Annotated in this window: 55 protein-coding genes, 1 tRNA gene, 1 rRNA gene and 1 riboswitch (1 of these 58 running past the window's edge); of the genes, 15 read left to right on the top strand and 42 right to left on the bottom strand. The window is 52.1% G+C overall.

Features of this window, described 5'->3' with window-relative positions:
* The 15 genes from ACFOE0_RS07830 to moaA form a co-directional block, all read right to left on the bottom strand.
* Positions 1-307 carry the 5' end (the start) of an FAD-binding domain-containing protein gene (locus tag ACFOE0_RS07830; RefSeq protein WP_248937525.1) on the bottom strand. Its footprint begins 1,187 nt before the window's first position, so the window shows 307 of its 1,494 coding nt (coding positions 1-307); the start codon lies at positions 305-307; the stop codon falls past the left edge of the window.
* The gene (locus ACFOE0_RS07825) at positions 301-1,617 is read right to left on the bottom strand and encodes a DASH family cryptochrome (RefSeq protein WP_248937524.1); all 1,317 of its coding nucleotides are present in this window, start codon (positions 1,615-1,617) and stop codon (positions 301-303) included. The genes ACFOE0_RS07830 and ACFOE0_RS07825 overlap by 7 nt, the downstream gene beginning before the upstream one ends.
* Positions 1,618-1,702: 85 nt before the next feature.
* Entirely contained in the window at positions 1,703-2,386 is a 684-nt protein-coding gene (locus ACFOE0_RS07820) for a TIGR01621 family pseudouridine synthase (protein WP_248937523.1), read from the bottom strand.
* Positions 2,387-2,388: 2 nt separating this feature from the next.
* Positions 2,389-3,651, bottom strand: a complete 1,263-nt coding sequence (locus ACFOE0_RS07815) for a sensor histidine kinase (RefSeq protein WP_248937566.1) — start codon at positions 3,649-3,651, stop codon at positions 2,389-2,391.
* Positions 3,652-3,700: 49 nt separating this feature from the next.
* Positions 3,701-4,378 (bottom strand): response regulator transcription factor, encoded by a 678-nt coding sequence (locus tag ACFOE0_RS07810; protein WP_115139143.1) that lies wholly within the window; start codon positions 4,376-4,378, stop codon positions 3,701-3,703.
* Between the two features lie 59 nt (positions 4,379-4,437).
* On the bottom strand, positions 4,438-4,959 hold the full coding sequence (locus ACFOE0_RS07805; RefSeq protein ID WP_248937522.1) for a PepSY domain-containing protein: 522 nt from the start codon (positions 4,957-4,959) through the stop codon (positions 4,438-4,440).
* Between the two features lie 174 nt (positions 4,960-5,133).
* On the bottom strand, positions 5,134-5,517 hold the full coding sequence (locus tag ACFOE0_RS07800; protein WP_162807311.1) for a NirD/YgiW/YdeI family stress tolerance protein: 384 nt from the start codon (positions 5,515-5,517) through the stop codon (positions 5,134-5,136).
* 101 nt (positions 5,518-5,618) lie between these two features.
* Entirely contained in the window at positions 5,619-6,716 is a 1,098-nt protein-coding gene (locus ACFOE0_RS07795; protein WP_248937521.1) for an ABC transporter ATP-binding protein, read from the bottom strand.
* On the bottom strand, positions 6,706-7,377 hold the full coding sequence (gene modB / locus ACFOE0_RS07790; protein ID WP_248937520.1) for a molybdate ABC transporter permease subunit: 672 nt from the start codon (positions 7,375-7,377) through the stop codon (positions 6,706-6,708). Before modB ends, ACFOE0_RS07795 begins: the two co-directional genes overlap by 11 nt.
* A gap of 11 nt (positions 7,378-7,388) precedes the next feature.
* Positions 7,389-8,153, bottom strand: coding sequence for a molybdate ABC transporter substrate-binding protein (gene modA / locus ACFOE0_RS07785; RefSeq protein WP_380711755.1), 765 nt, complete (start codon positions 8,151-8,153; stop codon positions 7,389-7,391).
* A gap of 42 nt (positions 8,154-8,195) precedes the next feature.
* Complete coding sequence (moaE, locus tag ACFOE0_RS07780; RefSeq protein WP_115139148.1) at positions 8,196-8,645, bottom strand: molybdopterin synthase catalytic subunit MoaE; 450 nt, start codon at positions 8,643-8,645, stop codon at positions 8,196-8,198.
* 1 nt (position 8,646) lies between these two features.
* Positions 8,647-8,898, bottom strand: coding sequence for a molybdopterin synthase sulfur carrier subunit (moaD, locus tag ACFOE0_RS07775; protein ID WP_115139149.1), 252 nt, complete (start codon positions 8,896-8,898; stop codon positions 8,647-8,649).
* Between the two features lie 4 nt (positions 8,899-8,902).
* Positions 8,903-9,379: a cyclic pyranopterin monophosphate synthase MoaC gene (gene moaC, locus ACFOE0_RS07770; protein ID WP_248937519.1), complete on the bottom strand. Its 477-nt coding sequence runs from the start codon at positions 9,377-9,379 to the stop codon at positions 8,903-8,905.
* Between the two features lie 16 nt (positions 9,380-9,395).
* Complete coding sequence (gene moaB / locus ACFOE0_RS07765; RefSeq protein WP_248937518.1) at positions 9,396-9,917, bottom strand: molybdenum cofactor biosynthesis protein B; 522 nt, start codon at positions 9,915-9,917, stop codon at positions 9,396-9,398.
* A 53-nt stretch (positions 9,918-9,970) separates the two neighbouring features.
* Entirely contained in the window at positions 9,971-10,951 is a 981-nt protein-coding gene (gene moaA / locus ACFOE0_RS07760) for a GTP 3',8-cyclase MoaA (RefSeq protein WP_248937517.1), read from the bottom strand.
* A riboswitch (molybdenum cofactor riboswitch) is annotated at positions 10,939-11,073 on the bottom strand. It overlaps the preceding gene by 13 nt.
* A gap of 251 nt (positions 11,074-11,324) precedes the next feature.
* On the opposite strand from moaA, the gene ACFOE0_RS07755 reads away from it, so the two are divergent.
* Entirely contained in the window at positions 11,325-12,974 is a 1,650-nt protein-coding gene (locus ACFOE0_RS07755) for an electron transfer flavoprotein-ubiquinone oxidoreductase (RefSeq protein WP_248937516.1), read from the top strand.
* Positions 12,975-13,022: 48 nt separating this feature from the next.
* Here ACFOE0_RS07755 and ACFOE0_RS07750 read toward each other — a convergent pair whose 3' ends face one another.
* Positions 13,023-14,147, bottom strand: a complete 1,125-nt coding sequence (locus tag ACFOE0_RS07750; protein ID WP_248937515.1) for a response regulator — start codon at positions 14,145-14,147, stop codon at positions 13,023-13,025.
* A 111-nt stretch (positions 14,148-14,258) separates the two neighbouring features.
* On the opposite strand from ACFOE0_RS07750, the gene ACFOE0_RS07745 reads away from it, so the two are divergent.
* A complete protein-coding gene (locus tag ACFOE0_RS07745; protein WP_248937514.1) occupies positions 14,259-18,455 on the top strand; it encodes a response regulator in 4,197 nt (1,398 codons plus the stop codon).
* A gap of 20 nt (positions 18,456-18,475) precedes the next feature.
* Positions 18,476-19,615, top strand: coding sequence for a GGDEF domain-containing protein (locus ACFOE0_RS07740; protein WP_248937513.1), 1,140 nt, complete (start codon positions 18,476-18,478; stop codon positions 19,613-19,615).
* Between the two features lie 61 nt (positions 19,616-19,676).
* On the opposite strand, the gene ACFOE0_RS07735 is transcribed toward ACFOE0_RS07740, so the two are convergent.
* From ACFOE0_RS07735 to ACFOE0_RS07725, 3 genes are all read right to left on the bottom strand, one after another.
* Positions 19,677-19,865, bottom strand: a complete 189-nt coding sequence (locus ACFOE0_RS07735; RefSeq protein ID WP_115139157.1) for a hypothetical protein — start codon at positions 19,863-19,865, stop codon at positions 19,677-19,679.
* 342 nt (positions 19,866-20,207) lie between these two features.
* A complete protein-coding gene (locus ACFOE0_RS07730) occupies positions 20,208-21,545 on the bottom strand; it encodes a coproporphyrinogen III oxidase family protein (RefSeq protein ID WP_248937512.1) in 1,338 nt (445 codons plus the stop codon).
* A 293-nt stretch (positions 21,546-21,838) separates the two neighbouring features.
* Positions 21,839-22,390, bottom strand: a complete 552-nt coding sequence (locus ACFOE0_RS07725; RefSeq protein ID WP_248937511.1) for a porin family protein — start codon at positions 22,388-22,390, stop codon at positions 21,839-21,841.
* A gap of 972 nt (positions 22,391-23,362) precedes the next feature.
* Here ACFOE0_RS07725 and ACFOE0_RS07720 point away from each other — a divergent pair.
* Genes ACFOE0_RS07720 through ACFOE0_RS07710 form a run of 3 tightly spaced genes read left to right on the top strand, consistent with a single transcriptional unit; the run spans position 23,363 to position 24,866 of the window.
* On the top strand, positions 23,363-23,593 hold the full coding sequence (locus ACFOE0_RS07720; RefSeq protein ID WP_248937510.1) for a hypothetical protein: 231 nt from the start codon (positions 23,363-23,365) through the stop codon (positions 23,591-23,593).
* Between the two features lie 48 nt (positions 23,594-23,641).
* On the top strand, positions 23,642-23,929 hold the full coding sequence (locus ACFOE0_RS07715) for a helix-turn-helix domain-containing protein (protein ID WP_248937509.1): 288 nt from the start codon (positions 23,642-23,644) through the stop codon (positions 23,927-23,929).
* A 40-nt stretch (positions 23,930-23,969) separates the two neighbouring features.
* The gene (locus ACFOE0_RS07710) at positions 23,970-24,866 is read left to right on the top strand and encodes a reverse transcriptase family protein (protein WP_248937508.1); all 897 of its coding nucleotides are present in this window, start codon (positions 23,970-23,972) and stop codon (positions 24,864-24,866) included.
* A gap of 560 nt (positions 24,867-25,426) precedes the next feature.
* Here the strand turns inward: ACFOE0_RS07710 and ACFOE0_RS07705 are convergent.
* From ACFOE0_RS07705 to ACFOE0_RS07640, 14 genes are all read right to left on the bottom strand, one after another.
* On the bottom strand, positions 25,427-26,404 hold the full coding sequence (locus tag ACFOE0_RS07705) for a formate dehydrogenase subunit gamma (protein WP_248937507.1): 978 nt from the start codon (positions 26,402-26,404) through the stop codon (positions 25,427-25,429).
* Positions 26,405-26,470: 66 nt separating this feature from the next.
* A complete protein-coding gene (gene fdh3B / locus ACFOE0_RS07700; protein WP_248937506.1) occupies positions 26,471-27,040 on the bottom strand; it encodes a formate dehydrogenase FDH3 subunit beta in 570 nt (189 codons plus the stop codon).
* A 28-nt stretch (positions 27,041-27,068) separates the two neighbouring features.
* Positions 27,069-29,933, bottom strand: coding sequence for a molybdopterin-dependent oxidoreductase (locus tag ACFOE0_RS07695; RefSeq protein ID WP_248937505.1), 2,865 nt, complete (start codon positions 29,931-29,933; stop codon positions 27,069-27,071).
* 17 nt (positions 29,934-29,950) lie between these two features.
* Positions 29,951-30,151 (bottom strand): twin-arginine translocation signal domain-containing protein, encoded by a 201-nt coding sequence (locus ACFOE0_RS07690; protein WP_115139105.1) that lies wholly within the window; start codon positions 30,149-30,151, stop codon positions 29,951-29,953.
* 427 nt (positions 30,152-30,578) lie between these two features.
* On the bottom strand, positions 30,579-31,274 hold the full coding sequence (locus ACFOE0_RS07685) for a pirin family protein (RefSeq protein ID WP_248937564.1): 696 nt from the start codon (positions 31,272-31,274) through the stop codon (positions 30,579-30,581).
* Between the two features lie 198 nt (positions 31,275-31,472).
* Entirely contained in the window at positions 31,473-32,390 is a 918-nt protein-coding gene (locus tag ACFOE0_RS07680) for a LysR family transcriptional regulator (RefSeq protein WP_248937504.1), read from the bottom strand.
* 202 nt (positions 32,391-32,592) lie between these two features.
* Positions 32,593-33,549, bottom strand: coding sequence for a formate dehydrogenase subunit gamma (locus ACFOE0_RS07675; RefSeq protein ID WP_248937563.1), 957 nt, complete (start codon positions 33,547-33,549; stop codon positions 32,593-32,595).
* Between the two features lie 124 nt (positions 33,550-33,673).
* Entirely contained in the window at positions 33,674-34,264 is a 591-nt protein-coding gene (gene fdh3B, locus ACFOE0_RS07670; RefSeq protein ID WP_115139129.1) for a formate dehydrogenase FDH3 subunit beta, read from the bottom strand.
* A gap of 20 nt (positions 34,265-34,284) precedes the next feature.
* Positions 34,285-37,134 carry a molybdopterin-dependent oxidoreductase gene (locus ACFOE0_RS07665; RefSeq protein ID WP_248937503.1) on the bottom strand — a complete coding sequence of 950 codons (2,850 nt, stop codon included), beginning with the start codon at positions 37,132-37,134 and terminating at the stop codon, positions 34,285-34,287.
* 89 nt (positions 37,135-37,223) lie between these two features.
* Complete coding sequence (locus ACFOE0_RS07660) at positions 37,224-37,418, bottom strand: twin-arginine translocation signal domain-containing protein (RefSeq protein WP_115139108.1); 195 nt, start codon at positions 37,416-37,418, stop codon at positions 37,224-37,226.
* A gap of 125 nt (positions 37,419-37,543) precedes the next feature.
* Positions 37,544-38,209, bottom strand: a complete 666-nt coding sequence (locus tag ACFOE0_RS07655; RefSeq protein WP_248937502.1) for a TorD/DmsD family molecular chaperone — start codon at positions 38,207-38,209, stop codon at positions 37,544-37,546.
* 9 nt (positions 38,210-38,218) lie between these two features.
* On the bottom strand, positions 38,219-39,886 hold the full coding sequence (locus tag ACFOE0_RS07650; RefSeq protein ID WP_248937562.1) for a 4Fe-4S binding protein: 1,668 nt from the start codon (positions 39,884-39,886) through the stop codon (positions 38,219-38,221).
* Positions 39,887-40,010: 124 nt separating this feature from the next.
* The gene (locus ACFOE0_RS07645) at positions 40,011-40,658 is read right to left on the bottom strand and encodes a DUF3306 domain-containing protein (protein WP_248937501.1); all 648 of its coding nucleotides are present in this window, start codon (positions 40,656-40,658) and stop codon (positions 40,011-40,013) included.
* Positions 40,655-41,116, bottom strand: coding sequence for a DUF3305 domain-containing protein (locus ACFOE0_RS07640; protein ID WP_115139111.1), 462 nt, complete (start codon positions 41,114-41,116; stop codon positions 40,655-40,657). Before ACFOE0_RS07640 ends, ACFOE0_RS07645 begins: the two co-directional genes overlap by 4 nt.
* Positions 41,117-41,410: 294 nt before the next feature.
* Here ACFOE0_RS07640 and ACFOE0_RS07635 point away from each other — a divergent pair, with 294 nt between their 5' ends.
* Both ACFOE0_RS07635 and ACFOE0_RS07630 read left to right on the top strand, forming a co-directional pair.
* Positions 41,411-42,247, top strand: a complete 837-nt coding sequence (locus ACFOE0_RS07635; protein WP_248937500.1) for a formate dehydrogenase accessory sulfurtransferase FdhD — start codon at positions 41,411-41,413, stop codon at positions 42,245-42,247.
* Positions 42,247-43,155 (top strand): helix-turn-helix transcriptional regulator, encoded by a 909-nt coding sequence (locus ACFOE0_RS07630; RefSeq protein WP_248937499.1) that lies wholly within the window; start codon positions 42,247-42,249, stop codon positions 43,153-43,155. The genes ACFOE0_RS07635 and ACFOE0_RS07630 overlap by 1 nt, the downstream gene beginning before the upstream one ends.
* A 63-nt stretch (positions 43,156-43,218) precedes the next feature.
* Here the strand turns inward: ACFOE0_RS07630 and rlmF are convergent, their stop codons facing one another.
* A complete protein-coding gene (gene rlmF, locus ACFOE0_RS07625) occupies positions 43,219-44,325 on the bottom strand; it encodes a 23S rRNA (adenine(1618)-N(6))-methyltransferase RlmF (RefSeq protein ID WP_248937498.1) in 1,107 nt (368 codons plus the stop codon).
* Between the two features lie 43 nt (positions 44,326-44,368).
* A complete protein-coding gene (locus ACFOE0_RS07620) occupies positions 44,369-44,740 on the bottom strand; it encodes a flagellar basal body-associated protein FliL (RefSeq protein WP_240317174.1) in 372 nt (123 codons plus the stop codon).
* A 145-nt stretch (positions 44,741-44,885) separates the two neighbouring features.
* Here ACFOE0_RS07620 and ACFOE0_RS07615 point away from each other — a divergent pair, with 145 nt between their 5' ends.
* From ACFOE0_RS07615 to ACFOE0_RS07605, 3 genes are all read left to right on the top strand, one after another.
* The gene (locus ACFOE0_RS07615) at positions 44,886-45,431 is read left to right on the top strand and encodes a chorismate--pyruvate lyase family protein (protein ID WP_248937497.1); all 546 of its coding nucleotides are present in this window, start codon (positions 44,886-44,888) and stop codon (positions 45,429-45,431) included.
* 154 nt (positions 45,432-45,585) lie between these two features.
* The gene (locus ACFOE0_RS07610) at positions 45,586-47,127 is read left to right on the top strand and encodes a metal transporter (RefSeq protein WP_248937496.1); all 1,542 of its coding nucleotides are present in this window, start codon (positions 45,586-45,588) and stop codon (positions 47,125-47,127) included.
* A gap of 72 nt (positions 47,128-47,199) precedes the next feature.
* Positions 47,200-47,955 carry an NRDE family protein gene (locus ACFOE0_RS07605; protein ID WP_248937495.1) on the top strand — a complete coding sequence of 252 codons (756 nt, stop codon included), beginning with the start codon at positions 47,200-47,202 and terminating at the stop codon, positions 47,953-47,955.
* On the opposite strand, the gene ACFOE0_RS07600 is transcribed toward ACFOE0_RS07605, so the two are convergent.
* Complete coding sequence (locus ACFOE0_RS07600; RefSeq protein ID WP_248937494.1) at positions 47,952-48,374, bottom strand: YybH family protein; 423 nt, start codon at positions 48,372-48,374, stop codon at positions 47,952-47,954. The genes ACFOE0_RS07605 and ACFOE0_RS07600 overlap by 4 nt on opposite strands.
* Positions 48,375-48,463: 89 nt before the next feature.
* Between ACFOE0_RS07600 and ACFOE0_RS07595 the strand changes: the two genes are divergently transcribed.
* Positions 48,464-49,015: a lysophospholipid acyltransferase family protein gene (locus ACFOE0_RS07595; protein ID WP_248937493.1), complete on the top strand. Its 552-nt coding sequence runs from the start codon at positions 48,464-48,466 to the stop codon at positions 49,013-49,015.
* A 45-nt stretch (positions 49,016-49,060) separates the two neighbouring features.
* Here the strand turns inward: ACFOE0_RS07595 and ACFOE0_RS07590 are convergent, their stop codons facing one another.
* The 4 genes from ACFOE0_RS07590 to ACFOE0_RS07575 form a co-directional block, all read right to left on the bottom strand.
* Complete coding sequence (locus ACFOE0_RS07590) at positions 49,061-50,212, bottom strand: M20 aminoacylase family protein (protein WP_115139120.1); 1,152 nt, start codon at positions 50,210-50,212, stop codon at positions 49,061-49,063.
* A gap of 64 nt (positions 50,213-50,276) precedes the next feature.
* Positions 50,277-51,266 (bottom strand): DMT family transporter, encoded by a 990-nt coding sequence (locus tag ACFOE0_RS07585; RefSeq protein ID WP_248937492.1) that lies wholly within the window; start codon positions 51,264-51,266, stop codon positions 50,277-50,279.
* Between the two features lie 76 nt (positions 51,267-51,342).
* Positions 51,343-52,116 (bottom strand): maleate cis-trans isomerase family protein, encoded by a 774-nt coding sequence (locus ACFOE0_RS07580; RefSeq protein WP_248937491.1) that lies wholly within the window; start codon positions 52,114-52,116, stop codon positions 51,343-51,345.
* 65 nt (positions 52,117-52,181) lie between these two features.
* A complete protein-coding gene (locus ACFOE0_RS07575) occupies positions 52,182-53,348 on the bottom strand; it encodes a M24 family metallopeptidase (RefSeq protein WP_248937490.1) in 1,167 nt (388 codons plus the stop codon).
* 344 nt (positions 53,349-53,692) lie between these two features.
* On the opposite strand from ACFOE0_RS07575, the gene ACFOE0_RS07570 reads away from it, so the two are divergent.
* The 3 genes from ACFOE0_RS07570 to dpaL all read left to right on the top strand — a co-directional run bounded on the left by ACFOE0_RS07570 (position 53,693) and on the right by dpaL (position 56,055).
* A complete protein-coding gene (locus tag ACFOE0_RS07570; RefSeq protein WP_115139124.1) occupies positions 53,693-54,373 on the top strand; it encodes a helix-turn-helix transcriptional regulator in 681 nt (226 codons plus the stop codon).
* 21 nt (positions 54,374-54,394) lie between these two features.
* Entirely contained in the window at positions 54,395-54,778 is a 384-nt protein-coding gene (locus ACFOE0_RS07565) for a RidA family protein (RefSeq protein ID WP_115139125.1), read from the top strand.
* Positions 54,779-54,870: 92 nt separating this feature from the next.
* Complete coding sequence (gene dpaL / locus ACFOE0_RS07560; RefSeq protein WP_115139132.1) at positions 54,871-56,055, top strand: diaminopropionate ammonia-lyase; 1,185 nt, start codon at positions 54,871-54,873, stop codon at positions 56,053-56,055.
* A gap of 1,262 nt (positions 56,056-57,317) precedes the next feature.
* Here dpaL and ACFOE0_RS07555 read toward each other — a convergent pair.
* Positions 57,318-57,394, bottom strand: a tRNA-Asp gene (locus ACFOE0_RS07555).
* A gap of 25 nt (positions 57,395-57,419) precedes the next feature.
* A 5S ribosomal RNA gene (gene rrf, locus ACFOE0_RS07550) occupies positions 57,420-57,535 on the bottom strand.
* Positions 57,536-57,671 lie beyond the last annotated feature (136 nt).

Raw genomic sequence — 57,671 nt, 5'->3', positions numbered from 1 at the left:
CGAAGCTCTGGCCAATCCTGTCGAGCACTGACAGTAATTCCTCTCTGAATACAGCCAAACCCGCATCCACCAAACGCAGATGACTCTGCAAATTCACCAGAGATTGCCATACAAAGCGCCAGTGACGCTGGCTGTAATGGGGATTCGAGATCAAGCTGGGCTCGAAGCTGTAAAACACCAGAACCGGAAAGCCTGAGTCGATGGCCGCCTTAAGCGGCGCATGGTCTTCCAACCGCAGATCCCGCTTCAGCCATACCAGTACAACCGGCGGCCTGTGTTCGCACCTCAGCTTGTCATTTTTCAGCATGGCCAATCCGCCGCATCAGTGTGATCCAACTGTTCATCTGCTTTATCCCCTCGCCACAGGCGCACAAACTCACCAGCCGGGTCATGCTTTGCGGTTTGCCAGGCCAGATCAAAGTGTTTTGGCTGCTGACCGCCAAACGCTCCGGCTATGTACTGCCAGTTGCCCCAGTTCACCGGGAGATCGAAATCCACCAGCTGCTGCTGGAAGTAACCGGCACCGGCGCGCCAATCAATACCCATCTCATGGATCAGGGCGCTGGCCACCAGCTGACGACCGCGGTTGCTCATATAGCCGGTTTGGTTGAGCTGATTCATGCAGGCATTCACCACAGGCCAGGGCGTATTGCCTTCACACCATTTGCGGAATCTCTCGGGATAGAAACAGCCGGTCAGGCCTTGACCTGATCGGCCTTTTTGCAAAAACAGGGCTTTGGGGAAGAAATGTCCATACCAATGAAAGTATTCGCGCCACAAGAGTTCTACCGCTATCCAACCGGTTGAGGCATTGGCGCCCCAGCGAGTTTCATAATCCCTCAGCTGATGCCACACCTGTCGCACACTCAAACAACCCGATGCCAGCCAGGGTGACAGCTTGGTGGACTGATACCAACCATCCAACCTGTCTCTGGTCTCTTTGTAACTCTGCGCATGACCGCTGGCCAGGTAAGCCTGCCAGTTGGCCATTCCCTGGGACTCGCCGCCGATATAACCAGAGCTCACTGTGGCCGTAAGCTCAGGTAGTTGCGGGGTTAACCTCACTTTGGAGATAGCTGAAGGCCAGTGTCCGGAACTGAGTAATGGCTCCGATACCTTCAACTTGCTGTCGGCGAGTGTTCTGAATTTGCTGAAGCTGCGGGGAAAGTCGAGGTGATTGAATGGCAGCAATGCATGCTGAAACAGGGTGTCGGTATCCAACTGGACGATCTCAAGACCGCCACACTGCTGTTGCAGAGCTTTAAGCCTGCGCCGCTCCCAATATCCCTGGGGGCGGGAGCAAAAGAGTTTGTCCGCCCGGCAGGCCCGAACCAATTGCACCATCCCTGTCAGCCAGTCACCTGTGATCAGCTCAAGATGATGGCCGGGGTAACTCAGGCTCTGTTGCAGATGATGAAGGCTCTCCAGCAAAAACCTGCGTCTGTGCTCACCCAGCATCAGATTGCCAAATCTGTCACCCTGATTGTTATCGGGCAAATAGGCGACCAACTGCAGCAGACCCGCCTGCAGGCAAGCCTGCAGGCAAGCCTGCATCAGCGCATGGTTATCCGACAGTCGCAGATCCTGGTCAAACAGATAGAGTATTCGACTGGCCACCTTGTCTCCGGAATTGGTTATTGGTCTCCAGAAGTACGCAGCGGCGGGGGCGAATGATCAGTAAAAGCTGTGACTGAAACCCGGATTACTTGCCCGATTTGGCTTTTGGCCAGGGCTGTTGGGAGGCGGGTGACCAGGCGGCCATTTGTGCCTTCACGCCGTCCAGGTCAAATGCAGCCCCCTGAAGCGGCTCGGCGCAGAATTGATAATCCTGCCCCTGATAATTGAACTCCAGCTGCCAGGCATGCAGATAGCCCCGGTCAGACGCCTCTCCCCCGTACAAGGTATCACCCAGGATAGGACAACCCAGGCTGGCCAGCGCCACTCGCAGCTGGTGAGTCTTGCCACTCAAGGGTTTGAGCAGATACAGACGCAATCCCTGATCCACAGATTGGGAAAAGAACTGAGTAATGGCAGGATTTTCTGTACTGCGCAGCAGCTTGTATTGGCTACGGCGGGATTTCGCCATATCCCCAATCACCCAGCCCTGTTTCTTTTTGGGCTTACCTTTGGCCAACGCCAGATAGTACTTCTGCACCTGGTGGGCGCTGAACAGTTCAGTAAAGCGAGCTGCCGCTTCGGAGGATTTGGCCAGAATAATCAGGCCTGAGGTCAGGGTATCCAGCCGGTGAACCGGATAGAGTTTGATATTCAGGTCCAGCTCCACCCGGGCAACCACCCCGGCTTCGCCATCCTGACTGTGAAAATGCACATTGGCCGACTTACTGATCACCAGAAAGTCGGCCTCGTCTTGAATTATTTGGTACAAAATTAGGTCCGGAACGTGACAGTCACCATCAACCCGGGATGATTGTCACTGAGCTCAATCCGGGCCTGATGGCGGGATAATATCGCTTTTACCATGGACAGGCCAAGGCCAGTACCCGCGTGATGGCGACTGGGGTCCAGACGCACCAGGCGTTCAAACACCCTGTCCTTGTCTGACTCGGGAATCCCCGGGCCATTATCACTGATGCGGATGACTGCGCCTTCCTGCTCAATGCGGATCACTGAGCCGTCACCTGAATACTTGATGGCATTATCGATCAGGTTATACAGAGCCATAAACAGCAAACTCTTATCACCAGTGATCTGGCAGTCAGTGCCCGTAGTCAGCGACAGCTGTTGATCCTGCATCTCTGCCACAGCAGAGGCCATCTCTTCCAGGTCACTGCAAAGATCCACCAAACTCACCTGCTGCAGCTCCAGCTTCTGTTGCCCCTCTTCAATGCGGGTCAACGACAGCATGGCGTTGAAGGTTGCCAGACACATATCCAGCTCCTCAATCAACACGGCACAGTTCTCCGGTACCTCTTCGGCCGGCTTATTGGCCAGCTCCTCTATGCCGATTCGGATATGGCTCAGGGGCGTTCGCAGGTCATGGGCGATATTGTCAGTCACCCCACGCACAGCATCCAGATTGTTCTGCAGTGTATCCAGCACCCGGTTGAACTGGGTAGCCAGCATATCGAACTCGTCAGGATGTTCTGAGATGGGGAAGCGGGTATCGTAATGACCCTGTTCAATGCGTCGGCTCAGCTTGCTGTATCGCACCATACGGCCCAGCAAGGCCTTGGAGAACAGGTAGCCTGCCGCCAGCGTCAGTAGAATCGTCACCATCACAGCCGTAGCGGCAGCACTGATGAACTTATCGATCAAGGTTGCCAACTGGTCGGTACGACTGGCCAGCAGCACAGGACCGTAACGGGTCTGTACCAGGCCACCGGTGAAGATATGCAGCTTCTCCGGGCCACCGGTCAGAATAGGGAACTCTTTGGTTTCCGGCAGATAGGGCATATCCGTCGGCATAAAACTGAGGGCCCCCTCCAGCTGATTGTCGTGCTGCCATACCACCAACATGGTTTTGGGGTCGGCAGTTCGCACCTGGGCAGCAAATGCCTGTCTGCCAGAGGTCAGCGCCAGCTGCTGGTACTGAATGCGCTCAGACTCCAGGTGGATCTCCACCTGGTGCTGCTGCTCCAGAATCAGCTCGCGGTACATGGCGAATAACAGCGCCCCGATGATAAGGGTCACCAGGGTGGTAAAGATAATGGTTATTCGCCAGGCACTGCTTTGAAGCGGCTTAAAAACGTTGACGGAGCCGATAACCTGCACCTCTTACCGTTTCAATCAACTCACCATATCCCAGCTCCTCAAACTTGCGTCTCAGCTTGGCGATATGTACGTCGATAACATTGGTGCGCGGGTCAAAGTGATAGTCCCACACAGCCTCAAACAGCAGGGTACGGCTGATCACCTGATTGGCATGTTCCATCAGGTATTTTAATAATTGGAATTCTTTAGGTTGCAGGATCAGTTCCTGACCACCCAGGGTGACATTGCGGGTCAGCAACTCCATCTCCAGTGGACCAACCTTAATGGCGGTTTGCACTGGTTTGGACTGGCCGCGTTGCATCAGTTTCTCAGCGCGAACCAGCAGCTCAGAAAAGGCAAAGGGCTTGGTCATATAGTCGTCGCCACCGGCACGCAGGCCTTTGACGCGCTCATCGACATGGCTTAGAGCAGACAGGATAAGTACCGGGGTTTCATTACCGGTTGCGCGCAGTGCGGCCAACACCTTGAGGCCGTCAAGCTGAGGCAGCATCCGGTCGAGAATCATCAGGTCATAGTGGCCACTGGTTGCCAGCAGCAGGCCCTGATGGCCATCACTGGCCGTTTCGATATTGTATCCCTGCTCGGAAAATCCCTTGACGATATAGTCAATGGTTGTGGCGTCATCTTCCACCAACAAAACTTTCATTATATCTCCTTATGCCCGGTACTCCGGGAAAGAGACCAGGCGAAACAGGATAGTCGGATTCAACTCCAGGTCAGCAGCGGCAGTGGTTTTTGTTGGTCGATGTCGAACGCGAGCTTGACCTTGCCATCTGCATTGAGCAGTTCAAGTTCAAGGTAATTGATCCCGAGGTCTCGATCCAGCTGTGCTTCGACCACAAACGCCTGATGCGTCTGCATTGCCTGGTTTATCAGTTGAGAAAAGGTTTGATTGTGCTCAAGAATTTTTGCTGCAGCCTGAAGTTCATTTTTATCTTCAGAAGTCAGATTTCCTGTTTGTCGGCGCAGCAACTGGCCATCGCGGGCGCGATACACCAATTCTGTCATGCTTTTATCTCTGGGATTGATCACATCAATCTCATAGGTCAGCACACCGTCATCCAGCTCTGTGCTGAACTCGGCGATCACTCCGGGGAATTGGCGTTCGACATCCTGCATCAGTTTGATTGGCGCAACATGCTGCGCCTGAGACAGATGCTGCCACAGGTCAGATTCGGCGAAAGCAACGCCGGAAATCAGCATTAAACCAAGCAAGAGGCGCGACACTTTATTCTCCAGATTCAACAAACTAAGTAAATTGCAGCGACTTCAATCTAACATAGATGAAGCCAGGGAAATGCGGCATAGGCCAGACAATCCCCAAATATGCAAAACCGATCTCACTTTGCCCCGGGCTGAAGCAGATTCAGCAGGCAAAGCAGAGATCAGTTTAAGGATAGATTACTTGTGATCTGCCACTGTCTCTGTGGCAGGCGTATCGTTCAGCAGATTGATAACGTCAATTTCCACTTCCTGACCGTTCCAGTCACTATCGACTTCACCCACAAGTACAACCGGGGTGTTTTCATCAATATGAATGTTGCGCAGCAGGTCATCATCAATTTCAATCACCACAACACCGGATTCATCCTGGAACTGGTACTTCTCGTCACCCAGGCTCTTGATAATCTTGCCGGTCAGTTGGGTTTTGGCACCGTCTTTGGCGTCTTTAACCGCGCTGGCAGTGGTGATCTGGGCGTCAACACCCGGACCTGTATAGGCAGCCATGGCGCTGGCTGAAACCAGAGAAGCCATCAGCAAAATGGCAGCAGCTTTGTTACTCATAGCAAATACCCTCATATTTTTTGGGATATCTTAGCTCAGAGCCACTGAAGCTGCCGTGAATCGCGGATTAAGTTTCGCTAATGTTAAGAATTTCTAAGCCTTTAATTAGGCTCCAGGATATGAATTTGGTCAGATTTCAGCGCGACAGTGGTGCGCACACCTTCCGCCAGCGCCAGCTTGGTGGCCAGGTGTAAAGGCACTTCGGTATTCAACTGCCCCTCAATTCCCACCACATTACAGATAAGCCGCACGGTTTCGCCCATCACCAGCATGGAGTCGATAATCACATCCAGCTTGTTGAAACTGCGACATAAACGGCCACTGGCAATGGCGTTGAAACGTATACCCTGATTGGGGATCACCCAACGCACCTTACTGCCAATATCCAAACTGCCGCCATAATCGCTGGCGATCAGTATCTCGCCCATCTTCAGCCAGGTAATGCCCTGCTCTTCATCCTGAGCCACCACATGGGCATTAAACAGGTTACGCAGGCCCATTTGCCGGGCAACGGCTTCGTTACGGGGACGGGCAAGCACCTCATGGGGTTTGCCCTGTTGCAGCATTTTCCCCTGACTGATCAGTATCATGCGGTCAGCCAGCAGCAGTGCCTCGTTAAGGTCATGGGTCACCATAATCACAGGCACAGCCAACTGAGATTTCAACCTGGCCAGCTCCAGATACAGGCGTTCCCGGGTTTCTCTGTCTACCGCGGAGAAAGGCTCATCCAGCAGCAGAATCGAGGGTTCCCGCGCCAATGCACGCGCTAAAGCCACACGCTGCTTCTGGCCACCGGACAGCTGGGATGGCAGACGGTCCGGCATCCCCTGCAGGTTCACCCTCTCCAGCCAGTCCAGCGCTCTGGGCACTCTTTCGTCCAGGGGGATATGATCCAGCGCGCTGACTACGTTTTGCAGCGCAGTCAGATTGGGGAACAGGCCGAAGTGCTGGGGCACATAGCCAATATGTCTGGCCTGAGGCGACAGACAGGTGCCGTTATTGTCGAACCAGACGGTATCGCCACTGCGGATCTCACCCTGAGTAGGCTTGCCCAGACCGGCAATCATTCGCAGCAGAGTGGTTTTGCCGCCACCGGATGGCCCCACCACAGCCAGCACTTCACCGGCATGGCAGGTAAAGTCAGCATTCAGTGGGATTGGCAGGGTTTGATTAACCCAGCAATGCAGATCAACGGCCATGCTGACCTCCCAAACGACGGGTAAAACTGGTCGTCAGGGCCAAGGCGGTAATCGCGAACAGCAGCAGTACCAGCGACATGGTACCGGCAGCATTGAAGTCGAACGCCTGCACACTGTCGTAGATGGCAATGGAGATGGTCTTGGTTTCGCCGGCAATATTGCCGCCCATCATCAGCACCACGCCAAACTCACCCAGTACATGGGAAAAACAGAGCACAACCGCGGTCAGAACACCGGGCCATACCATGGGCAGCTCAATCCGCCACAGTGAGGTCCAGCGGTTCATACCGCAACAGGCAGCGGCATCCCGCACATCCTGGGGAATGGTTTCAAAAGCGCGCTGAATCGGCTGCACAGCAAAGGGAATATTGACGATAACTGACGCCACCACCAGACCGGAAAAATGGAACACCAGTTGCTGACCAAAAAGGTTTTCAATCAACTGTCCCAGCCAGCTTTGACTGCCCAGTCCGACTAAAAGGTAATAACCAATCACAGTGGGAGGCAGCACCAGAGGCACCATGATCAGGGCTTCAACCCAGGACTTGCCCCGGAACTGACCATAGGCCAGTGCCCTGCCGGCAAGAACCGCCATAGGGATCAAAACAATAACTGTGATAGCACTCAGCTTGACGGACAACCACAGGGCTTCCCAATCCATAGTCCAGTTTCCTATTCAGCCGGCAGACCGAATCCGTAGTTGAGGAATACCAGCCTGGCCCTGTCGGACTGCAGATACTGATAGAAAGATTGCGCCACTTCTCCGGCATTGGGCAGCAGCACCATATCCTGGGCCAGGCTGCCGTGGAATTCATTTGGCAACTCAATATAGTTGGCGCGGGCCATAAACTGCGGCGCTTTTACCAGCGACAAAGGTACTATGCCGCCCTGAGTGGAGCCACTGATAGCGAACTGTGCCGCCTGAGAGGCATTTTCACCATAGATGAGTTTGGGCTCGGCTTGCTGCCACACATTGAAGTGCTCAAGATACTCTTTGGCGCGCTCACCATAGGGGGCATGTTCAGGATTGGCGATGGCAAAGCGCTTAATTTTTCCCGCCACCAGCATGGCCTTAAGGCCATTAAGCTCTGTATCCAGGGTCAGTGACGAGTTTTTCGGTGCCGCAAGAGCCAACCGACCGACGGCGTATTCCACCGGCTCAGCGCTCACCAGACCGTCCGCAGCCAGTTGATGGATATACTTCTCATCCGCCGACATAAACAGCTGAAACGGTGCACCATTTTTAATCTGGGCAACAAAGTTGCCGGAGGAACCATAGGAGATCCTGACCCTGTGTCCCGTGTCCCGGGTAAAGTCTTTGGCGATATCGTCGAGGGCAAACTTGATATTGGCTGCAGCAGCAATCGCCGGAGTATCAGCAAAAGCCGGTACCATCAGCGTTGGCAGCAATACCCCCAGCCCCAAAGAGATAGACATCAGGAATCGCGACAGCGACCGGGTCAGGATTTTCACAGCAGATTACTCCTGTTCCCACATTTTGGCTGCCTGCTCGTCGGAGTCACGGGCTTCCACCCAGTGCTCACCCTGCTCACCGGCTTCCAGTTTCCAGAAAGGCGCCTTGGTTTTAAGGAAGTCGATCAGGAACTCACAGGCAGCAAAAGCAGCCTTGCGGTGGGCACTGGATACGCCGATAAAGACGATCTGCTCACCCAGAGCCATAGTCCCCACACGGTGAATAATGGTGACATGGTTCAGGGGCCAGCGCTCGCGGGCCTCGGCCTCAATCTGCTCCAGCACAGACTCTGTCATGCCCGGATAGTGCTCCAGGGTCAGGTCGGTCACACTGCTGCCGTCGTTGAAGTCACGCACTTTACCCACAAAGGTCACAACTGCGCCGTCACTGTGGTCGACGGCAATCCTGGCGTACTCAGTGGGTACGTCGAAATCCTGAGTCTGAACCCGAATCATATTAACCTCCGGTCACCGGTGGGAAGAAGGCCACTTCGTCGCCATCTTTTACACCTGCTTCCCAGTTGCTGATGGTCTGGTTTACCGCCACCAGCAGCTTGTCGTTGGCCATCACCCGGCCCCACTTCTCGTCCTGCGCCGCCAGATGAGCGCGCAGGGCTTCAGTAGTGGTCAGGCTTTCATCGAAGGCCACTTCAACTTTGGCCGTGCCCAGAAGCTCACGAACCTGAGCAAAAAACAGTACATTAATCATCTTATTACACCTTGAAGTGACCGGATTTGCCGCCACGCTTCTCCAGCAGGCGAACCTGGGTAATCACCATATCTTTCTGCACCGCCTTACACATGTCATAGATGGTCAGGGCTGCAGCAGAGGCCGCTGTCAGAGCCTCCATCTCTACGCCTGTCTTACCGGACAGTTTGCACAGAGAGGTAATGCGCACACGGTTATGTTCAACCTGAGGCTCAAGCTCTACCTCAACCTTGGTCAGCATCAATGGGTGACACAGAGGAATAAGGTCTGAGGTTTTCTTGGCGGCCTGAATTCCGGCGATACGGGCAGTGGCGAACACATCACCCTTGTGGTGACTGCCGCTCATAATCATTGCCAGCGTATCCGGCGCCATTTCGATAAAAGCCTCGGCACGGGCTTCACGCTCGGTAACCTGTTTGTCGGTCACATCAACCATGTGAGCGTTGCCGTCGGCATTGATATGGGTAAAAGCCTGGGTCATGGGAAATCCTTAACGTTTATTCTGCCACCGACTTCAGGTGAGGCACGAAATTACAGGGTCTGTGGCGGGCGTCCAGCTGCTCGGCCAGAATTTTCCAGCCAGTGCGACAGGCGCCGGTTGAACCGGGCAGACAAAATATTGCTGTGCCATTGGCCATGCCACCCAGGGCACGGGACTGCACAGTGGAGCTGCCCAGCTCCAGAAAACTTAAATGACGAAACAGTTCGCCGAAACCTTCAATGCTGCGGTCAAACAGCACGCTCACGGCTTCCGGGGTATTGTCTCTTTTGGTGAAACCTGTGCCACCGGTTGAGATCACAACCTGCACATTCTCATCGGCAATCCACTGAGAGATCACGCTGCGGATAAGGTACTTGTCATCTTTGATCAATTTGCGGTCCACCAGCTTGTGGCCCGCTTCAGTCAGTGCATCTTCCAGAAACTGACCTGAGGTGTCATTGTCAAAGGTACGGGTATCAGACAGGGTCAGCACGGCAATATTCAGCGGCTGAAACTGGCTTTGAGTACAGTGTCCCATAAAGCTTCCAACTTAAATTGTTCAAATGCGATGGCGCATCACCGGCGACAATATCAGCCGCCAATCGATGCCAGATGCTGGGTTACCCCGGTCACACCCTGATGCAGATAGTGGGTTTCTTTCTTGTTGTGCAGCTGCTGATGCAGACGCTCAATCAGCTCACCCTGTTGCTCAGGTGACTGCAGCAGATCCCTCAGGTCGACACCTGACTCGGTAAACAGGCACAGGTGCAGCTTACCCTTGGCGGATACCCGCAGTCGGTTACAACTGGCGCAGAAATTCTGCTCATAGGGCATGATCAGGCCGATACGGCCCTGGTAATCAGGATGGCTGAAGTTTTGTGCCGGGCCATCTTCACTGCTGCTGATATCCTTGCTCCAACCGCTTTGCAGCAATTGCGCACGAATATCGGCACCCGCCAGATGGTGAGCCTTGAAGTAATCGTGGCCAAGACCGGTTTCCATCAACTCAATAAATCTCAGGTCGATTGGCGTGCCCTTAATCCAGTTAAGGAAAGCAGGCAGATCTTTGTCATTGAGATCTTTCAGCAGAACCGCATTCACCTTTACCCGCTCGAAACCGGCTTCCAGTGCCGCATCGATACCCCGCATCACCTCATCGAACTTATTCTCGCCGGTGATCTGGTAAAACATGCGCGGGTCCAGACTGTCCACCGAGACATTGATACGGCGCAGGCCTGCGTCGTACCACTCTTTGGCGTGCTGGGCCAGGCGATAACCATTGGTAGTAGTCGCCACAGTGCGAATATCCTGATGGTCTGCCACCAGACGCACTATGTCAGTGAAGTCTTTACGCAGAGTTGGCTCACCGCCGGTAATGCGTACCTTGCGGGTACCCACTTTGGCGAAGGCACTGATCAGGTTTTCAATCTCATTGAGATTAAGAAACTTGGGCTTACCGTCCGGACGATAGCCGTCAGGCAGACAGTAGCTGCATTTGAAATTACACACATCGGTAACCGACATGCGCAAATATTGAAATTTGCGACCGAAGTCGTCTTGAAGCAGGGACATGATCACCTTTCCAAACACGGGAGGCGAAGTCATTTCTTTCTTCACCCCGGTGGCTTTTTCACCACGGCTAACAACCCGTATCATGTGGACGTAGGGTTAGAAGCTCGGAGAACCGTCAATACCGCATTATATGCTCAAAAATCGTCGAATTAACACCTGAATTGCCGCTAATTCATCCAGGCGTTAACCTTTGCGTGAACTATTTGTGACACTGGTCACCCATAAAAAATAAATATTGAACCATGCCGCACATTATCTCTCGCTGGGACACAGTACGAATTTGGGGTATGGTGGACAAAAAATCGCAAACCCGTCCAATAAAACAACAAAAACAATTGGAAAATCACCGGGACAATAAAAGGAGTGAGGGAGAATGGAACGCGAATTTATGGAGTTTGATGTTGTCATCGTGGGCGCAGGCCCGGCCGGCCTGGCCACCGCTTGCCGCCTGATGCAGATTTCCAGGGATTCAGGCAAAGAACTGACGGTATGCGTGGTAGAGAAAGGCTCCGAAGTGGGTGCCCATATTCTGTCCGGCGCCGTATTTGAGCCCAAAGTACTGACCGAACTCTTCCCCGACTGGCAGGAGCGCGGAGCCCCGCTGCATACCCCTGTCAGCCACGATGAAATCTATCTGTTTAAGTCTGAGACTGACTCAAAGCTGATGCCCGAGTCGCTGACGCCCAGGAGTATGCACAATCAGGGCAACTATATTATCAGCGTGGGTAACCTGTGCCGCTGGCTTGCCGAACAGGCTGAAGAGATGGGCGTTGAAATCTTCCCCGGCTTTGCCGCCAGTGAAATGCTGTACCACGAAGATGGCAGCGTCAAAGGCATACTTATTGGCGATATGGGCATAGGTGCCGATGGTCAGCCAAAAGATGGCCATATGCCAGGTATGGAACTGCACGCCAAGTACACTGTGTTGTCTGAAGGGTGTCGCGGTCACCTGGGCAAGCAGCTGATTGAACAATTCCACCTGGATAATGGCAAGTCACCTCAACACTATGGCCTGGGCTTTAAAGAGTTGTGGACAGTACCGGATGAGCTTCACCAGCCTGGCAAGGTGGTCCACAGCGGTGGCTGGCCACTGAATCAAGGCGCATCAGGTGGTGGCTTCCTCTATCATTTGGAGAACAATCAGGTAGTAGTAGGCCTGATTGTTGACCTTAACTACTCAAACCCACACCTGAGCCCTTTTGATGAGTTCCAGCGCTTCAAGACCCATCCTGTGATTGTAGCCAATCTGGCCGGTGGTGAAAGGGTTACCTATGGTGCCCGCGCCATTGCCAAGGGCGGCCTGAACTCACTGCCCAAGATGAGCTTCCCCGGTGGCCTGATGATCGGCTGTGATGCCGGTACTCTGAACTTCGCCAAGATTAAAGGCACCCACACAGCTATCAAGAGTGGCATGCTGGCAGCAGATACGCTGGGCGAGGCCCTGATGGCTGGCGTCGAGGGCGGCAAAGATCTGAACTGCTTCCAGGACAGGTTTGAACAGTCCTGGCTCCATGAGGAGCTGTACCGCTCCCGCAACTTTGGCCCGGCCATGCACAAGTTCGGCACTTTACTGGGTGGCGCGTTCAACTATGTGGACCAAAACTGGTTTGGCGGTAAATTCCCTGTCACCTTGCGAGATGACAAGCCGGACTATGCCCAGATGGCGGCGGCCAGTGATTACCCCAGGATTGAGTATCCCAAGCCGGACGGCAAACTCACCTTCGACAAACTCTCTTCTGTCTATTTGTCCAACACTTACCATGAGGAAGATCAGCCCTGTCACCTCAAGCTGACCGACGCCAATATTCCTGTGCAGGTGAACCTGGCCAAGTATGATGAACCGGCCCAGCGTTACTGCCCTGCAGGTGTATATGAAATTGTTGAGGATGAGGGTCAGCCAAAGTTTGTGATTAACAGTCAGAACTGCATCCACTGTAAAACCTGTGATATCAAGGACCCAAGCCAGAACATCACCTGGGTCACCCCTGAGGGTGGCGGCGGTCCCAACTATCCGAATATGTAGAAAAAGAAAAGCCGGGCATTGCCCGGCTTTGTTATCTCTGAGGAAGTATCAGTCTTTGTACTTTTCGGCAATCTCCATAAACTGGTGCTCAATTTCAAAGAAGGCATCGATCAGATCCGGGTCGAAGTGGCTGCCACGCCCGTCGCGGATAATCTCCAGTGCCTTGTCATGGGGCATGGCATCCTTGTATACACGCTTGCTAATCAACGCATCGTACACATCGGCAATCGCCATCAAACGAGCCGATAGAGGTATATCTTCGCCACTCAAGCCATTGGGGTAACCATTGCCATCCCACTTTTCATGGTGATAGTGGGCGATATCCTTAGCTGCAGTCAGGAAGGAATCCTCAGTACCTATCTCCTGCTCCGCCATCTCCAGCGCATGGAACCCAAGGTAGGCGTGGCCCTTCATAATCTCGAACTCTTCTGCGGTCAGCTTGCCCGGTTTTAACAGCACGCTGTCGGCGATACCCACCTTGCCCACATCATGCAGCGGCGCAGACTTAAAGAAGGCATCAATGATTTCCGGGGTCAGCTCATCACGAAATCTGGGGTGGTCCCGAACTTTCTCAGCCAACAACTTCACATACCACTGGGTGCGGCGAATATGGTAGCCAGTCTCCTGATCCCGGGTTTCCGCCAGACTGGCCAGTGCTGAGATGGTCACATCCTGCACCTCGCTGACCTGCTTCATCCGCTTGCGCACTTCCGCTTCAAGGTAAGAGTTCTGATCTTTCAAAAAATCCTGAGAGGCCTTTACCTGCAGGTGAGTACGTACCCGGGCCAGCACCACCGGCGGGCTCACCGGCTTGGCAATATAGTCGCTGGCCCCCAGGTCAAAGCCGTACTGCTCATCCCGGCTTGAATCTTTGGCGGTAAGAAAAATCACCGGAATATCTGAATACTTACTATCTGCCTTGAGGCGGCGGCAGACCTCATATCCATCCATCGTTGGCATAACAACATCGAGCAATATGATATCTATGGGCGTTTTTTCCACTATCTCCAGCGCTCGCTCGCCATTATTGGCGGCTTTTACCTGATAACTGTCCTTCAGCAAGCCATTCAGCAGCTGGAGGTTTTCAGGTGCATCGTCCACGATCAACACGTTCGATTTTGTTTTAATTTCCACTGTGTTGTCCTCTTTGCCCTGATATGGGCCATTTGCCACAAAAAACTCCCCCGTGACCTACACTTAATCTGGTCGGCAAGTGCATGCCATAAATTAAATCTAGTCGGTGTCAGCAAAAATAGGCAACTCAGGCGATAACAGGACAACACAATGAGCTCGATTCGGATTATTTTCCTTGTTCTCTTTTCAGTGATCACCCTGTTGATGATCACTATGGGCATATTGTTTGTGCAGATTGAGGAGCAAAGCAGGAACCTTGATCAGCGTATGTTACTGACCCAGGAACGCATACTGCTGGCACAGGAGTTAAAGCAAAGCTCTGACAATCTGACTAAGTTCGCCCGCGCCTATGCAGCTACAGGTAATCCCAAGTGGAAACAACTATTTAACCAGGTTCTCGCGGTGCGCAATGGCATCTCGCCTGTACCGGATGGCCACCAGTTCGAGTACTGGGACAAGGTTGCCATGCCCTCTGAAATTCTGCGCCCGGGCAACAACCCGGATAAACGTTATGCCTCCCTGCTTGAGCGCATGTCCGAGTCCGGCATTAATGAGATGGAACTGGGCCTGCTGCGTCAGGCTCTGGCCTACTCAGATAATCTGGTCAATCTGGAACGCCAGGCGTTCGATGCAGTGGAAGGATTGGAGCGCAACAAGAAAGGGATACTCAAGGTCTCACCGGACCAACAAAAAGCACTGGATCTGCTGTTCGGAAACAGTTACTTCCAGGAAAAAGGGCGCATCATGAGCCCGATTGGCGACTTCTACCGTAACGTCAGCGACAGAGCCACCAGCGAGTGGCAGGCCTCCAGTGATCATCTACATACCCTTAACTATCTGCAGATGTGGATCTTCTCCATTACCCTGCTCGCTCTGATCAGTTGCTTTTTCTTCCTGTGGCGCTGGTATCTGTCACCGGCAGACAGAATGCAGAAACGTCTGGTGAACCAGGTCGCCAAACGCGACTATGAGTTCCAGCTCAGAGAGACCAATAAAGGTGCCTTTACCCCCCAGGCCAAGGCACTCAACCTGATTTTCAGCGAAGTCAGCAACCAGCTGAAATCCAACGCCTCCATTAAAGAGTTCACCGATGTGATGCGCGACAGTGAGAACGGCGAAGATTTCGGTCGTTGTATTATCGACTTCCTGGCCAGTCGCTTCCAACTGCCTTTGATTGGCCTGTACACCTATGACAATGGCCAGTTGGTCCGTATCTCCGGCTTTGGCTACAGCGAAGACGCCTCCAGAGAGCTGACCGCAGCAGACAGTATCCAGATGAGTCTGCTCTACTCCAAAAAGCACTTCGCCCTGCGTGACTTGGGTGACAAATACAAGATCCCTCTGGTCAGCGGCGAACTGACCCTGTGCGAACTGCACTTCTTCCCACTGCAAGTGAATGAAAGGGTGATCGGCTTGCTTGAGCTGGGAACCGCCTCGCCACTGCAGGATGCCAGCCTGGAATGGCTGGGACTTATCCGCTCTGATCTGGCCATTAACCTGGAGCTAACCCGTAACGCCGAGCAACAGGCTAAAGCTGAGCGTCAGATTGCCGAACAGCTCGAATTTAATCAGCAGGTACTCAACGCGATTCCAAGCCCCATGTACTTCCGGGATGCGGAAGGCAAATATCTGGGTGTAAATAATGGCTTCAGTGACTTTATCGGTATGTTTGAAACCGACATTCTGCAAACCAAGCCTGAAGATCACTTCCCTGCCGAGATTGCAGCTATCTTCGACAATGCTGAAAAAGCCCTGATGGACTCTCCCGGCGCCACCCAGTACGAGTTAAACCTCAAGAATGCCGAAGATCAGCAACGTCATATCAGCATTTATGAAGCGACCTACTACTCCAGTAAAGGCGCACCAAAAGGTATTGTGGGTCTGTTTGTGGATGTGACTGAGCAAAAAGACCTGGAGCTTGAGCTGCGCTCAGCCAAAGATGCCGCCGACGATGCCTCCAAGGCCAAGGGTGAGTTCCTGGCCAATATGAGTCACGAAATCCGTACCCCAATGAATGCCATTATCGGTATGGCCCACCTGGCCATGAACTCAGGCCTGAATGACAAGCAACAGCACTATGTCACCAAGATAGATAATGCCGCCAAATCCTTGTTGGGCATCATCAACGACATCCTCGACTTCTCCAAAGTGGAAGCGGGCAAGCTGTCGGTGGAAAACATCGACTTCCTGCTGGATGAGGTACTGGACAACCTGGCCAATGTGATTGGTATCAAGGCTGACGAGAAAGGACTGGAGTTCCTGTTTGATATCGAACCCAACCTGCCCACCGCACTGGTGGGTGACCCTCTGCGTCTGGCTCAGGTGCTGATTAATCTGTGTGGTAACTCCATCAAGTTTACCGAGAAAGGCGAAGTCATTGTCCGGGTCAAACAGACCGAGCAGTTCGATGACGGCATCATGCTGCAGGTGGAGATCCAGGATTCAGGTATCGGCATGTCAGAAGAGCAGCTGGGCCGCCTGTTCAAGTCCTTCTCTCAGGCCGACGGCTCCATTACCCGCAAATACGGCGGCACAGGTTTGGGCCTGACCATCTCCAAGAGTCTGGTGGAGCTTATGGGTGGTCGTATCTGGGTGACCAGCGAACCGGGTAAAGGCTCTATCTTCGGCTTTACCATCAAGGCGGGTCTGCAGGATGCCAAGGCCAAACGCTTCTATCAGCCCCAGGCTGATATGAACAACAAACGCATTCTGGTAGTGGACGACAATGATGCCGCCCGCGAAATTATGTTGGGACTACTTGAAGCCATGACCTTCAGAGTCACCACTGTCAGCACAGGCTTCGAGGCGATTTCTGCAGTCAGTAAGGCCGAGTCCGATGGCGACCCCTATGAAGTGGTCTTTATGGACTGGATGCTGCCGGGTATGGATGGCATAGAGACCACCCGCCAGCTCAGAGAGAAACAACTGGCCGCAGCACCCAAGGTGATTATGGTCACCGCCTACGGCCGCGAGATAGGCCTGAGTGGCGAAAACGAGAAGCTGTTCGACGGTCTGGTGATCAAGCCGGTGAATCCATCACTGATCTTCGACTCCATTATGAACGCCTTCGGTATTCAGCGTGAAACCACCCTGCCCAGCCACAGAATCAAGAAGGACGCCGACGGCAGCGCTATGAAGGATGCCCGTCTACTGCTGGTTGAAGATAACGAAACCAATCAGGAAGTGGCCAAGGGTATTCTCGAGCCTTATGGGCCAGTAGTGATTGTCGCCAACAATGGCCAGGAGGCTCTGGATGCACTGGCCAAAGAGAAGTTCGATCTGGTGCTGATGGATATGCAGATGCCTGTGATGGACGGTATCACTGCCACCAAAGAGATCCGTAAAGACCCAACCCTGCATAAGCTGCCGGTACTGGCGATGACAGCCAATGCCATGGATCAGGATGTAGAAACCTGTCTGAAAGCGGGGATGAACGACCATATCGGTAAGCCGATCAATGTCGATGAACTGGTCTCCAAAATCTGCCGCTGGCTGGATACGGATGACAACCAGCCAGGCCCTGATAAACCCGGCCCGGATAAGCAGGAGTCCAGCAATGTTATTGAGCTGGAGCCTGAAGCTGTGCAGGAGGAGCAATCAACTCAGCGCTCAGCGCCGAAGCCAGAGCCAGTTGCCAGTCAGCCAGCCAAAGCAGAGCCGGCCCCTGAACCCGTATCAAAGCCGAAACCTGTGGAAGCCCCCGTAGCTGAACCCAGTGACAGCGCCAATACCCAGGGTGACTATCAGGCCCAGGTGCTGGATGTGGATGATGGTCTGGGCAGACTGGGGGGCAATCAAAAACTCTACTGGCAGATCACCGACTCCTTCCTGCAAAGCCGTAAACAGGAGCTGGATACCCTGCAAAATGCGCTGGAAGAGGCCGACTATGATTATCTGCGTCTTGCAGGACACACCATTAAAGGCGCCGCAGCCAATATCTCCGCAGACAGGCTGTCACAGCTGGGACGTCAGCTGGAAACCAATGGTGCCAACAAAGAGCTGCCCGACGCCGACTTTATCGACACCCTGCGGGACCTGATGGAGAAACTGGAGCAGGATATTGTCCATCTTGGCCCCCAGAAAGATGCACAGGAGCAAGCTCCAAGAGAGGTCCGCCCTTATGATGCCGACGAGTTTATGATGGAGCTGCAACAGCTCTCTATGCTGCTGCAGAATTTTGATACCCAGGCCATAGACTTTATTGACCTGCTGAAGCAAAACGCCGACGCCCTGGATCATCTGGGCATAGACTTCAGCCTGGTGGAGTCAGCCATCAATGAGTTTGACTTTACCAAGGCGCAGGCTGAGCTGGATAAGCTCATCACCCAAAGTAAAACCGGTACCTGATTACACCTGGGTGGACAGCAATGGTTCAGCAATTAAAGACAAGCAACAAAACCACCCAAACCCTGTTGGAGCAGATGGGGTTAAATGAGTATGAGATAGAGCAACGCAAGCAGCTGTTCGGGTTTGAGCCCAGTGATGCTGTTATTCTCAGAGGATGTATTGACCTGATCGAAGCTGAGCTTGAAGGGCTGCTGACAAAGTTCCACGACTTCCAGACCGGCGTGCCAGAGATTGTCCAGCTGATAGGTGACTCCGACACCATGGCCCGTCTGAGTTCGGCCCAAAGTCGTTATATTCTGCAGTTGTTCAGCGGTGACTATGGTATCTCCTATGTCAACGACATACTGCGTATCGGCATGGTACACAAACGTATTGGGGTTGAACCCAAACTCTATTTCTCAGCCATGCTGGAGCTGAAGAACATTCTGTTTGAGGTGATGCGTGAAACGCTGAAATCCGAAGAGGAGTACGACAGAGTCACCAGGGCGTTGGAAAAGCTACTGATGTTCGATAACACCCTGGTGTTCGACACCTATATTCATTCTCTGGTATCAGAAGTGCAGATAGCCAGGATCAGAGCTGAAGAGTACGCCAGAGAGCTGGAGCTCAAGGTGATGGAGCGCACCAAACAGCTGGAGGAGCAATCCCGCACCGACCCACTCACCGGCCTGCTGAACGTCAGGCACCTGCAATCCATCATGAACCAGGTACTAAAAGCGGCTCAACGCAGGAATGAAGCTGTCTGCTTTATCTATATGGATATAGATAACTTTAAGCCCATCAACGATGAGCTGGGGCATCTGGCCGGGGATAAAGTACTTAAAGATGTGGCCAGTCTAATCCAATCCTGCTGCCGTGAAGAGGACAGGTGCTTCCGCTATGGCGGCGATGAGTTCTGCATACTGCTGCCCAATTGTGATGCCAAACAGGCGGAAAAGGTGGTGTGTGAACGTATCAGGGTAGCCCTGGAAAAAGAGTGGGAGTCTCTGGAGATCAGCATGGGACTGGCAGATACCCGGCCCCCCGCCTACAGCTCGACCGATGAGCTTATCCGCAAGGCAGACGCGGCCATGTACGCCAACAAAAAACGGCATAAAGCAGCCAAGGCCAAAAAGGATGACGACAGCAGCGACGAACCGCCGGTTGAGAAATCGGCCTGATCGCCCACTCCAGCAATAGAAAGCCCGGCATTAAGCCGGGCTCTTATTATGCGCGTCGTGATTATCTGCGGATACCAGCCGTGGCATCCCTCGCTTTGGCAATCGCCTCGGCAACAATCAAATCACTGAACACCTTATTAAATACATCCAGGCGACTGGTATACACCTTGTACAACCTGCGGGTATCGGGTTCAGCGGCATCCAGCTGGTAACGTTCGCAAAAAACGGAGTAGTTGACCGGTTTGCTCATTTCGCAGCCTTTTCGCAATATGTGTTACCTGAATGTTAGGTCAATCTATTATTTGAATCAATACAGGCAGATATAACCGCAATATTACTAATATAAGATACCAAAGCATCCAAAACAGTCAGATTTAAAGTGATCCGCATTGCAAACAAGAAGTTAACTGTGTCAGGGAAGTGATTTGAGCAGGATTTGATCGGCGAATATTTTTTATTCAGAACTATGCCCACAAGCGAAAATTCCCAGTTTCCCGCCGGTCTTAGGCATAAAAAAGAGCTTTCAGCTTATTTCAGGCACAAAAAAGCCCGGACATTCCGGGCTTTATCATCACTTACTACAGCTGTGCTGTTACATGTCGCAAGGCTTCAGCGGTTTACGCAGCTGGGCACGGACGTTATCCATACCTGAGTAGAACTCTTTCATCATCAGCAGGCCCATCATCTTGCCGTTGTCTGTGATGATCAGCTCTTCCGGATTGTTCGGGTCATTCTTCAGCGCGCCAATCGCCTTCATGGCGGTCATCTCTTTAAACAAAGCAGTGTCCAGGTTCACACCAAAGGTGTCACGGAAATACTTGCGGGACAGACGGCCGGAGAACATGCCCAGCAGGAAGCGATACTGCATCACATCTTTCTTGCTGTACTTCTTCTGCTGCTCCACGCCCATCTTACCCGCAGCAATACGCTCCTGGTACTTGCGCAGGGAGAAGGTGTTCACATACAGGGTGTCATCCAGGAAGCTGAATGAGCCCGAGCCCACACCCAGATATTCGTCATAGTCGATCACATACTCATCGAAGCCTTCATCGTTGGCCTTGCCGAACGCCCAGGCAGTCAGCTGGTTGTACTGACCATTGAGTGAGTTGAGGATCTGGCGGTACTGGTTGGCCATATCTTTCTGCTCAGCGGCCAGCTTGCCCTTCACGCTCTTACGGGTCTGATGGGTGATCATCAGAGGGTAAGTGGTGATCTGACGTGGGTCCAGTCGACGGGCCATCTCCAGATCGTGCTGAATAATCTCTTCTGTCTGACCTCGGAAGCCGAAGATCAGATCCACGTTAACGATAGGGAACAGCTCTTTGGCTGCCGCTACCTTGTCGAACACCTGCTGACCACTGCCGAACTTCTCAAGACGTTCAGTCATCTTCAGAATACCGTCGTCGAAGCTCTGCACACCGATAGACATACGGTCCACCAGGCCTTTGAGCATCTTGAACCCTGGAGTATCCAGGTGGCGTGGATCAGACTCACAGGAGACTTCCTTGATGGAAGGGAACAGCTTGCGAGCATGTTCAATGGTCTTCACCAGCTCATCTTCCAGCACGGTTGTGGTGCCGCCGCCGATATACATGGCCTCGAAGTCGTACCCCAGAGACTTCACCATATCCATCTCTTTGCGCAGAGAGATAAAGTAAGCACGGGCCTTGTCTTCCTTAAACAGGAAGCGGTGGAAGGTACAGTAGGAGCACAGGGTATGGCAGAAAGGCACATGGGCATACAGCATGTACTTCTTGCCCGGCTGTGGCACTGGCATCACCTCGGCAGACACAGTATCCAGACGCAGGTTCTTATCCACATAGTGTTGCATCACCCGCTCCATACCGGACAGCATCCAGTTGGGAACAGTGATATTGGCTTCATACGGCTTAATCAGGCCATTATCCAAAGTGTGAATTATCTGCGACATAGTGTTTCCTGAAGATTGGTGATATCCGCATCCGGCTTATTACCGGAAGGCCACGCAGCCATACCTCAAAATGGTTAACTTTGTGAGCAACAGAGGTTAACGGGAATAAATGTCGTAAACCGTGAGGCAGTCGGAAATTACGCTCCCTAACCAAAAAATAACCAGCAAATTGTTAACTCGATCTCATAATTCAGATCTTGCTAATCATGTAATTTAGTCAATGACCACAATATTTTGGGTTGAAAGTAGCCCTGTACCACCAAGTCTAGTAATTGCCATGGAATGGGGCGGGCTCAGAAGCGCCAGGACAAGCCCAGATTAATATTGAAAACCGTAAGGTCGCCCAAAGGGATAAGCTGATATTCGGCATTCACGCCGAATTGGTCGGAGAATCTGTGTTCAAAGCCAAAAGCACCGACAAACCCCTGATCATGAGAATGTTGAGGCACTTTATTGAGGTCGTAATCTATATCGAACAAGCCATAGCCGACTTTGCCGTACAGACTGCCGTCACTGTAGATGGGAAAGGCTCGATAAACCGAGGCTCGGGCACCTGAATATTGCAGATTGCGGATACTGGAAATCGGGTCCCAAATCCCCCGAAAATAGCCGCCTTCGCCCCCCATATAACCCAGCTCCACGCCCCAGTCATCGCTGAGCATATAGCGATACCAGAGATCCAGAGCCACGCCATCACCGCCGTCGTACACATCGTCATTGCGGTTATCGTATTCCAACGCGCCATAACCGACGCTGCCACCGATAATATGGTTACTCTCACTGGCGTGGGCGGCCCCCATTGTCAGTATGCTTATCAGTACTGCTGTCACTCCAGACTTCACCATTACCTCCAACTGCCATAAAGGGGTTATGTGTTGTCTTAAATGTATGGTTTTGCAGCTGTATCGCAGCTTAATGGTTGACGTTGTACCTCATTTGTCGGTGGGACTTTTTGATCAGGTGTTCTGTTTGGAGGTGGAGCATGGGATTAGAATCCGATGGCTATTCGCATCATCAGATGAGCCGAATAGCATGCCTATTCTCATCATTTGATGATGAGAATAATCGGCTAATCTAATCATCTGGTGATGAGATTAAGTGGTTTTGTTTTCCATTGCATGGAGTTTGGATGGCTTCAGTCGCCAGAAGGCAGGTTTCTTTGAGCCAAGCTTCGCTTGGCAGAACGTCGTGGAGCTTCGCCCCACACCCGACCAAGAGGGGCTCAACAGCAAGTCCCTCTTGGATCTCCCCTGCCGCCCCAACCGAAGTTGTGACCCATCGTGTATTGCATGCAATTGACGTAACCGGCGTCGATTCACCGTCCATGGCTCAGCGCCGCCTATGTCATCATCCATGATGACATCTACTATTGCACCCAATCCCCTCCGGCAACTTCGGACGGGGAATTGGTGTATCCCACAAGTCCAATCTTCATAATTTAGCCAAGAACAACCCTCACTTTTTGACTGGCAGTAAAAAAAGATTGCATTCAGTGTAAAAACGATTAGTATTGTCAATGTACAGGGTGTACCACCCTGATGCTCTTTAGAAGATATGACTTAGATCTGAACTCGATTGTGACTCTCTTGAGTCGATTGTCTCTACTGACAATCAGCTACCCAGCAAAAGTTCATCACCGTTGCCTCTACCGTTACGGTCATTACGGCAATAGGAAAGACTGAATAATTCGACTGGAGGTGCAACTTACGTTGCACCAAGAATGAGTGACCTGTGCTGTCCATAGCATTTCTATTCAGTTCAGTATTGTTTTGTCGACTGGTGCAATGTTGCACTGAATGACAATAAGGTCTTTGATTATGAGTAATCACCGTCTTTTAAAGAACTCCATTGAATCTCTAAAAATGATTCGAGCGGAGATGCATGATGTTATGGACAGCAGTAAGCAAGCCGAACTGGACAAGGTCATAGCTGATCTTGAGCTCTGCGGGGAAGAACAAACACAAGCTCAACTACTCGAATTGTTGGGCAAGTTTGTTAAGTATATCCCTGCTGTAGATAGGATTTTACAAGTCCTTTCCGAGTTCTAAATTGTCTCTGGTTACAGCAGGTCACTTCTTTTCTTGAAGGTATACGCTATGAATATCGGAAAAGCCTTAGCCCTTTGCAGAACGCAAAAGGGCATGACAAAAACCAATCTGTCACAACTAGCGAACGTCTCAGTTTCTTATCTGACCTTGCTAGAACAAGGTAAACGAGATCCAAACCTATCGACGATAAACCAGATCTGTCAGGCGATGAACATCCCTCTGAGCATTTTCATGTTTTTGGCATCAGACGTGGCAGACAGAGAAGGGATTAGCAGTGAGCTCGCCGAGAAATTAGCTCATACAGCATTATCATTAATGGAGCCTGACTCTGAGTAAACCTGTTTACCCCCATTCTTCTATTGTCAGTTTAGATAAGTTGGCATTAGCCCTTGGGATATCTGAACAAGAGTTACACTCTCTTACTAAGCAGTCTGATAGTCTGTTTTTTCGAACGAAATTAATAGATAAACCAGATGGCACATTCCGCGAAACCTTCGATGTAGCACCGGGCCTCAAGTCTATTCACGCAAAAATCTGCGCAATTTTCTTTAAACGAGTTAACTATCCGGACTATCTCCAAGGTAGTCTCAAACAACGAGACTACATCAGCGACGCTAAAAAACACGTAGGTTCTAAGCTACTGATTAGCGAAGATATCTCAAATTTTTTCCCAAGTATATCCAAGAAGATAGTCGTAGAAATGTGGGTTGGGGTTTTTAAGTTTTCCCCAGAAGTGGCAGAGTGCCTAGCTGAACTCGTAACGAAAAACGGGTTCGTAGTACAAGGAGCGAAAACAAGCAGCTACGTATGCAACTTGATTTTATGGAATAGAGAAGCTTTGCTTGCCAACAGTCTAAAAGCAAAAGGGTTAACTTATTCACGCTATGTTGATGACGTAACAGTCTCTGCCAAAAGAGAGCTCAATTTAAAAGAAAAGTCTGAAGTCATAAAGTCTATCTATTCAGTGTTCATGAGCGTGGGGGCAAAGCCCAACCGCAAAAAACACAAAATAATGCCTCGCTCAGGCCAACAAGACGTGCACGGAGTAAACGTTAATAAATTAGCTCCTTCCATGCCTAAGACAAAACGAAACCAAATTAGAGCAGCAGTGAACTGCTGTGAGAGAAAGTTTGTTGATGATCCGTCATCCCTTGAGTACATCGCGCTTTTCAACAGCACATTGGGACGGGTCAATACACTGGCCAGAATGCACAAACGTGAAGCACAACAGCTGAAAGAGCGGCTGACAAAGATAAAACCAATCAAAAACTAACCAGTCAACCATCTCAACAACTCTAGTTTCTCCGCAGACACGGCGCATGAGACATTTACATGTGATTTAGTCGAGCGCGCTGACTTAGCAACCCCTCGATGAAATTCCGAAGTTCCAAGATACACCAGTCCCCGTCCGGAGTTGCCGGAGGGAAATGGATTCAATAGCAAGACCCGTCAGGGATGACGGGGCAGACGCCGCTGAGCCAGGGATGGCGAATCGGCGGCGTTTGCGTACATTGAAGGCATTTTACGATGGGTCACAACTTCGGTTGGGGCGGCAGGGGGTTTGCAAAGGGGGCGAAGCCGCCTAGTCCCCTTTGCCCGGGTGTGGGCTGGAAGCCCGCGATCTTCTGCAAGGCGAAGCCTTGCCAAATCAATCAGCGACAGCTGATCAGTCGACTTTTCCAAGCGAAGCTTGGGTGATCAACCCAACAGCATGCGCAGCATGATCAGTCTACGGCTGACGCCAGCAGAGCCACCAAATCCCCATTGCCGACAGGCAATAAAAAACCCCGCGTCAGCGGGGTTTTAAGACTCGAAGTCATCGACTGAACGCTATCAGTCCTTGTACTTCAAAGTACCGTTAGCTTTGATTTCATCAAACCACAGGTTGTGATGCTGGGTAGCCCAGTTCTCGTCACAGTAGCCGGAAATCATACACTCCATACCGCCCTCAGACATGGCAGTTGCCATGAAGATGTGAACGATAGAGAAAGCACAGATAATGATGGCAGATACGCCGTGCAGAATCAGTGCCAGCAGGCTCAGGTTGCGGCTTGGTTCGAACAGGTTCGGGAACAGCAGCAGCATACCGGATACAGAGATCACCAGACCAAAGATAGCGAAGGCCCAGAACCACAGTTTTTCACCAGCGTTGGCGAAACCTGCGTCAGGGTGCTTACCTTTGAATGGGCCGAAGTTGATGTAACCACCAACTACCATGAACCATTTGATGTCATACATCTTTGGCATCTGGTTTTTAGCCCACAGTACAGTCATCAGCAACCAGCCGATCATGAATGGGATAGCCAGTACGTCGTGTACCTGCTTGGCACCATTCACCAGGCCAGCCCAAACGCCTTCACCCAGGTACGGCTGTATGAAGAAACGACCAGCCAGCAGAACCAGACCAGTCAGGATCAACAGCAGACATGGGATGGCACCCAACCAGTGGATAGCCACGTCAGCTTTGGACCAACGGTAAACCATCTTGCCGGAGAAACCGTGGTGCAATTTGGAGATACCGTTAATTTTGATGAAAACGATAAAGATGGCAATCATACCGAACAGCGCAGCCATCAGAGCTGGCGCCAGCCAGTCGGCACGCAGATCCAGTACACGCAGATCATAGGTGTTGATCGCCTGTCCGTGGAACTCGCTCTTGGAGGCAGTGTAGCCGACTGCACCGTCTTTCAGTTGTGCCCACATCTGAGCATCTGAAGCCTGTGCAACCGCCTGCTCACCACCATTGGCGAAACAAACAGCACTGAACAGCAGTGCGAATGCTACACCCAAGTGTTTGAACAGTTTGTTCATAATCTATCCTCATTGACTGCCCCGGCGAACCGGAGCAGTAGATGGATTGTCCTTTAAACCCGGGAATTAACCCCAGGCTGCGTTCTTGGCACCACGGTAAGCCACACGCTCGCGGAAGATTGCAGATACAACATCTGCATCACCAGCCAGCAGAGACTTGGTAGCACACAGTTCAGCACACATTGGCAGCTTGCCTTCAGCAATACGGTTAGAACCGTACTTCTTCATCTCAGCTTCAGAGTGGTTCTCTTCAGGGCCACCGGCACAGAAGGTACACTTGTCCATCTTGCCGCGAGCACCAAAGGCACCGCTCTTAGGGAACTGAGGCGCGCCGAATGGGCACGCGTACAGGCAGTAGCCACAACCGATACAGGTATCTTTGTTGTGCAGGACCAGACCATCTTCAGTCTTGTAGAAGCAGTTAGCTGGACAAACAGCCATACAAGGCGCGTCGTCACAGTGCATACAAGCAACAGAGATAGAAGCTTCGCCTTGCTTACCATCATTGATGGTTACTACGCGGCGACGGTTAATACCCCACTCCAGAGCGGAGGCGTTTTCGTTCTTACAAGCAGTGACACAGCCGTTACATTCGATGCAGCGCTTGGTGTCACACAAAAATTTCAATGTAGCCATATTGGCATATCTCCTGAATTAAGCTGCATTAGGCCTTTTCGATCTGACACAGAGAAGCTTTGGTTTCCTGCATCTGGGTCACTGGGTCATAACCATAGGTCAGAGCAGTGTTACAGGATTCGCCCAATACGTAAGGTACGGTACCTTCCGGATAGTTAGGCTCCAGGCTTTCACCATGCATCACACCGGCAAAGTGGTAAGGCATCCAGGTCACACCCTTAGGTACACGTGGAGTCACCATTGCCATCACCTTGATGCGGCCGCCTTCAGCGCCTTCCAGCCATACCATTTCGCCATCGCGCAGACCGCGATCAGCAGCATCAGCTGGGTGGATTTCAACGAACATTTCCTGCTGCAGTTCAGCCAGCCATGGGTTAGAACGTGATTCTTCACCACCACCTTCGTACTCAACCAGACGACCGGAAGTCAGCACCAGTGGGTACTTCTTGTCCAGGTTGTCGGTGATAACCTTGTCCTGAATAGACTTGTACAGCGTCGGCAGACGGTGTACCTGCATGTCAGCGTAGGTTGGGTACTTGGCGATCAGGTCACGACGAGAGGTATACAGAGGCTCGCGGTGTACTGGGAACTGATCTGGGAAGGTCCAAACGATACAACGCGCTTTAGCGTTACCGAATGGGATACAACCGTGGCTGATAGCAACGCGTACGATGCCGCCAGACAGGTCGGTCTTCCAGTTCTTACCTTCTGCAGAAGCTTTCTCTTCAGCAGTCAGCTCGTCCCACCAACCCAGCTGCTTCAGCATCTTGTCAGTGAATTCAGGGAAGCCGTCTTCCAGCTCACAACCCTTGGAGAATGAACCTTCAGCCAGGATGTTCTGACCGTTGTGCTCAACACCGTAACGGGCACGGAAGTTACCGCCGCCGTCTTTAACGTGCTTGTTTGTGTTGTACAGGATCTGGGTACCTGGGTGCTTCTGCTCAGGAGTACCCCAACATGGCCAAGGCAGACCGTAGGTTTCACCCTTACATGGGCCACCTTCAGCTTCCAGAGTCTTGTTGGAGAAAGTGCCCCAGTTCATGGTGTGCTGCTTGATACGCTCTGGGCTCTGACCGGTGTAACCGATAGTCCACATACCGCGGTTGATTTCGCGGGAGATATCTTCAGTAACTGGCTTACCGTCTTTGATTTCCCAACGCTTGGCCCACTGGTCGGCAATGCCTACCTTCTTGGCCAGCAGGTACATGATCTCGATGTCGTTCTTGGACTCAAACAGAGGCTGAACAACCTGCTCACGCCACTGGATAGAACGGCCTGAGTTAGAGATAGCACCGGAAGCTTCAAACTGAGTACAAGCTGGCAGCAGGTATACGCCATTCTTACGACGGTGCATTACACCAGCCATAGTTGGGAATGGGTCTACAACGACTACTGTGTCCATCTTGTCCAGTGCATCACGCACTTCAGCCTGACGGGTTTCAGTGTTTACAGACTGACCCCAGAAGAACGCCAGACGAACGTTGTCTTTCTGAGCCAGTTTGTCTTTTTCCAGCAGCACGCCGTCGTGCCAACGGGAGCAAGGAATACCAGGAGTGGTCATTGGCTCACGACCCAGGTAAGTACCCTGGTCGAAACGGCCCTTCACCCATTCCATGTCCAGTTCCCAAACATTGGTCCAGTGCTGCCATGCAGCAGAGGTCAGACCGTAGTAACCAGGCAGGTTGTCGAACAGCAGACCCAGGTCGGTTGCGCCCTGTACGTTGTCGTGACCACGGAAAATGTTGGTACCACCACCGGAAACACCCATGTTACCCAGAGCCAGCTGCAGCAAGCAGTATGCACGGGTGTTGGCGTTACCTACGTGGTGCTGGGTACCACCCATACACCAAACTACGGTGCCAGGACGGTTTTCAGCCATCAGTTTGGCTGCCTGATAGATCACTTCTTCAGATACGCCACAAACGTCAGCGACTTCTTTAGGAGGGAACTTCTTGGCTTCGGCACGGATTTCATCCATAGCGTAGGTACGCTGCTCGATGAAAGTCTTGTCTTCCCAGCCGTTTTCGAAGATGTGCCACAGCATACCGTAGATAAACGGAATATCGGTACCTGGACGGATAGCACAGTGCAGATCTGAGTGAGCCGCGGTACGGGTGTAACGTGGGTCAACTACGATGATCTTGGCGTTGTTCTTCTCTTTGGCGATCAGAATGTGCTGCATGGAAACTGGGTGGGCTTCAGCAGGGTTAGAACCAATGAAGAAAATCGCATTGGCGTTCTGAATGTCGTTGAAAGAGTTGGTTTGCGCACCGTAACCCCAGGTGTTTGCTACACCGGCTACAGTGGTAGAGTGACAAATACGTGCAGAGTGGTCGACGTTGTTGGTACCCCACATAGCTGCCAGCTTACGGTAGGAGTAACAACCTTCGTTGGAGAACTTGGCAGAGCCCATGAAGTATACGGAGTCAGGACCGGATTCCTTGCGGATTTCCAGCATTTTGTCGCCAACTTCGTTGATCGCCTGATCCCAGGAGATTTTCTTCCACTTGCCATCAACAAGCTTCATTGGGTACTTCAGACGCTTCTCACCGTGACCGTGTTCACGCAGAGCAGCACCTTTGGCACAGTGACCACCGGCGTTGAATGGGTGATCGAAAGCTGGTTCCTGACCAGTCCAAACTCCGTTCTGTACTTCAGCGTACAGACCACAACCTACCGCACAAGCAGAGCAGATGGTGCGCTTGATTTCGATTGGTGCATCGTATGGTACGTCAGCAGCTTCAGCGCGACGCATCATGCCAGTGCCCATCAGAGAGGCAGCGGCGATACCACCGGTAGCGATACCAGCGTTCTTCATAAACTGACGACGGCTGATACCCAGTGCTGGTTTGTCAGCCACTGGGGCGACATTAGACTTGCGAGTTAATTTCATCGCTGATTATCTCCTGATTAGCTGCGCAGGCTGTTGTAGTAAGCACGGATGTGCGCAGTTTCGTGGTAACCATCTTTGTTTTGCTTGGATACCGCGTTGCCTTCTTTTGCGTGAGCGACACTGATTCCGGAAGCAGCTACCACGGCGGTGGCCGCGCTGCCTACAGTCAGGGTCTTCAGCAAAGATCTGCGGCTCAGATCTGGCTGTTGCTTTTTCATTTTTGCTCCTGATAGAAATGGCTCAGTACTCTCCCCTGAGCCGGGGATAATCTACCTGCCTGTTCCACTCTCAAATGTTGCAAACAAGTAAAAACTCTAGATGGAAGAAGCACTTCCAAATATTGCGAAGCAAATATAAAAGAAAAGGTCGGACGAGTATTGATCCCAGCCCAAAAGTTAATCTTAAAACACGCTTAAATATCAGCATTTTGCCAAGCGGATCACACTTTCAAATCCCATACTGGTGATACGCGCGTACACGCGCAAAATTCACCCAAAACAAGCCATTAACAATTGCGGAAAATGAAAATAGAAAAAGCCCCCTGAATCAGGTTGAACAGGGGGAAAGGTCACGGAAGAAAAGCAATACTGGGAGAGGAAAAGCGATAGTGAAAACTATCCGTATTTGTCATTCAGATACGGGGGCTCAATGGGTCGCTGGCAGCTCAAACCACAGGGCTTGTGTCTGGCTATCTGCGGTCAGAGTCAATGCCGTATCGGCTGCAATCGCCACAGCGTCACCATCAGTAAGATTCAGGCCACCAGCCTGTATCTCACCTGAGATCATATGCAAGTAGGCCGGGCCGCCACGACTGCTGAGCTGGATCGACTCCCCCGCCCCAAGTACCAGCCTCGACAGACTGGCATCCTGATGCATAGTCACTGAGCCATCCACGCCATCCGGGGTCACAAGTGGCGTCAGCGTGCCACTTTGGCGGATGCGCGCCTGCTGGTATCCGGGCGCAATGCCACGGGCTTTAGGCTGAATCCAGATCTGTAACAAGTGCACAGGCTCGCTGTCAGAAGCGTTGAACTCCGAGTGGGTGATACCACTGCCAGCACTCATGCGCTGCACTTCCCCGGCAGAGATGGTGAATTCGTTACCCATGCTGTCTTTATGTTTGAGCGCGCCTTCAAGCATATAGGTGATGATCTCCATATCCCTGTGACCATGGGTGTCAAAACCGGCTCCAGGTTTAACCCAGTCATCATTGATCACCCGCAGCACAGAAACCCCCATGTACTTTGGGTCATAGTAGTGACCGAAGGAAAAACTGTGGTTGCTCTCCAGCCAGCCGAGATTGACGCTGCCCCGCTCGTTGGCACGACGCACATAGAGAATATTGGATGCTGCAGTCATAGTGATGCTCCTGTCTCAAACTGAATAGCGCCAGTCTAGGACAGGACATAAAGAACAAAAATGAGTAAATTTCGCGCAATATATTCGCCAAAAACGAATTTAACCGTGATGAGTACTGACATAACCCGGCAAAAGCATGACATGACTCACAATACAGGTATTGCCGGGGTCACACAGATCTCATTCGCTCGCCATGCGGGGATATTGAATGACTGATATCTGCTCGCTCTGGAACCGGATTTCAGCCATCAGCGTTCTGGCCGCAGGCCCCAGCATGTCGCCATCATTGAACATCAGATACAACTGACCTTTGCGTCGCCCCGCCGACCCCAGAGGTAAAGGCTTGAGTAATCCCTGATTAAGTTGCTCGGTAATCGCGGTAATGGGCAGAAAGGCGTACCCCAGCCCGCGACTGATCATCTCCACCGAAGTGCGGATATGGGATACAGTCCAGCGGGAGTCCGCTCCGAGCCAGCCTGAGTCCTGGCTCTGGCCCATGGCAGAGTCACGCACCACTATCTGTCTGTGGCTGCGCAGACAATCAAAGGTCAGTGGCTTGTCACAATGATGCAGCGGGTGATCCGGGTGCGCCACGGCAACAAACTCCACCAGGCATAACTCTTCACTGAACCCCCGATGTTCGATAAATGGAGAGATAGCCAGATCCACCTTCTCCTGCGCCAGCAGTTCACTGGCACCAGTCAATACCGACTCCTGCAGCTCAATATTGAGCATGGGAAACTCCAGTGACACCTTGTCCAGCACCCGGTACAGAAAATCCTGGGGGAATATCTCATCCACTGCGATACGCAGCTTGGTTTCACAGCCCTTGCCTACCTCCTGAGCAATCGATTCCAGCTTGGCCGCTTCATCCAGCAGATAGTTGGCCCGGCGTAACATCAGCTCGCCGGCCTCGGTCAGGTGGGTACGCCGCCCTTTCACCTCCAGCAGTTTGACGCCCAGAGAGTTTTCCAGTTTTTGCACCGCGTTATAGATACTGGACTGACTCTTGTGCACCTCCTGTCCCGCCTGATTAAAGCCGCCATACTCGGCCACTGAACGGAACATACGCCACTGCTCAAGGGTGGTTTTCAGCATAAACTTATCCTTAATCGATTATCTAACCAGTTTATATCTGCTTATTATTCGAACAATCAGAACAGATAACAGAAGCGCTGACAAGTCAGACAGTTGGGTAATTTTGGTGACAGATAAATTCCTTGTGCAGACAATAAAAAAGCCCGCCTTGAGGCGGGCTTTTGGTGACCGTTCATTTTTAAGAACGTACATCATCAAGACTTCAGGTTCCGGTTTTATACTCCAACGAGCCATCGGCCTTGATTTCGTCGTACCAGATGTTGTGGTGCTGGATCGCCCAGTTCTCATCACAATAGCCGGATACCATGGACTCCAGACCACCTTCACTGAGGGCGGTCGCCATCCAGATATGGACTATGGTGAAGCCAATCAGAATGGCGGCACTGAAACCGTGGATGATCAGGGCAACAAAGGAGTTCTCCCTGGTGATCACCAGATCCGGCAGCACCAGCATCACCCCGGTTACCGAGATAAACAGGCCAAACAGTGCCAGGGTCCAGAACCAGAGTTTTTCACCGGCGTTGGCAAAACCGCTTTCCGGGTGTTTCCCCTTGAATGGACCAAAGTGCACATAGCCACCCGCGGTCATAAACCAGTTGAAGTCATAGCGTTTAAACATCTGCAGCGGCATCCACTTAAGGATGCACAGCGCCCAGGACACAATAAACACAGGTCCTGTCCAGTCGTGCAGCGTCTTACTGCCATAAATCAACCCGGCCCAGACATCCGCTGACATCCAGCCCTCCAGCGCATGACGTCCCCAGGCAATAATCAGCCCGGTGATCATCAGCAGCAGACAGGAGATAGCCATCAGCCAGTGCAGCAGCATATCGGCGCTGCTCCAACGACGAACCATCTTGCCGGAAAAGCCCTTGGTTAAACGGGCTGGCCCATTGATCAGGTAGAACAACAGGAACAGGGCAAATACCCCCACCAGCATGGCACCCAATGTGGGAATGACATACTGATCCCGGATTAACCTGCCCTCCTGCCCCACGGCATTGATCAGGCGTCCCGACTCTGCCCCGGGGGCCACCGTGTAACCGGCATCACCGGCACGAACGGCTCGCCAGAGGTCGGCGTCGCTGGCCTGAGGTTGTGCCTGTAACTGACTCAATTGCTGCTGTTCACCGGCCAACACTTTCTGTTGTTGGGCCATTAACGCAGCTTCCTGCTGTTGCTGCTCATCCGACGCAAGCGCCGGATTGACCGCCAGCAAACACAAGATCAAGGGCAGCAACAGACGATGCAAGCATTGTCTAATCATGTTTTTGCCCTCCAGATCAGTTACCGGTTTCCGGTACATATCCCCATATGGTGTCCGGATTGCTGCGGGCAGCAACACGGGCACGGTAGATGCTGGAAATCACCTCTGCATCACCGGCCAACAGCGCCTTGGTGGAGCACATTTCGGCACACAGGGGCAGCTTGCCTTCGGCGATGCGGTTGGCACCGTAAAGACGTTGCTCCTCTTCCGAGAAATCCGGAACAGGGCCACCGGCGCAATAGGTACATTTGTCCATTTTGCCGCGTGAGCCGAAGGCGGTTTTCTTCGGAAACTGAGGTGCACCGAAGGGACATGCATAGAAGCAATAACCGCAACCAATACAGGTTTCCTTGTTGTGCAGCACTATGCCATCGTCCGTGGTGTAAAAGCAGTTAGCGGGACACACAGCCTTACAGGGCGCGTCGCTGCAATGCATACAGGCTACGGAAATGGATGCCTCACCGGGTTCACCGTCGTGCAGGGTGACGACTCTGCGCCGCATGGTGCCGTAGGTCAGTGCCTCCGAGTTTGAGTTGGAACATGCAGTGACACAGCCGTTACACTCGATGCAGCGTTTGGTGTCACATAAGAATTTCATGACTGCCATAAGTTTCTCCTCATCAAGTGTCAGGCCTTGGCGATCTGACAAAGCGTCGCCTTGGTTTCCTGCATCTGAGTCACCACGTCATAACCATAGGTCATGGCGGTATTGGCTGACTCCCCGATTACGAATGGCTCAGTGCCGGGTGGGTAATCCCCTGCCAGACTCTTCATTTCGAATACACCGGCAAAATGGAATGGCATAAAGGTCTCACCCGGGATCACCCTTGGGGTGACCATGGCTTTAATCTCAATAGTGGCGCCGTCCGGACTGAACAGCTTCACATTGTCACCGTCGCGAATGCCGCGATCGTCCGCATCCTGTGGATTGATCTCTACATACATTTCGCGCTGCAACTGCGCCAGCCAGGGGTTGGAGCGGGTCTCTTCACCACCACCTTCGTACTCCACTAATCGGCCTGAAGTCAGCACCAGTGGGAACTTCTTGGCAAAGTCCTGCTGCTGGATTGACTTATACAGGGTCGGCAGACGGGCCACCATTCTGTCCTCATAGGTGGGATAGATGGGTACCAGATCCCGGCGCGGGGTATACAGGGGTTCACGGTGGATGGGGATATCGTCGGGGAAGGTCCAGACAATACAGCGGGCCTTGGCGTTACCAAATGGAGTACAGTTATTGGCAATGGCGACTCGCTGGATACCGCCGGAAAGGTCGGTCTTCCAGTTTCTGCCCTCTGCCGCTACCTGCTCTTCCGGGGTCAGCTGATCCCACCAGCCAAGTTGCTTGAGCATCTTGTCGGTGAACTCAGGGTAACCATCTTCGATGGCACTGCCCTTTGACCAGGAATCTTCCGCCAGAATGTTCACACCATCGTGCTCTACACCGTAACGGGCCCGGAAGGTACCGCCACCGTTACGTACTTCGCGGTCGGTACGATACAGGATCTGCGTCCCCGGATGTTTCATCTCCGGAGTCCCCCAACATGGCCATGGCAGACCATAGGTTTCCCCTTCACAGGGACCACCGGCAGCTTCCATGGTGTCGACGTTGAAGGTGCCCCAGTTTTCCTGGTGCAACTTAAGACGTTCAGGACTCTGACCTGTGTAGCCAACGGTCCACATGCCTTTGTTGAACTCGCGGGTGATATCTTCAATCAAAGGCTCGGTGCCATTGACCTTGATATGCTTGAACATCTCTTTTTCGAAACCAAATTTCTGCGCCAGCAGATACATGATTTCATGGTCAGGCTTACACTCGAACAGTGGCTCAATCACCTTGGAGCGCCACTGCAGCGAACGGTTACTGGCAGAGACTGAACCATAGGTTTCAAACTGAGTCGCCGCAGGCAGCAGAATCACACCATCCTGACGCTCGGGCATCACCCCGGCCATGGTTGGGTATGGGTCAACCACCACTACCATGTCCATCTTGTCCAGAGCTTCGCGCACCACAGGGCCACGGGTTTCGGTATTGACCGACTGGCCCCAGAAGAAGGACATACGGATATTATCGCGCTGGGCGATCTTATCTTTATCTTCCAGCACACCATCCTGCCAGCGGGAGCAGGGAATACCGGTTGAGTTCATGGGCACCTGACCCAGGTATGTGCCCTGGTCGAAGCGGGACTTGGCCCACTCGTAATCAATGTCCCATACCCGGCACCAGTGCTGCCATGACCCTGTCTTCAGACCGTAGTAACCCGGCAGGGTATCGAACAACAGGCCAAAGTCGGTGGCACCCTGTACGTTGTCGTGACCACGGAAGATATTGGTACCACCACCAGACACGCCCATATTACCCAGCGCCAACTGCAGGATGCAGTAGCTACGGGTGTTGGAGTTACCCATATGGTGCTGAGTACCACCCATACACCAGACGATAGTCCCGGGACGGTTATCGGCCAGAGTCTTGGCTACCCGATACATCTGATCTTTGGGTACCCCGGCCACATTCTCCACCACTTCCGGCGGGAACTTGGCGACCTCTTCACGGATTTTATCCATGCCATAAACCCGCTCGGCAATGAACTGCTTGTCTTCCCAACCGTTATCAAAGATGTGCCACAGCAGACCATAGATAAAGGGAATATCAGTACCCGGGCGGATATGCACATACTCATCAGCCTTGGCTGCGGTATGGGTAAATCTTGGATCCACCACTATCACCTTGGCGCCGCGCTCCTTACCCACCAGGATATGTTGCATGGCCACAGGGTGTGCCTCGGATGGATTGGAACCCACAAACAACATGCACTTGGCATTACGCATATCATTGATGGAGTTGGTTTGCGCACCATAGCCCCAGGTGTTGGCCACCCCGGCTACCGTGGTGGAGTGGCAGATTCGGGCACTGTGGTCGACATTGTTGGTGCCCCACATGGCCGCGAACTTACGGTACAGATAGGCCTGTTCATTGGAGAACTTGGCGCTGCCCATAAAGAATATGGAATCCGGACCTGACTCCTCGCGGATTTTCAGTGCCATGGCACTGACTTCGTTGATGGCTTCGTCCCACGAGATACGCTTCCACTTACCACCCTCTTTCTTCATCGGGTACTTAAGGCGCTTATCGCCGTGACCCACTTCCCGCACCGCTGCGCCTTTGGCACAATGACCGCCCGAGTTAATGGGGTGATCGAATGCAGGTTCCTGATGGGTCCATACCCCTTCCTGTACATGGGCGTAGATACCGCAGCCGACCGCACAGTGGGAACAGATGGTTTTTTTGACTTCGACGGGAGCGTCGTGGGGGATAAACTCGGCGCGTGCCTTGCGCATCATACCTGTGCCAAGCACAGATGCAGCGGCAACACCACCGGCAGAAAGACCGGCCGTCTTGAGGAACTGACGGCGGTTGAGACCCAGGCTTGGCTTGTCAGCCGGTTTTACCTGGCTCGATGTGCGTGTCAATCGCATCACACATCCTCCTATGTTAGCAACACAGCCTCAGCGAAAAACTGATACTGTGCCATTCGCGGCCGAACGGCTACGTGAAGTGCAACTGGTTACTGTTGCAGCGACGCGTAATAGGCGCGAATGTGGTCTGTTTCTCTGTAACCTTCACCTTTAACTTCTTTGGTGACTTCTTCTGATTCAGCTTTGGCTTCACCCACATGGGATGATGCCGCCACCGCTGCTCCGCCTACGACCAGAGTTTTTAATGCCTGGCGTCGACTTATGCCGGAAGCTTGCTTCTTCATAAGGTCTCCTGGTTGATACAAGGGCCTGAGCCCGGTTAATGGGGAGATCCATCTCCCCGCCTATGCCGCCGACATCCTGATACCGCTTGGTACCGGCGACCCCAGTGAAAGGACTAAACGCCCTCTCAGTTAACCTGCACTTTTTCTTCTTCGGCAGATTGCATATCGTCGTTGCCCGGACAGTTCACCGGAATGTCCAGACTCAGCTGTTCAAATTCAATGGCTTCCAGATCGAAGAAGGCTTTACACAGCTGGCCCACTGTGGCGTAAAACGCCGCACTTGGGGAGGTGCTCAGCTTCTCAATAAAGCGCTCGATCCAGCTGGCCATATGACGCTGGTAGAAAGCCAGCTGGCGGTAGCCAGGCGCTTCCAGGATCAGGGTGCCCATCACTTCACACAGGGCAGCCACGTGATCTTCCGGCTCTTTCACATCTTCTTCGCGGGCAAAGCCCAGTTGCAGCAGGTCCTGACGCAGCAGAGCCAGTGGCTTGTCCATCAGCGAGCCAGTCATAAACCAGCTGCCGTATGGCAGGATTTCACCACAGCCAACACCCACGAACAGGGCGAAGTACTCATCTTCCAGCTGCTCTGGGGTGAACTGGCCAGCGGCCAGTTTCAGCGCCAGCCAGGCTTTGGTCATGTCGTTGTCCTGCTCGGCATCAACTTCAAGGTTGGCCAGGAAATCCAGCAATTCTGCGGAAGGGGTACGACGCAACAAGGCAGCGATCAGCTGGTAGATATCGGCACGCAGTTGATCTTTTTCGCTTACATTTCTTACTGATTCGGTCATAAAAAACTCTTAACGCAGTTGCTTTTCCGGGTCTTGAAGTATGTCTTCAAACAGGTCTTTCACACGGCAATCGCCGCACATTTTCAAACGCTCGATATTGGCGTTAAAGGCACTGTGTTCGCCCACCATATCCAGCATGCGATGTACCATAGACTGGGTCGCGAAAGGCGTGCCACAGACGATACATTCAAAAGGAGGTTCTTCCTTCAGTACGCGCAGTTCCTGACGGGAAGCACGGTCGAAGTTAACCTGAGACGTAATGCTGATTACTTTCTCAGGACAGGCCTGCTCACACAGACCACACTGCACACAGTCCTGCTCCACAAAGCGCAGCGCCGGCTCATCGCCGCCATCTTTCAGCGCCTGGGTAGGACAGGTAGCCACACAGCTCAGACACAGGGTGCAGTTATCTGCAGCGACCTTGACTGTACCGTAAGGAATATTGGCCAACTTGAGTTGAGTATCGATAGCTGCCGCCTGACTGTTCAGGTGGTCAATGGCCAGATACAGGGTGGCGCGTTTGTCGGACGCCGCGAATGAACCAGGTACAGTCACAGGCCAGTCACAGCTGATATCCAAAGTGGCAGCCAGAGCGTCAGCCTGGATGTCGGACACCAGGGTAATACGCTGTGGTTGACCCATTTCATCCAGAATAGTGTTGGCCAGTGAGACTTCGCCTTCCAGCATTTGAGTCAGGGTAGGCGCAGTCGCCTCAGTGTTGTAAATCAACACCTGACGGGCACCCCAGGCCAGCACAGACATCCAGTGGTCGATAGCGGCAACAGTAATCTCTTCCAGCGCAACCGGCAGGATTTCACCCGGCAGTTCGTCACCCACCAGCTCAGCCGGTACGTTTTCATCGTGGAACAGAATGACTGGCGCTTCACCAGCTTGCTCCAGATAGCGGCTGATCAGCTTCTGCAGATAGTTATGCAGAGACTGAGGCGCAGGCAGGTCGTAGCTCAGTGCTCCGGTCGGACAGGCATTGGTACAGCTGCCAGCACCGTGACACAGGTATGGATCGATTTCGATAACATTGTCGACACTGGCAATAGCGTCAGCAGGACAGAAGTTCAGACAGCGGTTACAACCGTTCATGCCATGGCGGTAGTGAGCACAGATATCACTGTTCACTTTGACATAACGGGGCTTGTCGAACTCACCGATAAGATCCGGGATTTGCGCCAGTGCATCTTCCAACTTGGCGTCATCACGACCCACGTAGAAGTACCCCGGAGGCAGCATTTCCAGATTCAGACATGGCTCCAGGCTCAGGTCCAGCACGATATCAAAGTGTGGCTTGCGAATGGCAACCTGACTGAGTTGAACCGTCTTTTCACCACCGGCAGCTTCGTTTTCTACCAGCACCTGGAACTGGCCCAGGAAACCTTTGATAGCGTGCAGATGGTTGTAGTAGCTCTCCACCTGAGGACAGGCGCTCATCACCTTTTCCAGATGATCGTCGTCCTGAGAGGTAATAGGGTCGTTGGCCAGAATGACCAGGCTGGACATGGCAGACAGTCGGGCAGCTGCCAGACGGGTTAAATCTTCAGGGCCTATGATCAGCACATTACCCTGAGTCGTATAACTCACGGTAGGCGGGATCAGGTTCTGAATGATCCGGGTTTGCGCCATCACACTCTGGCGAGCCAGCTTCAGTTGAGGCTGGCTGTGCATCTTAATTTGTTCTGAGCTCACATTGCGTTCCTGAACAGTTTTCGGCTGTCTCTAATTGTTGGTGCCGTTCCGACTGCAATCGGGTGAGGCAGCAATAGACGTACCAAAATATTCGACAATAAACTTAACTAAACTGACCTTTTCCAACCGTCACTTCAACAGTTGAAGGCTCATCTGGTACATTCTGGGACACCAGTTCCTGTGAGTCGTGCAAACTGTCTTCAATTTGCGCGGCTGGCTGAGGCTGAGTCTCATCAGCAGGACTTTGTGGCAAGTCGGCCTGCTGGGCAGCAAGGCGTTCAGCGCGCTCCTGCTCTTCTCTCTCTTTCTCTTCTTTCTCGATAACCCGGCGGAATACTTTCTTCACCAGATCAGCAGAGTCGGCTGCCGACAACAGCGGCTGGTTACTGTAGTCCAGGGCGTATTCAGCCATACCGCACACCTCATTGTAGTGAGGCTGCTTCCACAGCGCCCGCAGCGCGGCTTTTTTGGCTGAAGGGTCGACATTCCTGGCCATAAAGGCGGCAAAACTGCCACCCTCTTCGATTTTGTCCGGATCGGGCAGGTCTTCCGCCGTTAGCACCTTATCTTCAGCCGCTTCAACCGACTGAGTATCTGCCTCGGAACTGGCTTCGCTCTGAGCAGGTTGAGCGTCTTGCACGACCTGCTGAAGCTCCTCCTCGACCTGCAGCTGCTCCTTTTCGGCTTCTTCAGCTACCTGTTCACGGCGTTGCTGCCAGCGGCTGAAAAAACCGCTTGGTTTATCACTCATAGACTTTTGCGCCTCTGATCTGCAGCCAGTTCCTTACGGCGGTTAACGTGTTTACGGCGATGGGCACAAATCTCCACTTCGCCGTGACGGGTAATAAATGCTTCCATCCAACAGGCAACGGCATCTGGCATCGGCATGCTCAGCACTGGGGTGTCTCCCTCCATCGCGCCGGCCGCGACATTCTGGCAAGCGGACAGTGCCGCGGGCACCCAGGTGCCATCAACCAACTCATCGCACACCAGATAAAGCTGAGGCGTATCCAGATCCAGGTTCAGTCGGTAACTGGCGCGTTCATCGCGGTGCAGTTCCAACAACACCAACTTGCTGCCTTCCGGCTGTTCACAGGAAGCCGGGACGACTTCACCCAACTCCCACTGGACTGAGCTCCAGCGTCCAACCTGTTTCTCCACCTTGTTAAGGGAAACGTAAACGGGCCATACATTGTCTGTGTGTTGCATATTCAAATGTCCTGAACTGGAATTTGCAGCCGGTCTTCGCCGGATGGTATAGGTTCACTTAAGCAAGGATAGTGCCACCCATATCAGGTGAGTGTTTTTTTTGAGGTGGATCATCAAACCCACCCCCAGCATAGGACAATTTGTCCCACCAGCAATATCCCCTTGGGCATAAACGTCCGACTCTCACCATGCTTTTGTGATTCACTTGGCAATTTTGGTCAGCATCATGGTTCGGGTACGAATATTGCTAGTGAAGCACTACGCATACTTGAGTTATTAACTTTGCAGGATCCGATGAGCCAGACAACCCCTTCCCTCTCCATAGTGAAAACCCGGGCCGAAGTGCCACTGACTATCCCTGTTACCGCAGTGAATGAACGCGGTGAAGTGGAAAACAAGTTTATCGCCTGTGAACGCCCACTGACCGTGTACCTGAACTGGCGTCCTATTGTGACTCTGATGACCCTGGGGGCCAAAGCTGAGTCACTGGCACTGGGTTATCTGAAAAATCAGGGCTTTATTTCCGATGTCAGCCAGCTGGAGTCAGTGATTGTCGACTGGGACACCAACTCAGCCGCCATCATCACCAAAGAGCAAACTGAAGATCTGGATAAAAAACTGTCTGAAAAGACGGTGACCACGGGTTGTGGCCAGGGCACGGTTTACGGTGGCTTTATGCAGGGGCTGGAAGATATCCAACTGCCGACGCCAACGCTCAAGCAAAGCACCCTGTATGCGTTGTTGAAAAACATCAGCGAATACAACGAAACCTATAAAAACGCTGGTGCCGTTCATGGCTGCGGTTTGTGCCAGAACGAAAAGATCATGGCCTTTGTAGAAGATGTAGGTCGTCACAATGCGGTGGATACCCTGGCCGGTGATATGTGGCTGGCCAGCGAGTCAGGTCACGACAAGATTTTCTATACCACGGGGCGTCTGACCTCTGAGATGGTGATCAAGGTGGCCAAAATGGGCATTCCTCTGTTGCTGTCCCGCAGTGGCGTAACCCAAATGGGTCTGGAGCTGGCACAAAAACTGGGCATTACCATTATTGCCCGTGCCAAAGGACGTCATTTCCTGGTTTATCACGGCGCTGAAAACCTCGAGTTTGACGTCAGCAAGGAGTCCTGATGACACAAGCAAGTGATCTGGTCTACATGAGTGCCAGGCAGGTCGCCGAGTACCTGGATCTGAACGAGAAGAAAGTCTATGCCATGGCCAATGACAGGATCCTGCCTGCCACCAAGATTACTGGCAAATGGCTGTTTCCCAAGATCCTGATTGACCGCTGGATTATGGACTCCTGCCACTCAGGTATGCTGACCGACAGACTGCTGATCACCGGCAGTGATGACCCGCTGCTGGCCATGTTGGTTGCCCGCCTGATGTCTCAGGTCGGCAGTCGCGAACTGATCAGCTACAGCGCCACAGGCTCACGTCTGGGTCTGGAGCTGTTGTCCAAAGGCTATGCCGACGTCTGTACCCTGCACTGGGGCAGCCTGGAGGAGCGTAATATTCGCCATCCGGCACTGCTTAAGGGCTATGCCAACCACCAGCAGTGGATCATGATCCACGGCTATACCCGTCAACAGGGTTTAATTGTACGTCCAGATATCCAGCACAGATGTCTGGAACAGTCGCAGATTCTGGGGCAACCATGGCGCTGGGTATTCCGTCAGGAAGGTGCAGGCAGTCAGCAGCATCTGGAGCACTGGCTGCTGAGTCAGGGAGCCAGGGCAGATCAGCTTAATGCTATTTTGACCGCCCACAGCGAACGAGAGCTGGCAGGTTATATCGCCCGTGGTGATGCCGATATTGGTTTTGGTTGTCAGGCGGTGGCCGCCGAGAGTGGGCTGGGATTTGTTCCCTTGCTGAATGAGTCTTTCGACTTTGTGATGACCCAGAGTATCTACTTCCGACGCCAATTACAGCAGCTGTTTACCATGCTGGCCAGTCCGCAAACCCGGCAGATGGCAGGGGTGCTGACCGGTTACGACCTGAGCAATACCGGCCAGCTGATCTGGACCGCAGCCCAGTAAACTGGTTCAAATTGATAAACAAAGACCGGCATTTGCCGGTCTTTTTGTTTCATCACTACACATTCAGGCTTTGAACTTTGACCACAGCTTACGCTGCTCATCAGTTAAAAAGCTCCACGCCAATACCCGGGTGATCTTGTTACCCTGATGCATCTCAATCACACGTACCGACTCAGCCTCCAGCTTCTGCAGCAGACGACGGCAGGGTCTTAGATTGTCAGACTTGGAAACCAGCGAGGTGAACCACTGACATTGATCGGCAAACTGTTGGCTTTCGCGGATCATATCCTCAAGAAATCTCAGCTCGCCCCCTTCGCACCAAAGCTCAGCCTTCTGTCCACCAAAGTTAAGCTTGAGTTTAGTGTCATGCTTAACCCCTTTACTGGCCGCCAGGTTCTTCAGTTTCTTCTGAGTTCCTGCTGTCGCTTCTTCCAAAGAGGCGTGAAAAGGCGGGTTACACATGCTGGCATCGTATCGTTCACCCGATTGGATAATGCCGCTGAAAGTATGTTTGGCCTGACCTTGCAGCCGCAGCGCTATTTTGCTGTCCAGCTTATTGGCTCTGATAATGGTGCCGAAATTTTCCAGTGAAACCGGGTCAATATCAGTGGCAACAAAATGCCAGCCAAAACTTTTATGCCCTACCAGGGGATAAATACCGTTGGCGCCGGTACCTATATCCAGCACTGAGACTTTTTGTCCCTTTGGTATTTTGCCGCCATCAGCCAGCAGATCCGCCAGATGATGAATATAGTCGGCGCGTCCCGGCACAGGCGGACATAAGAAGCCCTCGGGAATGTCCCATGCCTGGATGTCATAGTGGTGTCCCAACAGGGCTGAGTTCAGGGCTTTAACAGCCTGGGGATCAGCAAAGTCGACCGAGAGGTTGCCGTAGGGATTGGGCTTTACGAATCGCTTAAGCCGTGGCTCCACCTTGATAAGCTCGTCAAAGTCATAGTCACGATTCATGGGATTATATGGGTGCAGCCCTTTGCCAGCAGGCTTGCTTGCGCCGGTTTGGCCAACTGCCTTGCGCCTGGGCGCTGGCGTTTTGCCGGCTTTAGGTGTGCCTGACTCCGGCTTTTTGGCCGCTCTGTTTTTGGCTGCCGCCCTGGACTTGCGGGCAGCTTGGGAAGGATTGGCAGACTGGGACTTTTTTGCAGCTTTCATGAATGGTGCCGGTGATGACCGACACCATAATTAAACATAGGCGTCAGTCGTAGAGATAACGGGTAAAAAGCAGGTTGACCACCCGGGCTTCACCGGTTTCCTGCTTAAGCAATTGATTGACGGTATCGTAGCACTCACGGCGGATATCTTCACGCCCGGTCATGGACTTGATCTGCTCTTCCTGTTGATTCCCCAATATCTCCACAATGGCGGAACGCAACAGGGGGTCATGGTGTTCCATCATCAAGAGGTCATCGGGAGATTTCACCATCAACTCAACGCTGACCCTGACAAATCCCAACTTCTTACGATTGGAGATATAGTTGGTCACGATTTCCGGCTCAAACCCATAATAGGCGTACTCGGCCTGAGGCTGAGCTTCGTTGGCGCGGGCATTGCCGGCCAATAGCGTCATCAAAAAGGCTGTCGCAATTACCAGGGCTTTCATGGGCGCGATAAACTCCTTTATCCAATCAAATCCATATTCAGGCGGGTTCTACCTGTGACCGTCAGCCTGTGCTAGACTGCCGGAGTTCGCAGTATTTGTAACGAGTAATCAGATGGATGTGACCCGCTTCAGTTTTCCTTATGGTGAATCAATTCAGTGGTTTTCGCCAGCAAAAGCGGAAAATTTACCTTCATCTCCCCTCTATGACTGGCTGCTGTCAAAAGACAGTCTGACCGCAAAATTAAAGCTCTGCTGCCGGGACTTTTCCGTCGAACTTGTCGGTGAGCAGTGGCATCAGGGTCAAACAACCCGCTACTGGACCCGTGAAGTCCTGCTCTATCTGGACAATGTGCCCTGGGTATTTGCCAGCACACTTATCCCGGAAACCCTGATGCAGGATGATGAAACCGGCCTGCAAACTCTGGGAAACCGTCCTCTGGGTGAACTCCTGTATTCAAGTAAAGCATACACTCCCGGCGAGATAGAAGTGGCAAAATTTGACTCCTGTGTGCGACTTGAGCAACTGACCCAAAAGCTACAGCAGCGTCAGCAAGAGCCACTGTGGGGGCGCAGACGTTATTTCGACTATCAGGGACAAACCCTGATAGTCAGTGAAGTGTTCCTGCCCGCGGCGGTGGATGCCATTCAACAGCAATAATTGAATTGCTGTTGATCACTATCAATTGGTTATTCCCTGTGGCTTGAAGCACACTTTTATTTCCGCCTCAGTTGCGAATGATTTTCACTACTGACCAGCGTAAATTGTGCTGCTATAATGTGCGGCCTTTCTTTCTCTGTGCCCCGTGGGTTCCATGCTGTATTTATTTGCCAGTTGCATTGCCTTACTTATAGGCCCTTTGTTTTACCGCTATTTTTCCTCTGGAAGCGGTCTGCAAAAAGGCTTGGATGGCTTTATTTTTGTCTCCCTCGGCGGCCTGGTACTGGTACATATCCTGCCGGAACTCCTGCATCACGGTGGGTTCCTGTCACTACTGTTTGTGGTACTTGGACTTTGGGGGCCCACCGCCAGTGAGCGCCTGTTTCACCGCTACTCAGAGATCACCCATAACCTGACACTGGCATTGGGTATTGGTGGCCTGCTGCTGCATACACTGACAGACGGCGGCGCCATGGTACTGGCTCAGCAGGAAGGTAACTCTCCGCTGTTGGCGCTGGGTGTCATTCTGCACCGCTTGCCCGTGGGCCTGGCTATCTGGTGGCTGTTGAAGCCTCAGGTCGGTACCAAATGGGCCAGTCTGGTTATTGTCGCCATGATGGTACTGACCTCTGTAGGCTACTTTGCCAGTGCCCAACTGCTCAGCCAGCTGAGTATTGATAACACTGTCTACTTACAGGCCTTTGTAACAGGTTCTATTCTGCATGTGGTGCTGCATCAGCCCCATGGTCAGCATGACCCGGATCGTCAGGGTAAGTTTGAGTATCAGGCAGGTATAGGCAGTCTGTTGGGTATTGGACTGCTGGCGCTTCTGTTGCTGCTGGACTCAGGTGGTCACCACCATCACAGCGGCCATGAGCACAGTATCGACCAGTTGTTGTCATGGACAACCCAGGTCGCCCCGGCTCTGTTGCTGGCCTATATGCTGGCAGCGACACGTTTTTCTTTTGGTCTGACGCCGACAACAGACAAATTGCCTCTGCTCTGGTTGCAACGTCTGGCAGGTCCTGAAGCCCTGTTGGTCACCCTGTTGCTGTTGGGGCCTGAATTTATGCTGGCACAACTGCTCGGCTTGCTGGTGATTGGTGCCTGTCTGACCCTGTTTAAGGTGCAGCCAACAGATCCTCATCCAACCGGGAAGCAGAATGCACTGCAGTTTGGTTTCAGCCAACTGGTTGACCGCAGCGCCCCCTGGGTGGTTCTGAGTCTGGTGTTGGCCAACCTGATAGGTCACCCTTCTGTGCCTCTGGATCACCCCTTGATGCAGGTGCTGATTTTGATGCTGGTGTTCCTGCCAACCCGATTCTGCAATCTCGGTGGCGTTGTACTGGCGGTGTCGCTGGCATGGAGTGGCTGGTCAGACTCGGCGGTAATGCTGGCGCTGCTGGCGGCACCTATCCTGAACTGGTCGCAACTCAAATTGATGAGCCTGAAACAAAGTGCGGTATTGGTTGTTATCGTCTGTGGCTTACTGCTGATTGCCCATCAGATATTCCTGGTGAAGGAGAGCCTGATCGCTTTCCCTGAAAGCCTGCAATGGCTGGCCCTGGCCTTACTGGCATTGATCTTTGGTGCCAGTTTAATGCGCCTTGGCCCACGTAAGTTTTTGCGCCGTCTGATGATTACCAAACCTCTGGTACACGGTCATCAACATGGCCATGATCATCACCATCACTAGCAGACATTTTCCCGCTGGGATTTGTTACTAGAACAGGCTAACTTATAAGGACTTTTCCTTGTAGGTTAGCCTATGTGTATCCTCTTTATCGCCCAGAACCGCCACCCGGATTATCCCCTTATCATCTGCGCCAACCGGGATGAGTTTCATCACAGAGCCACCCAACATATGCATGAGTGGCCGGGGACTAATGGCATCAGAGCAGGCAAAGACCTTAAAGCGGGCGGAACCTGGCTGGGATTCAACGCCATGGGTGAAGTCTCTGCACTGACCAATATCCGCGACTTGTCAGCCACTCAGGAGGACAGGTTAAGCCGGGGTGAGCTGGTATTAAAGGCGCTGAAAGGCGAACTGTCCGATGACTGGCTGGCGCAACACAGCGAAAGTTACAACCCTTTCAATCTGCTCTATCAGCAGCAAAACCAACTCTATGTTTTTAATAGCAGAAGCAAAGAAAACAGCCTGATCTCAGATGGATTTCATGCGGTAAGCAATGGTGATCTTGATGATATCTGGCCGAAAATGGCCAGGGGCAAAATGGCGCTGGAACAGGCTATTGTCAGTCAACAGAGCATAACGCCTGAATCTCTGTTACCCATGATGCTGGATCAGAGCCTGCCCCCGGAAGACAGCTTGCCCAATACCGGCGTCAGCCTGGAGTGGGAGCGCAGACTATCCAGTATCTTTATTTGCCATCCTGAATACGGCACCCGTTCAACCAGTATTTTACTCTGGCACCGTTCAGGCAAACTGGAGTGTCTGGAGGTCAGGTACAACCCCAAAGGAAAGGAGCTGAGCAGGGATAAATTCCGGCTGCAACTGAGTTAGTCTGACGAGTGATCATGGGTGATCACCCACTGATCATCGATCCGCTCAACCAGTAGTGTGAACATGCCAGCGGGAGCATCTTTTATTCGTTTCAGTTGCCAGTGCCCAACCACCAGAGCCGCATAGTTGCTGAGCATCTTGATCTCATCTATCTTGAAGTTCAGTTGCCCCATAGCGGCTTTGTCGGGGTAGTTTTTACGGTAGGCATCCAGGGTAGTTTGCCAGCCATATCTGACCGTGCCATTGGACACAAAGCGTAGCTTGTCATCCTGCCAATACCCTGACATATAGCCTTCAATATTGCCCTGGTTCCAGGCTTGCTCCTGCTGCCTTAGCATGGAGCTGATGTCATCTGTCGGCACGGCCATTGCGTTCAGGGACAGCAGCATCAGCATAATGGCCCCTATGTTTAAGCACATACAATTTCTCCTTTAATCCCATGCCTTTGCACTATACCTTGGTAAACTATAGAGGTTTACCTATCAATCCTACTCAGAGAATCAGGGTTATGTTTTCCAAATTTTGTCGCTGGCTGATGAAAATGACAGGCTGGCAGTTCGAAGGGGAACTGCCATCAGACGGCAGATATATCATTATAGTGGGACCTCATACCAGCAACTGGGATTTTATTGTTGGAGTCATGGCCCGGGGAGCGCTTAACAGAAACATTCACTTTCTGGGAAAGCATCAGCTGTTTATCCCGCCATGGGGCTGGCTGTTCAAGGCCATGGGGGGCAGCCCGGTCGACCGGCGTAAAAACAATAATCTGGTGGATGCCGTCGCTCAGCTGTTTGCCGACGATCCTGAGTACAAACTGGCACTGGCGCCAGAGGGGACCCGCAGCGAAGTTAAGCGCTGGAAAACCGGCTTCTACCATATCGCCAAAAAAGCTCAGGTTCCTATCATCCCTATTGGCTTTGATTTTGGCCGCAAGACCATAGTGATCACAGCCCCACTAACACCGGGTGACAACATGGTTGAAGATATGAATCGACTGATGCAGTTCTTCCGCACCATCAAGGGCAAGAAGCCCAAAGTGATTCCGGATTTCACTGAATAAATAAAAAAAGCCTGCTAATGCAGGCTTTTTGCTTTTTGAAATCAATTATTTGTTGAGTTGCTGCTCAACCAGCTTCTGCCAGAATCCAACGCCACGCATCAGGATTCTGTCATTGAAGTCATAGAAAGGGTTGTGCAGGGCAGTACCACCACACTCACCCACGCCGTTACCTACCAGGATGTAACAGCCAGGTGCCTGACGCAGCATAAAGGAGAAGTCTTCACTGATAGTGAATGGCTCACAGGCACCGTTAACATTCTCTTCGCCAACCAGGGCGATAGCTGCCGCAGTCGCATAACCCGCTTCAGCAGCTGTGTTGATGGTCGACAGGAAGCTGTTGTTGAAGCTGTATTTGTAATCAACACCTGCAGCCATACAGTGACCAGCAACAATACGCTCGATACCTTTTTCAATCTTGGCCAGCGCTTCATCAGTAAAGGAGCGGGTATCGCCCTTGATGGTGACTGAAGATGGGATCACGTTGACTGTGCCATTGGTCTTGAATTCAGTAACAGAGATAACGGCAGTCTCGTGAATCGCGCTCAGGTGACGGGATACCAGAGTCTGGATACCCAGAACAATTTGCGAACCCACAACAATAGGGTCGGTGCCCATGTGTGGCATAGCCGCGTGGCCACCGGTGGCCAGGATCTCAATTTCAAAGGCGCTTTCGCTGGCCATCAGAGACCCCGGACGGGTCACAAACTTGCCTTCTTCAATGCCAGGCAGGTTGTGCATTGCGTAAACCGCATCAATTTTCCAGCGGGTGAACAGACCATCGGCGATCATCGCCTTGGCGCCTACGCCATGCTCTTCACCTGGCTGGAAAATAAAATAAACTGTGCCGTCGAAATTACGGCTCTTGGACAGCTCATGGGCTGCACCCAGCAGCATGGCTGTGTGGCCATCGTGACCACAGGCGTGCATTACGCCTTCATTCACAGAGGCGTGGGAGAAATCGTTCTTCTCACAAATGTGCAGCGCATCCATATCAGCGCGCAGACCGATAGAACGGTCGCTGTCGCCACACTTCAAAATACCTACAACGCCGGTTTGACCAATGTTGCGGTGTACTTCCAAACCAAAGCTTTCCAGCAAATCAGCCACCATGGCGGAGGTTTCAAACTCCTCAAAACCAAATTCCGGGTGCTTGTGAATATGCTGACGCCATTCGGTAACTTTTTGCTCGATGCACATAACTTGTTTCTCTTCTTACGATAAGCCGGTGACTGAGTCACCGGCGTTTAAAATTAAGTATTTATTACTGGCTGCGGCAAGGACGGGAAGACATCACGTCTTTTGCAGTCTCAGGCTCTGCAACTGCAGCCTGCTTTTTGCTGCCAGCTTTCATAAAGGCCATCATAGAGATGATAACTACAGCGATTGCCACCAAACGCATTGGGGTCACCTGCTCACCCAGAGCAAATACCGCCAGTACGAAGGAGGACAGAGGCATCAGGTTCAGTGCCATACCGGTACCGTCAACACCCACACGCTCCATACCATAGATGTAGATCAGGTAGCTGATACCAGAGATACCCACACCCAGAATGGTGATACACAGAATGCGCAGTGGTGAGCTGAACACGTTCAGTGCAGAGCTGAAATCAGCGCCTACCACGAACAGGTACAGACCGAAGCCCAGAGAAGCGAATACGAACTGGTGGAACATGGTCGCTACAGAGCCATACTTCTCAGCCAGCTTGGCACGGGCATAAGCCATGGTCGCGAAGCTTGCAGCAGAGCCGAAACAGATCAGGTGACCAATGTTGAAACCGTTGGTTTCAGACTGAGGGTCCATCACCAGAATCGCTACACCAAGGAAGGCGCCCAGGGCACACATCATCTGCATAACAGTGAAACGCTCGCCATGACGCAGGAAGCCCACGCACAGGATAAGAATCGGGATCAGGCCCTGGATAACGCCGTTCTCAGAGGCGGTAATGTAATCCAGAGACAGGAATGACAGGAAGCTGAAAGCGCCCTGACCTATGATACCGCAGCATGCAGCCCAAAAGATGTCGTTGCGGTTAGCCCAGTTCAGTTTGAAGTCGGCTTTCTTTTTCATCTTGCCGGTGGCCAGACCGATATTGAAGATCAGGCCCAGGGTGATAAAGGCGATGGTATAACGCAGCCATACCAGTACCTGCGGGTCCATTACTTCAAGAATAGGTGTACCAACAATCCACGGGATACCCCACAGCAAACCGATGAAAATCGCGGCCAGCCAACCTTTTTGTGTATTAGTCATCTCAGTGTTCCCTTATGTATTTTATGATTAGGGATTAATTAATTTGGTTACTTTGCTTTTTTAAGCTTTATATTTTTTATTTGCCGTTCAGCAGCTTGCCGTAGCCCGGACACTGAGCAGTGTTGCCGGTCAGGTGCATGGCGTGCCAGAACATGGCTGAGTTACTACAAACAACAGGCAGGCCGAAGCGCTCTTCAATTTCCTGGATATGGTCCAGTACACGCAGGTTGGTGCAGGACATAAATACCAGCTCAGCGTCAGAGTCTTTCAGCATGGTTTCCAGAGCCTCGAACATGGACTCTTTGGCAACCAAAGTGATATCGGTATCGCGCTCAATTCCCAGTGAGCCCAGAGTCACAACCTCGAAACCGGCATGGGTCAGCTGCTGATACAGTGGGTAGTTAACACTGGTTGGGTACGGGGAAAATACGGCGATTTTTTTCGCGTTCAGGTGGCGGAAAGCAGCCTGGGCAGCGGTCCATGGGTTGGTGGCAGGAATATCACCACGGTTTTTGGTCAACAGCTGGGCGACTTTCTCTTCACCGATAATGATAGAAGCGGAAGTACAACCAAATGCCATCACATCCATTGGCAGACCTGTCGCAATCAGATCAGATGCTTCGCTGATGCCTGTGGCGATTTGATCCAGGGCCTCTGGCGTCATTTCACTGGAGTAGTACACACGAGAACTGAACACACCAGCCTGGGTACCGAGCAGCTTGGCCCAATCCATTTCCAGACTGTGGTCAGTACTCAGCTGCACCAAGCCAATATGCACACGGTTAATACGTGGTGCTTGCTGGTGCTCCAACGGTTGTTCAAACGAAGTGAACTCTTCAAAACTCATCATAATGAGATTCTCTTGGTTAATGACGTTTTCCGGCCCCCCTCCGAAAAACGCCATGGCGGTTAAATTCAGTCGATAATCGGCAGCTCAGGGGCAGCACGGCGGCTCAGCCACTCGGCACCGTTTTCGGTGATCACAATGTTCTCTTCGTGAACCATAGACTTGCCCGGTGCGTACACCATGCCTGGCTCCAGAGTCATTACCATGCCTGGCTTAAGTACAGTGTTGTCGGTCGCTGTGTTGGATGGACGCTCAGTCAGCTCCATCCCCAGGCCGTGACCCAGACGACCTACGTCGTTACCCAGAGCGCCATTGGCTTCCAGTACTTTCCACATTGCGTTGTAGATATCAGAAGTGGTGTTACCTGGACGGGCAGCTTCAAAACCGGCAGTTGTGGCTTCATAAGTGGCGCGGTAAGCTGCTTTGGTCTGCTCGCTGGCATGGCCGAAGGCCCAGTTGCGGTCGAAGTCAGAGAAGTAACCGTCGCGTACCGCACCGGTATCGATAATCAGCACGTCGCCTTCTTCGATTACACGATCAGTTGGGCCCATGATGATGCTGTCGTAACCATCCTGGCCGGAGCCCGCGATAATGTAAGGACATTCGTCAGCGCCTTCCATCAGCATGTCGATACCGAACTGCTTACAGATTTCGCGTTCAGTCATGCCCACTTTGGCGTAAGAAGCGATCTTGTCGAAACCAACATTGGTGATACGGCAGATTTCACGGGTCTTTTCGATTTCAGCGGCAGACTTCACCTGACGCAGCTCATGGATAGCCAGAGACACGTCAACAAACTCTTTAGTTACCAATTTAGTTAGTTGCAGGTAATTGTTTACCGGCATGCGCAAATGGGACTCGATACCCAGGGTTGCACCTACGCGGCCAAAGCGAGATGGCAGGCTGTTCAGTACGCTGGCAACAATGCTGATACCATCATCTTCAGGACATGGAGACGCCCAGGTACGAATGTCTTCAACCCAGGTACCGGCCATACCGCTGGCCCCAATTTCAGGGATAACAGCAATCGGCTTGCCTTCTGCAGGCAGGATCAGGAACCATGGACGGGTTGGGCTGTGCCAGAACTGAGTGTGGAAGCCAGAGAAGTAACGAACGTTTGGCTCGGTAGTTAACACGATGGCGTCAACTTCCTTTTCGCGCATCATTTGCTGTGCTTTGGTTGCACGCATTTCAAATTCAGCAGTTGTAAATCCACGCTGCAGTATGCTTTTCATTATTACTCTCCACTTCTCACACAACTGACCTAGTTGCAATACGGGTCACAAAAGTGACCTAAAGACTCTTTAAGTCAACTATCGTTAACTGATGTGGCGAATAATACTGTTTGCTGAATTAAAAAATGTGACCTGAATCCCGTGGTCAACGTTTGTTAACCATACCCCGGTCACTTGCGCTCAAAAACATGATCACAGTCAAAAATATTGAACCATAGTCAAATTTGACTTGCCTGACGCAGCAAAAAAACGTCCCATAGTTAACGAAAGTTGATTCTAAACTTGAAATGAAATCCGGATAGGTTGAAAATACCGCCACCTAAAGTTCACAAAAGTAATCTGAAATGAGTAAAACGACAGAACGTCTGCAAAAAATGGAGTTTACCCAAAGGGATAGAGAGTTGCTGGAAGGCTACTTTCGACTGGCAGACAGTATGGCTGACCTGATCGGACCGCACTGCGAAGTCGTTATTCATTCACTGGAAAGCTTTGAACAGTCGGTAGTTAAAATAGTTAACGGTCACCATACGGGCCGTAAAGAGGGTTCACCTATTACCGACCTGGGTCTGAAGATGCTGCGCCTTTATGAGCAAACCGGTGATGTCACGCCGAAAAGCTACTTCAGTACCAATAAAGATGGCTCAATGCTGAAATCCAGCACCTGCATCCTTGCCGGTGAAGATGGCAAGCCAATCGGTATGTTCTGCGTCAACATGAACCTGTCTTATCCATTTCCGGAGATTATTAAGACACTGATGCCTGACATGTCGCAGCAACCCAACCTGGCGATTAAAGAGAACTTCAGTTCCTCAGCAGGTGAAGTGGTTGAGCAGGCACTGCAACACGCCGTCAATGACGTGGATGCCGACCCTTCAGTTAACTTGAAGGGACGTAATAAAGCTATTACCAAGATACTGTTTGATAACGGTATTTTTGAACTGAAAGAGGCAACAAATATTGTTGCCAACCATCTGAACATTACAAAACATGCGGTGTACAAGTACATCCGTGAATTTAAATCTTAATCAGCAGAGACGATTCGACTTATGAAAAACGTAATCCACACTGAAAACGCACCAGCAGCCATCGGTCCATACTCTCAAGCTCTGGCTTTCCAGAACCTGGTATTCACCTCTGGTCAGCTGCCTCTGGATCCAGCCACCATGGCTTTCCCGGAAGGCGGTATCAAAGAGCAGGCTTATCAGTCTCTGGCTAACCTGAAAGCTGTTCTGGAACAAGCTGGTGCCGGTACCGATACCGTTCTGAAAACCACTTGCTTCCTGGCTAACATGGAAGACTTCGTGGCTTTCAACGAAGTTTACACCGAAGTTTTCGGCACTGACGCGGCTCCAGCCCGTTCCTGTGTACAAGCTGCCCGTCTGCCAAAAGACGCTCTGGTAGAAGTTGAAGCGATCGCCTTCATCAAATAATTAGTTCCAAATAACAAGTTATTCCGGCTCCCCTTCAGACAAATTAGTCGAAGGGGACAGGGGTCCCTTTGTCTCTGATAAAAGTGGTTACTATGCTAAAGCTGACTCAAAACGCGTTCTTTAACGGCGAAACCTCTGCCCTGTTTACCGCACAGATCGCTGAACAAACCCGTCAATTCCATCAACAAATTGAGGGTTACAAGCCAACTCCACTGGTTTCACTGGAGCAGTTGGCAGCCCGCCTGGGCGTCAAAGCCATTCTGGTAAAGGACGAATCTTTCCGATTTGGCCTGAATGCGTTCAAAGTATTGGGCGGCTCTTATGCACTGGGTAAGCAACTGGCTGAGCACCTGGGTGTAGATATCAGTGAGATCGACCTGAAGACAGTGTCTGAGAAACTGAGCGAACCTTTGGTATTCGCCACTGCAACAGCTGGTAACCACGGAACAGGTGTTGCCTGGGCTGCCCGTGAAATGGGTCAGAAAGCTGTAGTGTACATGCCAAAAGGCTCTCCACAGGCCAGCGTAGACCGTATCAAAGGATTGGGTGCTGAGTGTATCGTTACTGATGTGAACTATGACGACACAGTACGTATTGCCAACCAGACAGCTGAAGAAAATGGCTGGATGCTGGTGCAGGACACGGCATGGGAAGGCTATGAGAAGATCCCAACCTGGATTTCTCAGGGTTACATGACCATGGCAGTTGAAGCGCAGGAGCAGGTAGAAGAGCTGGGTATCAAGCCTACTCATATCATGCTGCAGGCAGGTGTTGGTGCCATGGCCGGCGGTATTCTGGGTTACTTCGCCGACAAACTGGGCGCAGAAAACTTCAAAACCATTATCGCTGAGCCACGTGCCGCTGACTGTATCTACCGCTCAGGTAGCAGTGAGCAAGGTGATATGGTCGCAGTAGGCGGTGATCTGAGCTCTATCATGGCTGGCCTGGCTTGTGGTGAACCAAACCCTGTAACCTGGCCAATCCTGAAGCAGTGCAGCAGCTTCTTTGCTTCTGTAGAAGACAAGGTATCTGCTACCGGTATGCGTGTATTAGGTAACCCACTGGCAGGCGACACCAAGGTGATCAGTGGTGAGTCAGGTGCTGTGACTCTGGGTCTGCTGTATATGCTGGCAAGCCGTGAAGATTATGCAGAGCAGCGTCAACAGCTGGGCCTGGATAAGGACGCCGTGATTATGCTGTTCAGCACTGAAGGCGACACCAACCCTGTTCGCTACCGCCAGATCGTATGGGAAGGCATGCTGGATACAGCTAACTAATTATTCTGACTATCTTGTACCCTCCCCCCAAAGTCACCCAAGGCCCAGGCCGCGGGTGGCTTTTTCTTTTATAGCCGCTTTCGCTAACTCCCTTATGATAACTGAGCGTCCTGATTAACTGAGTTAAGCCAGGCTACAGTTGCCACCACAAAACGGGTTCCTACGCACTGCTCTGCGTTCCCTAATTTGTCTATCAAACCAAACTCAAAGCCCGTTTTCACAGCAAGTTATATGTCCGATACGGGCTCATCAGCTGGTGTAGCTAAACTCTTGTGCCTAAAGGTGATGTTCAACATTTATGCTTAATATATGCGCTGATATATCTCCAGATATCTCTTCTTCCAGTCTATTCAGATTGTTGCAGAAAGATACTGAACAGGGCTGTTAAACAAGGACCCTATTGAACAGGAATCATCGAGGACGCCAGGTCACCTATGGCCAGTGCCGCAACCCGGTGGTGCAGCCACAAGCCGACTTTCTATATTCCTTTCATCGGTTTAGGTTAGCGCGGAGCTTTAGCTAGCCGGGGCAGATTTATCCGCGGGGCCACAAGACCAAGTACAAAAACTGGATAAACGAAAATAGCCTCTACCCTCTTTATGGTAAAGAATGCAGAGGCTTTCATCTTAAGTTGGCGGGCGAGTATCGCGAAGCGATGTGCTTATGGCAGAAAGTCGTTCCTGACACTTTGTGCATTCACTACATCCATGTAGCTCAGCGAGAGGCATGGCCTTTCTCGAACATCTTCGACAACTGTTCCTGCGTTGTTCTACCTCCTGCATCCATGCAGTCGCCCCATTTAAGGCATTCAGGCTCCAGCCTATCAGATGCCGAACTGGATTGTTAAGCAGGGACGCTGTTGGGCGGGACGGCCCGCAGCACTTTCAGGAGCGTTAAATACAAAAAAGCCCCGTCATTTATGTCGGGCACGCCCAGTGGAGGCTTCGTTGTAAGTTGCGGAGCGGACGGGAGTCAACACGCACGGCCAGTGCCGCGACCTGGAGTCCGCAGGGCTCCGTCGCGGGAAACAAAACGCAAAAAGCCCCATCCGAAGATGAGGCTTTTCACTTAATTTGTGGGCGAGTGTGGCGCAGCCACAAGCTTACGGTAGAAAACCGTTCCAGACGTTTTCTACATTCTCTACATCCGTGTAGATCAGCGCGTAGCTGGGGCGGATTTATCCGCGACGCCACAACACCGAGTACAAAGACTGGATAAACGAAAAAAGCCTCTGCATTGCTGCAGAGGCTTTCATCTTAAGTTGGCGGAGCGGACGGGACTCGAACCCGCGACCCCCGGCGTGACAGGCCGGTATTCTAACCAACTGAACTACCGCTCCTTTGGGATTTCTCCCAAATTTGGGCGCTTGGCAATGACCTACTCTCACATGGGGAAGCCCCACACTACCATCGGCGCAGCTGCGTTTCACTTCTGAGTTCGGAATGGGATCAGGTGGGACCACAGCGCTATTGTCACCAAGCAAATTCTTTTTCCTACCGCCTTTGGCAGTAAGAAGTAATTTGGAAAGCTGCTTTGCTCTTTTTTAGAGCTGAGTCTCGACTTCAATCAAGTCAGTATTCTATTCAAGGTTTTAACCAGTGTTACGAAACCCTTTT

The organism is Shewanella submarina (genome assembly GCF_042646185.1).
Lineage (GTDB): Bacteria > Pseudomonadota > Gammaproteobacteria > Enterobacterales > Shewanellaceae > Shewanella > Shewanella corallii.
Note: the sequence above shows the minus strand (reverse complement) of the source record. Positions and strands in the feature narration are given on the sequence as shown.

Coding starts and splice junctions, on each gene's coding strand:
- moaA (WP_248937517.1), bottom strand. CDS start 10,951: ATGTCCCTGCTTCAAGACGACTTCGGTCGCAAATTTCAATATTTGCGC.
- ACFOE0_RS07605 (WP_248937495.1), top strand. CDS start 47,200: ATGTGTATCCTCTTTATCGCCCAGAACCGCCACCCGGATTATCCCCTT.
- rlmF (WP_248937498.1), bottom strand. CDS start 44,325: ATGAAAGCTGCAAAAAAGTCCCAGTCTGCCAATCCTTCCCAAGCTGCC.
- ACFOE0_RS07575 (WP_248937490.1), bottom strand. CDS start 53,348: ATGAAAAGCATACTGCAGCGTGGATTTACAACTGCTGAATTTGAAATG.
- ACFOE0_RS07665 (WP_248937503.1), bottom strand. CDS start 37,134: ATGCGATTGACACGCACATCGAGCCAGGTAAAACCGGCTGACAAGCCA.
- ACFOE0_RS07600 (WP_248937494.1), bottom strand. CDS start 48,374: ATGTGCTTAAACATAGGGGCCATTATGCTGATGCTGCTGTCCCTGAAC.
- ACFOE0_RS07715 (WP_248937509.1), top strand. CDS start 23,642: ATGAATATCGGAAAAGCCTTAGCCCTTTGCAGAACGCAAAAGGGCATG.
- ACFOE0_RS07810 (WP_115139143.1), bottom strand. CDS start 4,378: ATGAAAGTTTTGTTGGTGGAAGATGACGCCACAACCATTGACTATATC.
- ACFOE0_RS07610 (WP_248937496.1), top strand. CDS start 45,586: ATGCTGTATTTATTTGCCAGTTGCATTGCCTTACTTATAGGCCCTTTG.
- ACFOE0_RS07795 (WP_248937521.1), bottom strand. CDS start 6,716: ATGGCCGTTGATCTGCATTGCTGGGTTAATCAAACCCTGCCAATCCCA.
- ACFOE0_RS07650 (WP_248937562.1), bottom strand. CDS start 39,886: ATGCACAGCCAGCCTCAACTGAAGCTGGCTCGCCAGAGTGTGATGGCG.
- ACFOE0_RS07580 (WP_248937491.1), bottom strand. CDS start 52,116: ATGATGAGTTTTGAAGAGTTCACTTCGTTTGAACAACCGTTGGAGCAC.
- fdh3B (WP_115139129.1), bottom strand. CDS start 34,264: ATGGCAGTCATGAAATTCTTATGTGACACCAAACGCTGCATCGAGTGT.
- ACFOE0_RS07720 (WP_248937510.1), top strand. CDS start 23,363: ATGAGTAATCACCGTCTTTTAAAGAACTCCATTGAATCTCTAAAAATG.
- ACFOE0_RS07705 (WP_248937507.1), bottom strand. CDS start 26,404: ATGAACAAACTGTTCAAACACTTGGGTGTAGCATTCGCACTGCTGTTC.
- ACFOE0_RS07630 (WP_248937499.1), top strand. CDS start 42,247: ATGACACAAGCAAGTGATCTGGTCTACATGAGTGCCAGGCAGGTCGCC.
- ACFOE0_RS07570 (WP_115139124.1), top strand. CDS start 53,693: ATGAGTAAAACGACAGAACGTCTGCAAAAAATGGAGTTTACCCAAAGG.
- ACFOE0_RS07725 (WP_248937511.1), bottom strand. CDS start 22,390: ATGGTGAAGTCTGGAGTGACAGCAGTACTGATAAGCATACTGACAATG.
- moaB (WP_248937518.1), bottom strand. CDS start 9,917: ATGGGACACTGTACTCAAAGCCAGTTTCAGCCGCTGAATATTGCCGTG.
- ACFOE0_RS07740 (WP_248937513.1), top strand. CDS start 18,476: ATGGTTCAGCAATTAAAGACAAGCAACAAAACCACCCAAACCCTGTTG.
- ACFOE0_RS07565 (WP_115139125.1), top strand. CDS start 54,395: ATGAAAAACGTAATCCACACTGAAAACGCACCAGCAGCCATCGGTCCA.
- ACFOE0_RS07800 (WP_162807311.1), bottom strand. CDS start 5,517: ATGAGTAACAAAGCTGCTGCCATTTTGCTGATGGCTTCTCTGGTTTCA.
- ACFOE0_RS07730 (WP_248937512.1), bottom strand. CDS start 21,545: ATGTCGCAGATAATTCACACTTTGGATAATGGCCTGATTAAGCCGTAT.
- ACFOE0_RS07640 (WP_115139111.1), bottom strand. CDS start 41,116: ATGCAACACACAGACAATGTATGGCCCGTTTACGTTTCCCTTAACAAG.
- ACFOE0_RS07755 (WP_248937516.1), top strand. CDS start 11,325: ATGGAACGCGAATTTATGGAGTTTGATGTTGTCATCGTGGGCGCAGGC.
- ACFOE0_RS07690 (WP_115139105.1), bottom strand. CDS start 30,151: ATGAAAAAGCAACAGCCAGATCTGAGCCGCAGATCTTTGCTGAAGACC.
- ACFOE0_RS07745 (WP_248937514.1), top strand. CDS start 14,259: ATGAGCTCGATTCGGATTATTTTCCTTGTTCTCTTTTCAGTGATCACC.
- modA (WP_380711755.1), bottom strand. CDS start 8,153: ATGTCTATCTCTTTGGGGCTGGGGGTATTGCTGCCAACGCTGATGGTA.
- ACFOE0_RS07655 (WP_248937502.1), bottom strand. CDS start 38,209: ATGACCGAATCAGTAAGAAATGTAAGCGAAAAAGATCAACTGCGTGCC.
- ACFOE0_RS07645 (WP_248937501.1), bottom strand. CDS start 40,658: ATGAGTGATAAACCAAGCGGTTTTTTCAGCCGCTGGCAGCAACGCCGT.
- modB (WP_248937520.1), bottom strand. CDS start 7,377: ATGGATTGGGAAGCCCTGTGGTTGTCCGTCAAGCTGAGTGCTATCACA.
- fdh3B (WP_248937506.1), bottom strand. CDS start 27,040: ATGGCTACATTGAAATTTTTGTGTGACACCAAGCGCTGCATCGAATGT.
- moaD (WP_115139149.1), bottom strand. CDS start 8,898: ATGATTAATGTACTGTTTTTTGCTCAGGTTCGTGAGCTTCTGGGCACG.
- ACFOE0_RS07615 (WP_248937497.1), top strand. CDS start 44,886: ATGGATGTGACCCGCTTCAGTTTTCCTTATGGTGAATCAATTCAGTGG.
- ACFOE0_RS07590 (WP_115139120.1), bottom strand. CDS start 50,212: ATGTGCATCGAGCAAAAAGTTACCGAATGGCGTCAGCATATTCACAAG.
- ACFOE0_RS07620 (WP_240317174.1), bottom strand. CDS start 44,740: ATGACGCTATTGGCCGGCAATGCCCGCGCCAACGAAGCTCAGCCTCAG.
- dpaL (WP_115139132.1), top strand. CDS start 54,871: ATGCTAAAGCTGACTCAAAACGCGTTCTTTAACGGCGAAACCTCTGCC.
- moaE (WP_115139148.1), bottom strand. CDS start 8,645: ATGATTCGGGTTCAGACTCAGGATTTCGACGTACCCACTGAGTACGCC.
- ACFOE0_RS07680 (WP_248937504.1), bottom strand. CDS start 32,390: ATGCTGAAAACCACCCTTGAGCAGTGGCGTATGTTCCGTTCAGTGGCC.
- ACFOE0_RS07735 (WP_115139157.1), bottom strand. CDS start 19,865: ATGAGCAAACCGGTCAACTACTCCGTTTTTTGCGAACGTTACCAGCTG.
- moaC (WP_248937519.1), bottom strand. CDS start 9,379: ATGACCCAGGCTTTTACCCATATCAATGCCGACGGCAACGCTCACATG.
- ACFOE0_RS07695 (WP_248937505.1), bottom strand. CDS start 29,933: ATGAAATTAACTCGCAAGTCTAATGTCGCCCCAGTGGCTGACAAACCA.
- ACFOE0_RS07660 (WP_115139108.1), bottom strand. CDS start 37,418: ATGAAGAAGCAAGCTTCCGGCATAAGTCGACGCCAGGCATTAAAAACT.
- ACFOE0_RS07635 (WP_248937500.1), top strand. CDS start 41,411: ATGAGCCAGACAACCCCTTCCCTCTCCATAGTGAAAACCCGGGCCGAA.
- ACFOE0_RS07595 (WP_248937493.1), top strand. CDS start 48,464: ATGTTTTCCAAATTTTGTCGCTGGCTGATGAAAATGACAGGCTGGCAG.
- ACFOE0_RS07585 (WP_248937492.1), bottom strand. CDS start 51,266: ATGACTAATACACAAAAAGGTTGGCTGGCCGCGATTTTCATCGGTTTG.
- ACFOE0_RS07675 (WP_248937563.1), bottom strand. CDS start 33,549: ATGGCCCAACAACAGAAAGTGTTGGCCGGTGAACAGCAGCAATTGAGT.